The 56609-nt window shown below is 60.9% G+C and carries 56 protein-coding genes (2 of these 56 cut by a window edge); 35 read left to right on the top strand and 21 right to left on the bottom strand.

The annotated features are described in order from the left end of the window. Positions 1-72: the 3' end of a beta-N-acetylhexosaminidase gene (locus AC25BC_RS19005; protein WP_128438551.1), read on the top strand. Its footprint begins 1839 nt before the window's first position; only the last 72 of its 1911 coding nucleotides appear in the window; its start codon lies off the left edge, out of view; the stop codon is at positions 70-72. Here AC25BC_RS19005 and AC25BC_RS19000 read toward each other — a convergent pair. Then, the gene (locus tag AC25BC_RS19000) at positions 69-983 is read right to left on the bottom strand and encodes an ROK family protein (protein ID WP_012759075.1); all 915 of its coding nucleotides are present in this window, start codon (positions 981-983) and stop codon (positions 69-71) included. The genes AC25BC_RS19005 and AC25BC_RS19000 overlap by 4 nt on opposite strands. 413 nt (positions 984-1396) lie before the next feature. Between AC25BC_RS19000 and AC25BC_RS18995 the strand changes: the two genes are divergently transcribed. The 9 genes from AC25BC_RS18995 (at position 1397) to AC25BC_RS18955 (ending at position 11321) form a co-directional block, all read left to right on the top strand. Further along, positions 1397-1966, top strand: coding sequence for an exopolysaccharide biosynthesis protein (locus AC25BC_RS18995; RefSeq protein ID WP_012759074.1), 570 nt, complete (start codon positions 1397-1399; stop codon positions 1964-1966). Between the two features lie 147 nt (positions 1967-2113). Further along, the gene (locus tag AC25BC_RS18990; protein ID WP_012759073.1) at positions 2114-3067 is read left to right on the top strand and encodes a sugar-binding transcriptional regulator; all 954 of its coding nucleotides are present in this window, start codon (positions 2114-2116) and stop codon (positions 3065-3067) included. Positions 3068-3213: 146 nt separating this feature from the next. Continuing rightward, positions 3214-4524, top strand: coding sequence for an ABC transporter substrate-binding protein (locus tag AC25BC_RS18985; RefSeq protein WP_012759072.1), 1311 nt, complete (start codon positions 3214-3216; stop codon positions 4522-4524). A gap of 139 nt (positions 4525-4663) precedes the next feature. Then, positions 4664-5536 (top strand): carbohydrate ABC transporter permease, encoded by an 873-nt coding sequence (locus tag AC25BC_RS18980; protein ID WP_020487036.1) that lies wholly within the window; start codon positions 4664-4666, stop codon positions 5534-5536. Between the two features lies 1 nt (position 5537). Beyond that, positions 5538-6368, top strand: a complete 831-nt coding sequence (locus tag AC25BC_RS18975; RefSeq protein ID WP_012759070.1) for a carbohydrate ABC transporter permease — start codon at positions 5538-5540, stop codon at positions 6366-6368. Between the two features lie 18 nt (positions 6369-6386). Next, positions 6387-7385, top strand: a complete 999-nt coding sequence (locus AC25BC_RS18970) for an ABC transporter ATP-binding protein (RefSeq protein ID WP_012759069.1) — start codon at positions 6387-6389, stop codon at positions 7383-7385. Positions 7386-7470: 85 nt separating this feature from the next. Beyond that, positions 7471-8952: a mannitol dehydrogenase family protein gene (locus AC25BC_RS18965; protein WP_128438550.1), complete on the top strand. Its 1482-nt coding sequence runs from the start codon at positions 7471-7473 to the stop codon at positions 8950-8952. A gap of 96 nt (positions 8953-9048) precedes the next feature. Then, a complete protein-coding gene (locus AC25BC_RS18960) occupies positions 9049-9738 on the top strand; it encodes an HAD family hydrolase (protein ID WP_012759067.1) in 690 nt (229 codons plus the stop codon). After that, a complete protein-coding gene (locus tag AC25BC_RS18955) occupies positions 9738-11321 on the top strand; it encodes an FGGY-family carbohydrate kinase (protein ID WP_012759066.1) in 1584 nt (527 codons plus the stop codon). The genes AC25BC_RS18960 and AC25BC_RS18955 overlap by 1 nt, the downstream gene beginning before the upstream one ends. Positions 11322-11372: 51 nt before the next feature. On the opposite strand, the gene AC25BC_RS18950 is transcribed toward AC25BC_RS18955, so the two are convergent. Beyond that, a complete protein-coding gene (locus tag AC25BC_RS18950) occupies positions 11373-12227 on the bottom strand; it encodes a MurR/RpiR family transcriptional regulator (protein ID WP_003543085.1) in 855 nt (284 codons plus the stop codon). Between the two features lie 234 nt (positions 12228-12461). On the opposite strand from AC25BC_RS18950, the gene AC25BC_RS18945 reads away from it, so the two are divergent. Continuing rightward, entirely contained in the window at positions 12462-13175 is a 714-nt protein-coding gene (locus AC25BC_RS18945) for a sulfate transporter family protein (RefSeq protein WP_012759065.1), read from the top strand. Positions 13176-13178: 3 nt separating this feature from the next. On the opposite strand, the gene AC25BC_RS18940 is transcribed toward AC25BC_RS18945, so the two are convergent. Then, positions 13179-13604: a VOC family protein gene (locus AC25BC_RS18940; protein WP_011653606.1), complete on the bottom strand. Its 426-nt coding sequence runs from the start codon at positions 13602-13604 to the stop codon at positions 13179-13181. A gap of 81 nt (positions 13605-13685) precedes the next feature. On the opposite strand from AC25BC_RS18940, the gene AC25BC_RS18935 reads away from it, so the two are divergent. Then, complete coding sequence (locus AC25BC_RS18935) at positions 13686-14264, top strand: TetR/AcrR family transcriptional regulator (RefSeq protein ID WP_012759064.1); 579 nt, start codon at positions 13686-13688, stop codon at positions 14262-14264. Here the strand turns inward: AC25BC_RS18935 and nth are convergent. After that, on the bottom strand, positions 14229-15035 hold the full coding sequence (gene nth, locus AC25BC_RS18930) for an endonuclease III (RefSeq protein ID WP_171815700.1): 807 nt from the start codon (positions 15033-15035) through the stop codon (positions 14229-14231). The genes AC25BC_RS18935 and nth overlap by 36 nt on opposite strands. On the opposite strand from nth, the gene AC25BC_RS18925 reads away from it, so the two are divergent. Continuing rightward, positions 15034-15531 carry a DUF2244 domain-containing protein gene (locus AC25BC_RS18925; RefSeq protein ID WP_017995238.1) on the top strand — a complete coding sequence of 166 codons (498 nt, stop codon included), beginning with the start codon at positions 15034-15036 and terminating at the stop codon, positions 15529-15531. The genes nth and AC25BC_RS18925 overlap by 2 nt on opposite strands. Positions 15532-15610: 79 nt before the next feature. Beyond that, positions 15611-16483, top strand: coding sequence for a methylated-DNA--[protein]-cysteine S-methyltransferase (locus AC25BC_RS18920; RefSeq protein WP_012759061.1), 873 nt, complete (start codon positions 15611-15613; stop codon positions 16481-16483). Positions 16484-16497: 14 nt separating this feature from the next. On the opposite strand, the gene AC25BC_RS18915 is transcribed toward AC25BC_RS18920, so the two are convergent. Continuing rightward, on the bottom strand, positions 16498-17013 hold the full coding sequence (locus AC25BC_RS18915; protein ID WP_012759060.1) for a hypothetical protein: 516 nt from the start codon (positions 17011-17013) through the stop codon (positions 16498-16500). Between the two features lie 6 nt (positions 17014-17019). After that, on the bottom strand, positions 17020-17997 hold the full coding sequence (locus tag AC25BC_RS18910) for a sugar-binding transcriptional regulator (protein ID WP_128438549.1): 978 nt from the start codon (positions 17995-17997) through the stop codon (positions 17020-17022). A 427-nt stretch (positions 17998-18424) separates the two neighbouring features. Here AC25BC_RS18910 and tal point away from each other — a divergent pair, with 427 nt between their 5' ends. The 8 genes from tal to AC25BC_RS18870 all read left to right on the top strand — a co-directional run bounded on the left by tal (position 18425) and on the right by AC25BC_RS18870 (position 24918). Further along, positions 18425-19390, top strand: a complete 966-nt coding sequence (gene tal / locus AC25BC_RS18905) for a transaldolase (RefSeq protein WP_012759058.1) — start codon at positions 18425-18427, stop codon at positions 19388-19390. A 92-nt stretch (positions 19391-19482) separates the two neighbouring features. Next, the gene (locus tag AC25BC_RS18900) at positions 19483-20151 is read left to right on the top strand and encodes a DUF1345 domain-containing protein (RefSeq protein WP_012759057.1); all 669 of its coding nucleotides are present in this window, start codon (positions 19483-19485) and stop codon (positions 20149-20151) included. A gap of 49 nt (positions 20152-20200) precedes the next feature. Next, the gene (locus tag AC25BC_RS18895; protein ID WP_041935578.1) at positions 20201-20650 is read left to right on the top strand and encodes a DoxX family protein; all 450 of its coding nucleotides are present in this window, start codon (positions 20201-20203) and stop codon (positions 20648-20650) included. 136 nt (positions 20651-20786) lie between these two features. Further along, a complete protein-coding gene (locus AC25BC_RS18890) occupies positions 20787-21278 on the top strand; it encodes a hypothetical protein (RefSeq protein WP_041935577.1) in 492 nt (163 codons plus the stop codon). Between the two features lie 194 nt (positions 21279-21472). Then, positions 21473-21751, top strand: a complete 279-nt coding sequence (locus tag AC25BC_RS18885; RefSeq protein ID WP_012759054.1) for a hypothetical protein — start codon at positions 21473-21475, stop codon at positions 21749-21751. Positions 21752-21985: 234 nt separating this feature from the next. Next, complete coding sequence (locus AC25BC_RS18880; protein ID WP_012759053.1) at positions 21986-22726, top strand: response regulator; 741 nt, start codon at positions 21986-21988, stop codon at positions 22724-22726. Continuing rightward, positions 22723-24099, top strand: coding sequence for a sensor histidine kinase (locus AC25BC_RS18875; RefSeq protein ID WP_012759052.1), 1377 nt, complete (start codon positions 22723-22725; stop codon positions 24097-24099). Before AC25BC_RS18880 ends, AC25BC_RS18875 begins: the two co-directional genes overlap by 4 nt. A 159-nt stretch (positions 24100-24258) precedes the next feature. Continuing rightward, positions 24259-24918 (top strand): DUF3313 domain-containing protein, encoded by a 660-nt coding sequence (locus AC25BC_RS18870; protein WP_206642366.1) that lies wholly within the window; start codon positions 24259-24261, stop codon positions 24916-24918. 79 nt (positions 24919-24997) lie between these two features. Here AC25BC_RS18870 and AC25BC_RS18865 read toward each other — a convergent pair whose 3' ends face one another. The 7 genes from AC25BC_RS18865 to AC25BC_RS18835 all read right to left on the bottom strand — a co-directional run bounded on the left by AC25BC_RS18865 (position 24998) and on the right by AC25BC_RS18835 (position 31915). Further along, entirely contained in the window at positions 24998-25171 is a 174-nt protein-coding gene (locus AC25BC_RS18865; RefSeq protein ID WP_012759050.1) for a DUF1328 domain-containing protein, read from the bottom strand. A 150-nt stretch (positions 25172-25321) separates the two neighbouring features. Further along, entirely contained in the window at positions 25322-26749 is a 1428-nt protein-coding gene (locus AC25BC_RS18860) for a gamma-aminobutyraldehyde dehydrogenase (protein ID WP_012759049.1), read from the bottom strand. Positions 26750-26763: 14 nt separating this feature from the next. Next, positions 26764-27576 (bottom strand): ABC transporter permease, encoded by an 813-nt coding sequence (locus tag AC25BC_RS18855; protein ID WP_012759048.1) that lies wholly within the window; start codon positions 27574-27576, stop codon positions 26764-26766. Beyond that, positions 27566-28531 carry an ABC transporter permease gene (locus tag AC25BC_RS18850; protein ID WP_012759047.1) on the bottom strand — a complete coding sequence of 322 codons (966 nt, stop codon included), beginning with the start codon at positions 28529-28531 and terminating at the stop codon, positions 27566-27568. The genes AC25BC_RS18855 and AC25BC_RS18850 overlap by 11 nt, the downstream gene beginning before the upstream one ends. Beyond that, entirely contained in the window at positions 28528-29514 is a 987-nt protein-coding gene (locus AC25BC_RS18845; protein ID WP_128438548.1) for an ABC transporter ATP-binding protein, read from the bottom strand. Before AC25BC_RS18845 ends, AC25BC_RS18850 begins: the two co-directional genes overlap by 4 nt. A gap of 215 nt (positions 29515-29729) precedes the next feature. Continuing rightward, positions 29730-30890: an ABC transporter substrate-binding protein gene (locus AC25BC_RS18840; RefSeq protein ID WP_012759045.1), complete on the bottom strand. Its 1161-nt coding sequence runs from the start codon at positions 30888-30890 to the stop codon at positions 29730-29732. A gap of 116 nt (positions 30891-31006) precedes the next feature. Continuing rightward, a complete protein-coding gene (locus tag AC25BC_RS18835; protein WP_003552957.1) occupies positions 31007-31915 on the bottom strand; it encodes a LysR family transcriptional regulator in 909 nt (302 codons plus the stop codon). Between the two features lie 178 nt (positions 31916-32093). Between AC25BC_RS18835 and AC25BC_RS18830 the strand changes: the two genes are divergently transcribed. Next, positions 32094-32822 carry a hypothetical protein gene (locus tag AC25BC_RS18830; protein WP_012759044.1) on the top strand — a complete coding sequence of 243 codons (729 nt, stop codon included), beginning with the start codon at positions 32094-32096 and terminating at the stop codon, positions 32820-32822. Between the two features lie 12 nt (positions 32823-32834). Here AC25BC_RS18830 and AC25BC_RS18825 read toward each other — a convergent pair whose 3' ends face one another. Next, a complete protein-coding gene (locus AC25BC_RS18825; protein WP_012759043.1) occupies positions 32835-33725 on the bottom strand; it encodes an AraC family transcriptional regulator in 891 nt (296 codons plus the stop codon). A gap of 132 nt (positions 33726-33857) precedes the next feature. On the opposite strand from AC25BC_RS18825, the gene AC25BC_RS18820 reads away from it, so the two are divergent. Next, positions 33858-34610: an SDR family NAD(P)-dependent oxidoreductase gene (locus tag AC25BC_RS18820; protein WP_012759042.1), complete on the top strand. Its 753-nt coding sequence runs from the start codon at positions 33858-33860 to the stop codon at positions 34608-34610. A gap of 111 nt (positions 34611-34721) precedes the next feature. Here AC25BC_RS18820 and lysS read toward each other — a convergent pair whose 3' ends face one another. The 5 genes from lysS to AC25BC_RS18795 form a co-directional block, all read right to left on the bottom strand. After that, positions 34722-36218 carry a lysine--tRNA ligase gene (gene lysS / locus AC25BC_RS18815; protein ID WP_012759041.1) on the bottom strand — a complete coding sequence of 499 codons (1497 nt, stop codon included), beginning with the start codon at positions 36216-36218 and terminating at the stop codon, positions 34722-34724. 22 nt (positions 36219-36240) lie between these two features. Beyond that, positions 36241-37707, bottom strand: coding sequence for a glutamate--tRNA ligase (gltX, locus tag AC25BC_RS18810; protein WP_012759040.1), 1467 nt, complete (start codon positions 37705-37707; stop codon positions 36241-36243). Positions 37708-37952: 245 nt separating this feature from the next. Next, on the bottom strand, positions 37953-38702 hold the full coding sequence (locus AC25BC_RS18805) for a TerC family protein (RefSeq protein WP_018072717.1): 750 nt from the start codon (positions 38700-38702) through the stop codon (positions 37953-37955). 209 nt (positions 38703-38911) lie between these two features. Next, positions 38912-39751 (bottom strand): AraC family transcriptional regulator, encoded by an 840-nt coding sequence (locus AC25BC_RS18800; protein ID WP_012759038.1) that lies wholly within the window; start codon positions 39749-39751, stop codon positions 38912-38914. A 207-nt stretch (positions 39752-39958) separates the two neighbouring features. Then, entirely contained in the window at positions 39959-40639 is a 681-nt protein-coding gene (locus tag AC25BC_RS18795) for a TetR/AcrR family transcriptional regulator (RefSeq protein WP_012759037.1), read from the bottom strand. A gap of 151 nt (positions 40640-40790) precedes the next feature. On the opposite strand from AC25BC_RS18795, the gene AC25BC_RS18790 reads away from it, so the two are divergent. The 5 genes from AC25BC_RS18790 to xylA all read left to right on the top strand — a co-directional run bounded on the left by AC25BC_RS18790 (position 40791) and on the right by xylA (position 47841). Continuing rightward, positions 40791-42005, top strand: a complete 1215-nt coding sequence (locus AC25BC_RS18790; RefSeq protein WP_012759036.1) for an HlyD family secretion protein — start codon at positions 40791-40793, stop codon at positions 42003-42005. Positions 42006-42032: 27 nt separating this feature from the next. Further along, positions 42033-43631 carry a DHA2 family efflux MFS transporter permease subunit gene (locus AC25BC_RS18785; protein WP_012759035.1) on the top strand — a complete coding sequence of 533 codons (1599 nt, stop codon included), beginning with the start codon at positions 42033-42035 and terminating at the stop codon, positions 43629-43631. Positions 43632-43816: 185 nt separating this feature from the next. Beyond that, positions 43817-44839, top strand: a complete 1023-nt coding sequence (locus AC25BC_RS18780) for a LacI family DNA-binding transcriptional regulator (RefSeq protein ID WP_487778561.1) — start codon at positions 43817-43819, stop codon at positions 44837-44839. A gap of 21 nt (positions 44840-44860) precedes the next feature. Beyond that, positions 44861-46315: a xylulokinase gene (gene xylB / locus AC25BC_RS18775; RefSeq protein WP_012759033.1), complete on the top strand. Its 1455-nt coding sequence runs from the start codon at positions 44861-44863 to the stop codon at positions 46313-46315. Between the two features lie 215 nt (positions 46316-46530). Further along, a complete protein-coding gene (gene xylA, locus AC25BC_RS18770; protein WP_003552938.1) occupies positions 46531-47841 on the top strand; it encodes a xylose isomerase in 1311 nt (436 codons plus the stop codon). Between the two features lie 188 nt (positions 47842-48029). On the opposite strand, the gene AC25BC_RS18765 is transcribed toward xylA, so the two are convergent. After that, positions 48030-49061, bottom strand: coding sequence for a LacI family DNA-binding transcriptional regulator (locus tag AC25BC_RS18765; RefSeq protein WP_012759032.1), 1032 nt, complete (start codon positions 49059-49061; stop codon positions 48030-48032). 170 nt (positions 49062-49231) lie between these two features. On the opposite strand from AC25BC_RS18765, the gene AC25BC_RS18760 reads away from it, so the two are divergent. The 5 genes from AC25BC_RS18760 (at position 49232) to AC25BC_RS18740 (ending at position 55572) form a co-directional block, all read left to right on the top strand. Next, positions 49232-50758, top strand: coding sequence for a sugar ABC transporter ATP-binding protein (locus tag AC25BC_RS18760; RefSeq protein ID WP_012759031.1), 1527 nt, complete (start codon positions 49232-49234; stop codon positions 50756-50758). 78 nt (positions 50759-50836) lie between these two features. After that, the gene (locus AC25BC_RS18755; RefSeq protein WP_003552935.1) at positions 50837-51841 is read left to right on the top strand and encodes an ABC transporter permease; all 1005 of its coding nucleotides are present in this window, start codon (positions 50837-50839) and stop codon (positions 51839-51841) included. A 68-nt stretch (positions 51842-51909) separates the two neighbouring features. After that, on the top strand, positions 51910-52857 hold the full coding sequence (locus AC25BC_RS18750; RefSeq protein ID WP_012759030.1) for a substrate-binding domain-containing protein: 948 nt from the start codon (positions 51910-51912) through the stop codon (positions 52855-52857). A 251-nt stretch (positions 52858-53108) separates the two neighbouring features. Continuing rightward, on the top strand, positions 53109-54161 hold the full coding sequence (locus AC25BC_RS18745) for a sugar phosphate isomerase/epimerase family protein (RefSeq protein WP_012759029.1): 1053 nt from the start codon (positions 53109-53111) through the stop codon (positions 54159-54161). 223 nt (positions 54162-54384) lie between these two features. Beyond that, on the top strand, positions 54385-55572 hold the full coding sequence (locus AC25BC_RS18740) for a Gfo/Idh/MocA family protein (RefSeq protein WP_128438547.1): 1188 nt from the start codon (positions 54385-54387) through the stop codon (positions 55570-55572). Between the two features lie 177 nt (positions 55573-55749). Here AC25BC_RS18740 and AC25BC_RS18735 read toward each other — a convergent pair whose 3' ends face one another. Further along, a complete protein-coding gene (locus tag AC25BC_RS18735; RefSeq protein ID WP_012759027.1) occupies positions 55750-56154 on the bottom strand; it encodes a DoxX family protein in 405 nt (134 codons plus the stop codon). Positions 56155-56392: 238 nt separating this feature from the next. On the opposite strand from AC25BC_RS18735, the gene AC25BC_RS18730 reads away from it, so the two are divergent. Continuing rightward, positions 56393-56609: the 5' portion of a GH1 family beta-glucosidase gene (locus tag AC25BC_RS18730; protein ID WP_012759026.1), read on the top strand. It continues 1157 nt past the right edge of the window; the window shows 217 of its 1374 coding nt (coding positions 1-217); its start codon is at positions 56393-56395; its stop codon lies off the right edge, out of view.

Here is a 56609-nt window from a genome sequence, read left to right as displayed (position 1 = left end):
GCTTGGACGCCTTCTGCGCGCAAGGACTGGGATCGGTTCGCAGCGATCGTGCGGATGTGGCCGGTGCTTTAAGCCGCCGTCTCGGCCTTCAGCCCCAAAAGCGCTGCGCCGATCAGGCCGGGTTCGATGCGGCATTCGCTGCGCACCACCAGCGGGCGATCGAACTTGCGCAGGATGCGGGCGCGCACGGCGTGGTCGAGCTCGGCAAGCAGCGGCTCGACATTGGAAAGCCCGCCTCCGACCGGCACAATGGTCGCTCCGGTGATGTTGATCGTCAGCGCCAAGGGCGAGGCGACGAGATCGACATAGACGTCGATCGTCCTTGTCGCCTTTTCCTCCCCACGCCCCCACTGAGCGATGATCTCCTCGCTGGAAAGGTCGAGATCGTGCAGCGTCTGGTGCAGCCGCTCCAGGCCGCGGGCACCGCCGACGGTGTCGACGCAGCCCCTCTGGCCGCAGCCGCAGGCATAGGCGGGAATGGCGACGGGCGGATTGCCGGCCGCAGATGCGATGATCGGCCCATGACCCCATTCGCCGGCAAAGCCGCCGGCCTCGTTGACGAGGCGCCCGTCGGCAACCAGGCCGCCGCCGACGCCGGTGCCGAGGATGGCGCCGAAGACGATGCGGTGGCCGCGGCCGGCGCCGAGACCGGCTTCGGCCATCGCGAAACAGTCGGCGTCGTTGGCGATCAGCACCGGCAGGCCGAGCTCGACTTCGAGATCGGCGCCAAGCGTACGGTGGTGGATGCAGGGAATGTTGGCGCAGATCAGGCGCTGCGTATCGGGATCGACGACGCCGGCGATGGAGAGGGCGATGCGGCTCGGCTGTTCGCCGGTTTCGGCGATGATGTCGCGCAGGGTCTCGACGAACGCGGCAAAATCATCCTTGGGCGTCGGGCGGCGGCCGAGGGGAAGGATGTCTATCTCGGAGTGGGCGATGCCGCCCTTGATAGCGGTGCCGCCGATGTCGAATGAAATGATCATTGCCACTCTGCCGTTTTTCTGGTCTCCCACCGTCTGCTTGCATTGTTGGCGGGGAATTTCAAGCGCTCATTCGGCGGTGGTGTCGCCGGCTTTAGGGTCGTGTCGTGTGCTACCCCGTCTGTTCTGCTTGACATCTCTCCCGCAGGTGGGGAGATCGGATAGGCGCGACGGTTTTCCGTCTTTCATTCCGTCATGGCAAGACGTTGGAGAAATCCGGTGAGCCCAAGCCCATCGGCTTCGATCGCGGCCGCAATTTCTAACCCCACAAGTCATTCAATTGGCATATTGCATCGCCAGAATCCGGCCCTACACTTTTATCAACTGCCGGACCCACGACCATAGATACGAGAGAAAACAGTACCATCCGAAGACCACGTCCCAAAGGCCGCCGCCTTTCATCCATTTTGCGGCAGATGGCCGCCGACCAGAGCCGCGAACGGATCTCGATAGGCGATCTGTTCGATACTATGGGTGACAGGGCGATCAGCGCGTTGATGCTGATCTTCGCGCTGCCGAATGCCTTTCCCACTCCGCCGGGCACCTCGGCAGTGCTCGGGGCGCCATTGGTCTTCCTGGCAGTGCAACTGACCTTCGGGCTGAAACCCTGGCTACCGAAGGTGATTGCCAACCGTTCGATGCGGCGGGAGGATTTCGAGACCATTGTCGGCCGCATCCATCGCTGGCTCGCCTGGGCCGAACGCATGCTGAAACCGCGGCTTGCGATCTTCGCCGAACCGCCGGCGGAATATCTTGCCGGGGCGGCATGCCTGCTGCTGTCGATCGTGCTGCTGCTGCCGGTCCCGCTCGGCAACATCCTGCCGGCGGTCACGATCTCGGTCTTCGCCTTCGGCATATTGGGCCGTGACGGGCTCTTCGCGCTCATCGGCTTCGTGATGACGGCCGTGTCGCTCGTCGTCGCCGGCGGGGTGATTTACGGTCTCGTGAAGGCGGCGATCTATCTCGTCGTGCAATGGTTTGCCTGAGCGGGTTTGCCGGAGTGATGGCGGTTATTTAGCGGTCCACTTTGCAACAGGCTCGACATTTGCCGGAATTTTGTTTTGATCTGGCGATACAGACTCAGATCATGTTCGGCGGCGGCACGCCGGCTCACTTCGCGCGGTAGGCAGTAAATGGTAAAAAGATCCGAGACCCCTGCACGGCTCGACGATGCGGCGCGTGCCGGCTGGCTCTATTACGTCGCCGGGCGCACGCAGGACGAAATCGCCGCTGCGATGGGCATCTCGCGGCAATCGGCGCAGCGGCTGGTGTCGCTGGCGGTCGCCGAGCGCCTGATCAAGGTGCGGCTCGATCATCCGATCGCCGCCTGCCTGGAGCTCGGCAGTCAGCTGCGGCGGAAATTCGGGTTGAAACATGTGGAAGTGGTGCCGAGCGATCCCGCATCGTCGTCGACGACGGTCGGTATCGCCGAGGCGGCCGCGGCCGAGATCGAGCGGTGGCTGAAACGGCCGGAGCCGATCGTGCTCGCCATCGGTACCGGCCGCACGCTGAAGGCGGCCGTCGACCAGCTTCCGGCGATCGAATGTCCCAATCACCGCATCGTTTCGCTGACCGGCAATATCGCCCCGGACGGATCGGCGGCCTATTACAACGTCATCTTCAGCATGGCCGATGCGGTGAAGGCGCGGCACTATCCGATGCCGCTGCCGGTGCTCGTCACCTCGGCGGAGGAGCGGGAGCTGCTGCATGGCCAACAGCTGGTGCGCTCGACGCTGAATATGAGTGCGCAAGCCGATGTCACCTTCGTCGGCATCGGCGAGCTCGGCATCGATGGGCCGCTCTGCGTCGACGGGTTTCTCGAGAAGGACGAGATGATGGAGCTGATGCGCGGGGGTGCTGTCGGCGAGATCTGCGGCTGGATCTTCGATGTCGATGGCAGGTTGATCGACAACCCGATCAACGAGCGCGTCGCGTCGGCGCCGATCCCGTCCCGCGACGCGTCGATGGTCATTGGGCTGGCCAAGGGCAAGCGCAAGTTCAAGGCGATCAGGGCTGCGGTTGTCGGCCATCAAATCAACGCTCTGATCACCGACGAAGAGACGGCTGAGTTTTTGCTCAGGAGCTGAGCAAAAAATATTCTCGTTAAATCAATAGGATGACCATCGCCTTCGGCACCGCAGCAACGATTGTCGATTGACATTCCTTATTGTTTATTGAGTAATTGCCCATGAGCGAAGCGAATGCTCACACCCCATCTTCTGGGAGGAAGATTATGACATTGAGAACTTTTCTGCTGGGCGCCTGCTCAGCACTGGCGTTTGCCGGTATGGCTTCGGCCGAAACGCTGACAATCGCGACCGTGAATAACGGCGACATGATCCGGATGCAGAAGCTGACGGATGATTTCAAGGCGAAGAACCCCGGTATCGACCTTGAATGGGTAACCCTGGAAGAAAACGTGCTGCGCCAGAAGGTCACGACCGATATCGCGACCAAGGGCGGCCAGTACGACGTTCTGACGATCGGCACCTATGAAGTTCCGATCTGGGCAAAACAGGACTGGTTGCTGCCGCTCGACAATCTCGGCGCCAATTACGACGTCGACGACTTGCTGCCGGCAATTCGCAGCGGCCTGACTGTGGACGGCAAGCTCTATGCTTCGCCGTTCTATGGTGAAAGCTCGATGGTCATGTACCGTAAGGACCTGTTCGAAGCTGCCGGCCTGAAAATGCCCGACGCGCCGACCTGGGACTTCGTTGCCGACGCTGCCCGCAAGATCACCAACAAGGACAAGGAAATCTACGGCATCTGCCTTCGCGGCAAGGCCGGCTGGGGCGAGAACATGGCCTTCTTGACGGCCATGTCCAATTCCTTCGGCGCACGCTGGTTTGACGAGAAGTGGAAGCCGCAGTTCGATCAGCCGGAATGGAAGGACACGCTCGACTTCTACGTCAAGCTGATGAAGGACGCCGGCCCTCCGGGCGCCTCCTCCAACGGCTTCAACGAGAACCTGGCGCTCTTCCAGACCGGTAAGTGCGGCATGTGGATCGATGCAACGGTTGCCGCTTCCTTCGTCGCCGATCCGAAGCAGTCGCAGGTCGCCGACAAGGTCGGCTTCGCGCTCGCCCCGGACAAGGGCCTCGGCAAGCGCGGCAACTGGCTCTGGGCCTGGAGCCTCGCCATCCCGGCAGGGACCCAGAAGGCCGAAGCTGCTGAGAAGTTCGTTGCCTGGGCAACCAGCAAGGAATACAGCAACCTCGTCGCCGAGAAGGAAGGTTGGCTGAACGCACCTCCGGGCACCCGCAAATCGCTCTATGCGAATGCGGACTACCAGAAGGCGGCTTCGTTCGCCAAGATGACGCTCGACTCGATCGAGTCGGCCGATCCGACCAAGCCGACCGTCAAGCCGGTTCCCTATGTCGGCGTCCAGTTCGTGGCGATCCCGGAATTCCAGGGCATCGGCACGGCGGTGGGCCAGCAGTTCTCCGCAGCTCTTGCCGGCCAGCTCTCGGTCGACCAGGCCCTGCAGGCAGCGCAGCAACTGACCACTCGCGAAATGACCAAGGCCGGCTACATAAAATAAAACCTCCTGAGCAAGAGGCGGATCCTTGACAATCCGCCTCTCTGGGCCGCCGATTGCCCGAACTGCATCGGCGGCCGCTTTTTTCCAGACAAAGCTGCCTTGCGGCCGCTCCCCGCTTCAGTCCAGATCGGTGATTGCCATGGCAACGTTACACACCCGCTCCTCCGCGCGCCTGATGATCGCGCCCTCCGTGCTGCTGCTTTTTGCGTGGATGATCGTCCCGCTGGCGATGACGATCTATTTCTCGCTGCTGAACTACAATCTGCTCAGCCCCGGCATGGAGAGCTTCGTCGGTTTCCTGAACTACGAATATTTCCTGTCGGATCCGGCCTTCTTCGCCGCGCTGATCAACACGCTGCTGCTTGTTGCCGGCGTGTTGCTGATCACCGTCATCGGCGGCATCGCCTTTGCGCTGCTGCTCGACCAGCCGATGTACGGCCAGGGCATCGTGCGCATCCTGGTGATTGCACCGTTCTTCGTCATGCCGACGGTGGCAGCACTGGTCTGGAAGAATATGTTCATGAACCCGGTCAACGGGTTGTTTGCGCATCTTGCCAAGGCGCTCGGCCTGCAGCCGATCGACTGGCTGGCGAATGCGCCGCTGTTTTCCGTCATTCTGATCGTCGCCTGGCAATGGCTGCCGTTTGCCACCCTCATCATGCTGACGGCGCTGCAGTCGCTCGACGAGGAGCAGAAGGAAGCCTCCGAGATGGACGGCGCCGGACCGATCTCGAAGTTCATCTACATCATCCTTCCGCACATGGCGCGCGCCATCACCGTGGTGATCCTGATCCAGACGATCTTCCTGCTTTCGGTCTTTGCCGAAATCCTCGTCACCACCAATGGCGGGCCGGGCACCGACAGCACCAACCTCACCTATCTCGTCTATGCCCAGGCGCTGCTGCAGTTCGATATCGGTGGGGCATCGGCCGGTGGTATCGTGGCTGTTATCCTCGCCAATATCGTCGCGATCTTCCTCGTGCGCCTCGTCGGCAAGAATCTGGAGGCTTGAGATGGCCAGAAAAGTCACAACCAAGCGCAAGCTCATCGTCACCGCGATCGCCTGGACGCTCGGCATCCTGATCTTCTTCCCGATTCTCTGGACGTTTCTCACCAGCTTCAAGTCGGAAGCCGATGCCATCGCCTCGCCGCCGCAGTTCCTGTTCTTCCACTGGACGACGGAGAACTACGCGGAGGTGCAGAGCCGGTCGAACTATCTCAGCCACTTCATGAACTCGGTGATCATCTCCTTCGGCTCGACGCTGATCGGCCTGATCATCGCCATTCCGGCCGCCTGGGCGATGGCGTTTTCGCCGACCAAGCGGACCAAGGACGTGCTGATGTGGATGCTGTCGACCAAGATGATGCCGCCGGTCGGCGCGCTGATCCCGATCTATCTGATGTTCCGCAATTTTGGCCTACTCGACACGCGCACCGGCCTGGTGATCGTGCTGACGCTGATCAACCTGCCGATTATCGTCTGGATGCTCTACACCTACTTCAAGGAAATCCCCGGCGAGATCCTCGAGGCGGCGCGTATGGATGGGGCGTCGCTGATGAAGGAGATCGTCTACGTGCTGACGCCGATGGCCGTGCCCGGCATTGCCTCGACACTGCTTTTGAACATCATCCTTGCCTGGAACGAGGCGTTCTGGACGCTCAATCTCACCGCCTCGAAGGCGGCGCCGCTGACGGCCTTCATCGCTTCCTATTCCAGCCCCGAGGGTCTGTTTTACGCCAAGCTCTCGGCGGCATCGACGATGGCGATCGCGCCGATCCTGATCCTTGGCTGGTTCAGTCAGAAACAACTCGTCCGCGGCCTGACCTTCGGCGCTGTGAAATAACATAAAAGGGAGAGAAACATGGGCAGCATTACCCTTCAGAAGGTTTCCAAGGTCTTCGGCGAAGCCAAGGTCATCCCTTCGATCGATCTCGACATCAAGGACGGCGAGTTCGTCGTCTTCGTCGGTCCGTCGGGCTGCGGCAAGTCCACGCTGCTCAGGCTGATCGCCGGGCTCGAGGACGTCTCCGGCGGCAAGATCGTCATCGACGGCAGGGACGCCACCGAAAAGGCGCCGTCCGAGCGCGGCCTTGCCATGGTGTTCCAGTCCTATGCGCTTTATCCGCATATGAGCGTGCGCAACAACATCGCTTTCCCGCTGAAGATGGCGGGCATCGACAAGGCGGAGATCGACCGCAAGGTCAGCGATGCCGCCCGGGTGCTTAACCTCACCGACTATCTCGAGCGCAAGCCGCGCCAGCTGTCGGGCGGCCAGCGCCAGCGCGTGGCGATCGGCCGCGCCATCGTGCGCCAACCTTCGGCCTTCCTGTTCGACGAACCGCTGTCGAACCTCGATGCGGCGCTACGCGTCAACATGCGCCTCGAAATCAGCGAGTTACATCAGCAACTGAAGACGACGATGGTCTACGTCACCCACGACCAGGTCGAGGCGATGACCATGGCCGACAAGATCGTCGTCCTGAACCGGGGCAATATCGAGCAGGTCGGATCGCCGCTCGAACTCTACAGCCGTCCCCTGAACCTCTTCGTCGCCGGCTTCATCGGATCGCCGAAGATGAACTTCATCACCGGCCAAAACGCCGCCGCGCTCAATGCTCATACCATCGGCGTCCGGCCCGAACATGTGCTGCTGTCGATGGAAAGCGGCGACTGGAAGGGCAGGGTCGTGGTCGCCGAACATCTTGGTTCCGACACTTTCCTGCATATCGATGCCGATGGCATCGGCATGCTGACGGCGCGCGGCAGCGGCGATTTCGCCGCCAAAGCGGGCGATACGGTCTTCCTGACGCCGGACCGTTCGCGTATTCATAAATTCAACGAAGGCGGTCTTGCCATCTGAGGCAGCCGGCCGGGCCGGAGGGCAGGCATGCGAGCCGGACGATGGCGCCCGGCCGTCTCGGCAAGACCTTCAAGAGGACTGAAACATGACGTGCAAACTATCGCTGGCAACGCTTTCGGATGTGGCGCGCACTGCTGCCATCCCTGGATATGACAGGGCGTCGCTGAAGGCCGGCATCGTGCACTTCGGCGTCGGCAATTTCCACCGTGCCCATCAGGCGATCTATCTCGACGATCTCTTCAACGCGGGCACGGATCACGACTGGGCGATCGTCGGCGCCGGCGTGCTGCCGTCGGATGCGGCGATGCGCGAAAAGCTTGCGGCGCAGGATTTCCTGACGACGGTGGTCGAACAGGACAACAACAAGACGGCGGCGCGCGTCACCGCACCGATGATCGACATCCTGCCGGTCGGCGATGCCGCTGCGATCATCGCCAGGCTTGCCGATCCCGAAATCCGCATCGTTTCGATGACGATTACCGAGGGCGGTTATTTCATCGATGCCTCAGGCACGTTCAATCCGGCCCATCCGGCCATTGCCGCAGACGGAGAGAACCCCAACGCGCCGAAGACGGTGTTCGGCCTGATCGTCGCCGGCCTGAAGGCGCGCAAGGACAAGGGCATCGGACCTTTCACCGTCATGTCCTGCGACAACATTCCCCATAATGGCATCGTCACCGCCAATGCCGTCGTCGGCACGGCGGCACTTTCGGATCCTGCCTTTGCCGACTGGATCCGGGCGAATGTCGCCTTCCCGAACGCCATGGTCGACCGAATCACGCCGGCGACCAGCCAGCGCGAGATCGATTTCCTCAGGAACAATTTCCAGATCGAGGACAGTTGGCCGGTTTATTGCGAGGAATTCAAGCAATGGGTGCTCGAGGATAAGTTCACCGCCGGCCGGCCGGCGCTGGAAAAGGTCGGCGTCACCTTCGTTGCCGATGTCACGCCTTACGAGCATATGAAGATCCGCATCCTCAACGGCGGGCATGCCGCGATCGCCTATCCGGCGGCGCTGATGGACATTCACTTCGTGCATGATTCCATGGAAGACCCGCTGATCCGCGCCTTCCTCGCCAAACTCGAGAAAGACGAGATCATTCCGATCGTGCCGCCGGTGCCGAACACGTCGCTGACGGATTATTTCGCGCTGATCGAACATCGCCTGCTCAATCCGAAGATTGCCGACACCATTCCGCGGCTGGCGCAGGACGGCTCGAACCGCCAACCGAAATTCATCCTGCCGTCGACGCTCGACAATTTGAGTCAGGGCAGGGACGTCGTCGGTCTGGCGCTGGTTTCGGCACTCTGGTGCCGTTATTTCGCCGGCAAGACCGACAGCGGCAAGGATATCGTCTTCAACGACGCGAGCGCAGAGCGCCTGCATGCGGCAGCGCTGAAAGCCAAGGACGATCCATCGGCCTTCCTCGTCTTCGACGATATTTTCGGCGAAGTGGCAAAATCCGAACTTTTCCGCAAGCGTTTTGCCCATGCTCTCAAAACCCTGTGGGAAAAGGGCACGCGGGAGACGCTGCAGCTCTATCTCGACGGCAAGCTCGCAGTGTAAGAAATTCGGTGGCGGTCTCTACTGCCGCCATTCATCCGGCCTTGCGAGTGAAGCGGGACGGTAACGCGTCCGAATTGAACTCAGGTTGGGTCTTGCATGGCTGATGCTGAAACACGGCTGGTGATCTTCGATTGCGATGGCGTACTCGTCGACAGCGAGCCGATCTCGATCAGCGTGCTCGTCGGGGCAATGAACGATCTCGGCGTCTCGATCACCGAGGACCAGGCCTATGAGCGTTTTCTCGGCCGCAGCCTGTCGACCCTCATCGATACGCTGGAAACCGAATTCAACGTCCATGCCGACGAGGAATTCCTCGAGCGTATCCGCATCGAACTCTACGCTCGTTTTCGCACGGAACTGAAGCCGATCGACGGTATCGCCGCGGCGATCGACAGGCTGGGCGTTCGCTGCTGCGTTGCCTCCTCCAGCCAGATGGAGCGAATCCGGTTGTCGCTGTCGGTGACCGGGCTTCTCGACAGGCTGCCCGACATCTTCAGCGCAACGATGGTCAAGCGCGGCAAGCCGGCGCCCGATCTCTTCCTGCATGCGGCGCGTGAAATGCAGGTCGAGCCGGCTCATTGCCTTGTCGTCGAAGACAGCCCGGCCGGCATTGCCGCCGCCAAGGCAGCAGGCATGACGGTCTTTGCCTTCACCGGCGGATCACACGCCAATTTCACCGGATATCGTGCCGAACTCGACCGCCTTTCGCCTGATGTGGTGTTTGACGCCATGCCGGATTTGATACACCTTGTCCGCAACCATAAGCTGGACGGGACCAAGACTTGATGCGTGATCATGTGGTTGCGGTGGATATCGGCACGGGCAGCGCGCGCGCCGGCGTCTTCGATGTACGCGGCCGTCTGCTCGCCAAGGCCGAGCATCCGATCGTGATGAACCGGCCACGCGAAAACCATGCCGAGCATGATTCCGAAGACATCTGGTCGGCCGCCTGCACGGCAGTGCGCAGGGCGGTGGAGCAATCCGGCATCGCCGCCGCCTCGGTCGGAGCGATTGGCTTCGACGCCACCTGCTCGCTCGTCGTCCGTGACATCGAGGGCCGGCAGCTCAGCGTTTCCACAGGCGGCGACCGGCGTTTCGACACGATCGTCTGGCTCGATCACCGGGCGCTGAAGGAAGCCGATTTCTGCACGGCGACGGAGCACAGGGTGCTCGAACATTCCGGCCACGTGATGTCGCCGGAAATGGAAATGCCGAAGCTGATGTGGCTGAAGAAAAAGCTGCCCGCCACATGGGAAACGGCCGGCTACTTCTTCGATCTCGCCGATTTCATGACGTGGAAATCGACCGGATCGGCCGCCCGTTCGCGCTGCACGCTGACGGCGAAATGGAACTATCTCGCCCATCTCGAAAAGGGCTGGCAGCAGGATTTCCTGGAGCGGATCGGCCTCGAGGACCTTCAGGCGCGCGGCCACCTGCCGGATGAGACCACGCCTGTCGGAGACAGCGTCGGCCGGCTGACTGAGGAAGCGGCAGAAGCGCTGGGGCTGACTGTGGACTGCCGTGTCGCTGCCGGGATGATCGACGCCTATGCCGGCGCACTCGGCGCGCTCGGCGGCTATGCCGCTGATCCTGTCAAACGCGAGCACCAGCTGGCGCTGATTGCCGGCACATCGAGCTGCATCGTTACGTTCTCGCGGGAGCGCAAGCCGAGCCATGGCATGTGGGGTCCCTATTACGAGGCTGTCTTCCCGCAATCCTGGCTGGTGGAGGCCGGGCAATCGGCGACCGGCGCGCTGCTCGACCACATCGTGCGCATGCATGCGGCCGGCGGCGAGCCAACGGCGGCGCTGCATCAGAGGATCGTCGCGCGGATCGCCGAATTGCGGGCCGAGGAGGGCGATGCCTTCGGTGCGCGGATCTTCGTGCTGCCGGATTTCCATGGCAACCGCTCGCCGCTCGCCGATCCGCATGCGGTCGGCGTCGTCAGTGGACTGACGCTCGATACGTCCTTCGACGGGCTCTGCGCGCTTTATTGGCGCTCTGCGGTGGGCATTGCGCTCGGCATCCGCCATATTCTGGAAATGATGAAGCAATACGGTTACATGACCGATACGCTGCATATCGCCGGCGGGCATGTGAAGAACCCGGTGCTGATGGAGCTTTATAGCGATGCGACCGGCTGCAAGGTCGTGGTGCCGAAGATGAACGAGGCAGTGCTGCTCGGCACGGCGATCGCAGCATCCGTCGCCTGCGGCCTGTACAAGGATCTGGCGGCGGCCGGCGAGGCGATGTATCCGGGCGCCGACGAACGGCTTCCCGACAAGGCGAAGCAGGCGCTCTACGACCGCGACTACCGCCGACTTCTCGCCATGCACCGGCACCGCGCCGAATTGGAAACGATGCAATAGAGCGCCGCGCGGCGCTCCATCACTTTGAATCTGCGCATGATCCTTTTAAAATTAGTGGTTCGCCGTCTCGCCGAGCACGGTCGCGAACTCCATCATGCGGCGGCGGCGAAGTGCCGCCTCTTCTCCGACTTGGAGGATGACGGATTCCGACAGGCAATCGAGCAGCGCGATCAGCGGCGGAAGATTGTCGAGATCGGGTGCACGAGCGGGCGGCAGAGGCAGCATGACGTTCGACTGGTCCGCCATCCAGTCCGCTTGCTGCGGCGAAATCAGCACGACCTTATAGCCGTAGCGCCGCGCCGTTCTGGCAAGCAGCCGCGCCTTGGCGAAGCGGCGACAATCGATGATGACGAGCAGTGCGTCGTCGACCGCCAGCCGGGCGAAGAGTTCCGCAAAACGGTTGTCGGCGGCGTCGAGCGTGCGCACGCCGTCGCGGGCTTGTGTCAGCCGCTGGCAGAAATGATTGGCCAGGCTTGCGAGCCGCGCATGCGTGGCGATCGACACTTCGCGGGCAGTGCTGATCAAGCCGACGGCTTCCGACCAGTGCGGCTGCGCCGTCAGATGATAGATATGATGGAGGGCCTGGATCTGTTCGGCAACCAGCACGGCCAGCGGTTTGCCCTCCGCGGCGTCGGCATGCAGCTCGCTCATGGCGCTCTGTAATTGCGCCGGCGATGTCGTCACGGTCTCGCGAATCTCCACCTTGACGCTGTCCAATCCCTGATAACCGAGCGAGCGCAGAAAGCGCCCGACGGTCATCGGCGAGAGATCCAGCCTGTCGGCAACGGACGCAGCCGTCTCGAATGGCAGGTCGTTCAGATGTTCGGTGAAATATTTCGCGATACGGCGCTCGGCGGGTGTGCCGGTTTTTGCGTATTGCCTGAGTTTTTGCACAAAGTCTTCCACGGCAGCCTCCCCATCTTCCTCAGAGGCGTTCCGTGGATGCGCTGTTGCGACCCCTTGTCTTTGCAACTATTTCGGAAGCTGCTTCTCAGGCCCGTGCGTATTTCATGTATGCCACAATATTATATTAGTATTTGGTTTTCGACAAGTTTTCTATTACTGAATGCAATTTTATTCTCTCTTGTCGGTGGCCCGCATCTTCCCTACATCTTCGGCGCAACCGGAGACGCCTGAGACATGATTCTTGACGCCGCTCGACTTTCGCTCGCCAATCTGTTCGCATCGGAAACACGCTCTGTCTTCTGGAAGGTGCTCGGCCTGACGGTTCTCGTGCTTGTCGGCCTCTGGTTCGCGCTGCGCGGGGCCTTCATGGCCTTTCTCTTTCCCTGGCTCACGAGCTTCTTTCCCGATATGCCGGATTGGGCGGGGTGGTTCGCTCTCATCTTCGCAATTTTTGCCGGAATCGGCCTTGCTCTCATGCTGGCGCTGCTGCTGTCGCCGGTGACGGCGCTGATTGCCGGCCTGTTTCTCGACGACGTCGCCGAGGTCATCGAAAAGCGCGACTATCCCAAGGACGCGCCGGGCACCGCCATGCCGCTCGGTCCGGCGATGGTAAGCTCGATCAAGTTTCTCGGTGTGGTGATTCTCGGCAATATCCTGGCATTGCTGCTGCTGTTCATACCCGGCGTCAATCTGGTCGCGTTCTTTCTGGTGAACGGCTATCTGCTCGGACGGGAATTCTTCGAATTCGCCGCCATGCGCTTCCGTTCGCCGGATGAGGCGCGGCTCTTCCGCGCCAAGCATGCCTCCACCGTCTTTCTCGGCGGGCTGATGATCGCCCTTTTCCTGGCGATCCCGATCGTCAATCTTCTGACGCCGCTTTTTGCCGCCGGTATGATGGTGCATCTGCACAAGTTGGTTTCCGCTAAGGACACCGGTTTGCGTGCCTAAGACTCAAGCGGGCAGGGCGGAGGTGTCGTACATCGCCGCGAATTCGGCGCTCGGCGGGATCGGCTTGATGATGTCGATCAGCACGCCGTTCGGATCGGCGGTGATGAAATGCCGCTGGCCGAAATCCTCGTCGCGGATTTCTCTCAGAATTGGCAGGCCGGCGCTCCGGCAGGCTGCATAGATCGCATCGACATCGCCGACCTCGAAATTGAGGAGAAGGCCGGACACCCTGCCGCGGGCTATGGCCGGGATGGTCTCGTGGCTGCCGTCAAGGATGGCAAGCGCGATATGCTCCTCCTCTGCCGATTGCAGGTGAACATACCAGTCGCTTTCGAACAGAGCTTTGAAGCCGAAATGCGTGCAATAGAAGCTGGCGGTGCCGGCAACGTCGTCGGTCATCATGACAGGATAATAGCTCGTCGATTTCATCTCGTTTTCCTCCTTTTTTACATACAATCTGTATGTTTTTGTCTATTAACATACATTCTGTTTGTATGTAAAGAGGTGTGCATGGGCCGCAGCAATCGCGAGAGAACGGAGCAGACGAGACAGGCACTGATCGATGCCGGTCGACGTCTCTTCGTCGAAAAAGGTTATGCCGAAACCGCGACGCCGGAGATCGTCGCGGCGGCGGGAGTGACGCGTGGTGCGCTCTACCATCATTTTGAAGACAAGAAGGCGCTTTTTAGGGCGGTTATCGAATGCGAGGCGAAAGCGGTGACCGCGGCGATCGAGGCGCGTTCGGCGTCCTACGACGCGCCGCGTGCCATGCTGATCGCCGGTGCCTCGGCCTATTTCGATGCGATGATGGGGCAAGGGCGCACGCAGCTGCTGCTGATCGAGGCACCTGCCGTTCTCGGCCCGCTGGCGAGTGCGGCGATCGATGCAGAGAATGCGGAAGCGACGCTGCGGGCAGGGCTTGCAGCGATGCTTCCAGAGGCCGGCGCCATGCTCGAACCGCTGACGTCGCTGCTATCGGCGGCCTTCGATCGCGCGGCGATCGCGATCGAGGCGGGCGCTGAAAGGCGGCATTACGAGCAGGCGATCGCAGTCCTACTCGACGGCCTCGCCGATCACCTGCGGCGGTAGCTCGACCAGCGGCGCCGGCACATCCCAACTCTTCTCCGGCGATTTGCAGAGGTCGGCGATGATACAGCGCTCGCATTCGGGGCGGCGCGCCTTGCAGGTATAGCGACCGTGCAGGATCAGCCAGTGATGGGCGTGATAGAGGTAATGGCTCGGGATCACCTTCATCAGCCGCGCCTCGACCTCGTCTGGTGTCTTGCCGGGGGCAAGCCTGGTGCGATTGGCGATGCGGAAGATGTGTGTGTCGACGGCCATCGTCGCCTGGCCGAAGGCCATGGAAAGCACGACATTGGCGGTCTTGCGGCCGACGCCCGGCAACCTCACCAGTTCGTCGCGCGTTTCCGGCACCTTGCCGCCGAATTGGTCGATCAGCATCTGCGAGAGCGCGATGACGTTTTTCGCCTTGTTGCGGTAGAGGCCGATCGTCCTGATGTAATCGCGCAGCCGCTCCTCGCCGAGATCGAGCATCTTTTCCGGCGTATCGGCAACCTTGAAGAGCGCGCGCGTCGCCTTGTTGACGCCAACATCGGTCGCTTGCGCTGAAAGCGCGACGGCGACGACGAGCGTGAAGGGGTTGGTGTGCTCGAGCTCGCCCCTCGGTTGCGGCCGCTGCACCGAGAAGCGGCGGAATATCTCCTCGCGTTCGGTCAGCGAATAGGCCGTGCGCACCGCTGCCGCCGGTTTGCGGCGGGCAATCACATTCGTGCCCTGCGGCGTCTTGGTAACGGATTTGAGTTTCGGATTCGCCATGGAAACTCTATACTCAGCAGCCATGATGGAAAGCAACGCCGACAGCTTCAATGAGCAGCCTGTTTTCGCTGCCGAGCTCTTTCCCCACCGGTCGCTCGGCCGCCGGGGCTTCAAGGTGCTGCTTGCCCTATCCGGTGCCGTCTGCTTGCTTTACGGCACGTTCTTCATCGCGACGGGGGCCTGGCCGATCGGCTTCTTCTTCGGACTGGATTTCCTGCTTCTCTACGGCGCTTTCTGGCTGAATTACCGCTCCGGGAAAGCGCACGAACAGGTGACGGTGTCACGTACGGACGTGTCGGTGCGCAAGTTTGCGCCATCAGGACGGATGGTGGAGCATCATTTCAATCCGTTCTGGGCACGCTTCCTCGTTCGCCGGCACCAGGAGATCGGCATCCTTTCCATGCATATCTTCGGCGAGGGCCGGCGCACGGATATCGGCTCCTTCCTCAATCCCGACGATCGCGAAAGCTTCGCCAAAGCCTTCAAGGGAGCGCTGGCGACGGTCAAGCAGCGGATCTGAACCTATCCGGCGGATGCGCAAGAATCGGGTGGTTTGCTCACCCCCACTTGACTATCTCCTTGTTACAAGGAGAAAGACGATGAATATGATTGCCAACCTGCAGACAGACATCACGCCTGACGGCCCTGATTATGACATTGTCCGTCGGGTGATCGAACTCATCACCGAGGATTACCGCGACCAGCCTTCGCTGGAGGCGATCGCGGCGCGGCTCAACCAGTCGCCGACCCAGCTGCAGAAGACCTTCACCCGCTGGGCAGGACTATCGCCCAAGGGCTTCCTGCAAGCGGTGACGCTCGACCACGCCAAGCGGCTGCTGCGCAAGGAAGACATGCCGCTGCTCGAGACCTCGATCGAGGTCGGCCTTTCCGGGCCGAGCCGGCTGCATGATCTTTTCGTCACCCATGAGGCGATGTCGCCCGGTGAATGGAAGGCCAAGGGCGGCGGTCTCATCATCCGCTACGGCTTCCACATTTGCCCCTTCGGCGTGGCGCTGATCATGGTGACCGACCGCGGCCTTGCCGGCCTTGCCTTCAGCGATTCCGGCGACGAGAGGGCCTGCCTCGAGGATATGACCTGCCGCTGGCCGAACGCCGAATATGTCGAAGACCTGCAGGCGACGGTCCCCTATGCCGCCCGGATCTTCGAGCCCGGCAAATGGTCCTCGGACCAGCCGCTGCGTGTCGTGCTGATCGGCACGGACTTCCAGGTACGCGTCTGGCAGAGCCTGCTGAAGATCCCGTTCGGCAAGGCCGTCACCTATTCCGATATCGCCAACGATATCGGCAGCCCGACGGCGCAGCGCGCCGTGGGTGCGGCGGTCGGGGCAAACCCGATCTCCTTCGTGGTGCCCTGCCATCGGGCGCTCGGCAAGAACGGCGCACTGACGGGCTACCATTGGGGCCTCACCCGCAAGCGGGCGATGCTCGGTTGGGAATCGGCGCACGCCTGAGGGGCCTGCCGCAATTAGTCGAAGTCAAAATTGTTGATCCGGGCGATAATGTCGTCGTCCAGATTCAATAGGGCTTCGGCGATGTCGATGTGACCTTTCGCGACTGCTTGGGCTGCGCCTGCCGAGAGGAGCGTCGATCTGCTCCAGGTTTCATGGCGGTGCAAGCTGACGCAGTCAGTCATCGATGTGATCGCGTGGTGGTAGGCCTCTTCCAGATCAGCAGGTATTTCCGGTCCCCGCCCGGTCATCCGGGCAATTTCGATGCTTGCCGGCAGTTGGTAGAAAGAGAAGTCGATCGGTGCCGTCGTCGCAAGCCCGATCCTGACGATATGAGGGACCGCCGCGTATGAAGCAGTGTAGACGTCGCCTTGATGACAGAGGCTTGACCATAGGCTGAACCAAGGTTCCGCATCGGGAGACAAGTCCGGTCCGGCCGGCAAGTCCAATGCTCTCAGCAGTGCCGGAGTATCGGCTGCCGGGCCATAGCAATGGCTCAACTCACCCCAACGCTTGTTGTCAAGTGGGAGCATGTGTTTCTATTCCGCCAATTCCAGCAATGCCCGGGCAGCACTTTCATCGGTGATCAGCGTGTTGCAGCCGATGCGCTTGATCGTCGCACGGATTGCCACGGCCCGATGGGCGCCACCGGAGGAGAGCACGATGTGCTTTGCCTCCTTCAGCGTGTCGAGATCGACGGACATCACGCGCCGATTGATCGAGTGGTCGACCGAATTGCCGTCCCTGTCGAGGAAGTTGAACATGGTGTCACAGACGCAGCCGGCATCGATCAACTCCTGCAGCTCGGCCTTCGAGATCCAGCCCTCCGACAGCGAGGTCGAATGCGGGCCGATATCGCCGCAGCTGACGATCGCCAGATCAAGATTTTCGGCGAGACGGTAGATCGTGTCCAGCCCGCATTTCTCGATGAGGTTGCGCTTGGTCTCGATGGAGTCGACCAGAAGCGGCGCCAGGAACATGTAGCATTCGGCGCCGAGCTGGTTAGCCAGCCGCCAGGTGTAATCGATCGGGTTCGTCTGATGCACGGCGACGATGCCGCCCAGCAGCGAGACGACCTTGCAATTGGCGCGGCGCGGCGGCCGGAAGCTCGACAGCGAGGCGGTCATGGTACGGCCCCAGCCGACACCGATGGTGTAGTCGTCCGGAATGGCTTCGGAGAGGAACTGGCCAAGCGCCAGGCCGACATTTCTCGCCAGCGAAATGACGTCGCCATTGACCGGCGCAGGGACGACGATCGCCTCGTCGAGGCCATAGGCACGCTCCAGCTTCACCGAGAGTTCAACGCAGTCGCCGATCGAATCGTTGATCCAGATCTGGACTTCGCTGCGTTTCATCGCCTCGTCGAGCAGGCGGATCACCGTGGTGCGGCTGATGCCGAGCTGTTCGGCGACGTCCTTCTGGGTAAGGCCCTCGTTGTAATAGAGCCATGCCGCCCTGAGCCGTAGCGAGGATGCCTCCGAATAGGCCGTGTGCGTGCCGCGTTTGAGCTTGACCACATCTCCTCCGCACGATTTCCTGCCCTAGATCCCTCATGGGATGAAAGGCCTTAGCGACGCTTTTGTTGCCGGGGGATAATGACGGGTGTGACACTTATGTCAATTGAAATGCACAAATGTCCTTGACTTTTCGCAAGGCGAATGGCGATAGTCCGGGTGACACAAGTCGTTCTTGTCCGTCCGAGGAGGACATAGTGCGGGCATGCCGAAAGTCACGACCGGCCTTCCAGCCGCAAGCGGTATCGCTTGCGTTTGAGCAGCCGTTCGTTTGCGGCCGGAACACGGCCACTGTCCTTCACGTTTATGAATCATCCGTGACGGATGCGCGCATTTTCGCCTGCAGCATGCAAACAACCTGTCGGTAGATCACCTTTGCCCGGCGGAACTCGCGCCGGTCGCAGCCCAAGTTCAACAAGGATTATTGACCATGACATCCAAGCTTGACCAACTCCGCGAGATTACCACCGTGGTCGCCGATACCGGCGACATCGAAGCCGTCGCCCGCCTGAAGCCGGTCGATTGCACGACGAACCCGAGCATCGTGCTCAAGGCCCTCGGCACGCCGATGTTTGCCGACGCCATCAAGGAAGCCGTTACCTGGGGCAAGAAACAGGGCGGCAATCCCGAAGCCGTTTCTTCCGCCGTCGCCGATCGTCTCGCCATCTCCGTCGGCGCAGCCCTGGTGAAGCTCGTCCCGGGCCGCGTCTCGACCGAAGTCGACGCCGATCTTTCCTTCGATACCGAGGCTTCGCTTGCCAAGGCGCGCGCAATCATTGCCGCCTACAAGGATCGCGGTATCGACCAGGACCGCATCCTCATCAAACTCGCTTCCACCTGGGAAGGCATCCGCGCCGCCGAAGTGCTGCAGAAGGAAGGCATTGACTGCAACCTCACGCTTCTCTTCAGCAAGGCCCAGGCGATCGCCTGCGCCGACGCCAAAGTGTTCCTGATCTCGCCCTTCGTCGGCCGCATCCTCGACTGGTACAAGAAGTCGACCGGCAAGGACTATACGCCTGAGGAAGATCCGGGCGTCATCTCCGTCCGTGAAATCTACAACTACTACAAGGCAAACGACATCAAGACGATCGTCATGGGCGCCTCCTTCCGCAGCGCCGGCGAAATCGAAGCCCTTGCCGGCTGCGACCGCCTGACCATCAGCCCGAACCTGCTCGACGAGCTCGCCAAGGATGAAGGCAAGCTGGAGCGCAAGCTCTCGCCGGAGAGCCGCAAGCCGGATCCGAAGGTCTCCGTCGACGAGAAGACCTTCCGCTGGATGATGAACGAAGACGCGATGGCGACGGAAAAACTCGCCGAAGGCATCCGCGCCTTCGCCAAGGATCTCGGAACGCTGCGCACCATGGTGCAGAAGGAACTGCAGCTCGCCGCCGCCTGATAAGGCTCGGCCACAATCGGAGGCGCGGCTGCCGGCTGGCAGGCGCGCCTTTTTCATGCTGTTATCAAGGGCATATGCTGTCGGAGACCGATATGGCGGATGAGGAACGGGCAAATTCGCTTGCAGCATTTGCCTACAAGCATGCGAGCTTCATCTTTGCCGTTGTTGCCGGACTGGTGGTCTTCTTGGCGCTGACCTCACGCGAAGTCAGCGCCGGCAATATCCTGTTCGGCTGGAATGTCAGCGCCGGCGTTTTTGTCGCGCTCAGCTGGCGCAAGATGCTGCGGGCGACGGTTGAAAGCATCCGGAAACGTTCGGAGGATCTCGATTTCTCCGACACCGTCCTGCTGGCTCTGTCGATCGGTGCCGCACTTGCCAGCATTGCCGGGATCGGCCTCGAGCTTCATTCGATCAAGGAGGCGGCACCTGACGTCGCGCTGGCGCGGGCAGGTGTTGCGGTTCTGACGATCCTGATTTCCTGGATCTTCCTGCATACACTCTTCACCATCCACTATGCCCATTATTTCTATGGCGGGGCGGACGAGGAGGGTGGGCTGAAGTTTCCGGACGGGATCGAAGAGCCCGGCTACTGGGATTTCCTCTATTTCTCCTTCACCATCGGCGTTGCCGCACAGACGGCGGATGTCGCGGTCAGTTCGACCAGCATGCGCAAGCTGACGCTGCTGCATGCCGTGCTGTCGTTCCTGTTCAATACGACGATCCTGGCGCTTGCGATAAATGTCGGGGCGAGCCTGCTATAATGCGCCTTGCCTTGAGCGGGCTAACCACCTGCTCTTCAAATCGGAGGGTATGATGGAAAGCGCCTCAAGCCGGCCCCGACTGGCCGATCTCATTCTTCTCCTCGGCAGGCTTCTGCTGTCGCTGATCTTCCTGCACGAAGCTTGGTCGCTCGCGGCAGATATCACCGCGACTTTCGACATTTTCGCAAAACTGGGGCTGTCGGCGCCGGTCGCGCTTGCCACCATTGCCCTGCAGATCGGCGCCGGCCTTTCCGTCGCGACAGGCTTCCTCAGCCGGCTTGGGGCATTGGCGCTGGCGCTCTTCTGCCTGGCGACCGCCTTGCTCTTTCACACGAATTTTGCCAGCCAGAACGAACTGCTGCACTTCGAGAAGGACCTGGCGATTGCCGGCGGCATGTTCGTGCTCGCGGTTTCGGGTGCGGGATCGATATCGATCGACAAGCTGCTGAGAAAGCGAACGAACAAAATGCCTCCCTGGCTCAGGGCGGTATTGTCGTGAATGCCCCCGAAATCCGAAGACCTTCGGTGCTGAATTTGATGAATTTTGCGGGCGCTCCCTGGCGCAATAAAACCGAATAAAACCGAACAAACAGAAGCGTCGATGCGGGCTACACTTTTGGCGACAGGTCAGGAGTGTGCCAGTGATGTCTTCCGCGCAAAACAATCAGCAAAAGCCAATTCTCGTCTTTCTCGGAAAAGACGCTGCCTGCGATATCGTCTCGAAATTGAATGAGAACGGATATGTCGCGGCGGCTGTGTCCTCGGTGCCGGAACTTTTCGACGCCTTGCGTTCGGGCCGATATTTTCTGGCCGTAACGATGCGGTCGGATATCGACATGGTCCGAAACATCAAGCCGATACCGATCATCAATCTGGAGGTGTTTTTCCATGCCGTCCAGCCGGCCACGAAGGCGGTTCACTCCTCGAAGGAATTCGACAGCGATGCATTTCTGAGAAGGATCTCGGCCCTTACCGAGTCAAGGACAGGCAGAATTGCTGCAGTCCAGAGAGCCCCTGCTGCGAACGAGACGGTGATTGCAGGCACGGCGAAGGCATCCCGGTGGCGTGCCGCCACCTCCCTTCTTTTAAGCCGCCGCGCTGCGCCCAGCGCAGAACGAGCCGATTAGAGGTGACCGAATTCCCGTCGCCGACGGACCGGTCTTCGCCTGATTCAGATCCCGATGACCCGGCCCCGTCTCTCCGGCCGGCCACGCTGCGCCTCGTTCCGGACGATTCCTATGAGCATATTTCTACCGGGTTTCGGCGGCTTGAAAACGTCATTCCGAGACCGGAGCTTTTTACGTGGTGCGGATGTCTTCTCATGTTTCAGTTGCTCGGTGCAGCATCGGCAAGCGGATATATCATCACGGCATTGTTCCTGCTGGTGGCGATCGGTCGTCTCGCCAGACGCGCTCTCGATAAGCTCACCGCAGGGCTCCAGAAGCGCTCGGCGTTGAAATTTTATACGACGGCGGTCGTCTCTCTGGTGTTCTTTTGCCTGCTGGTCGTCCGGATGTGTTTCATCGCCACGGTCATCATTGACAGCGCCATCCTAGGTGACAAGGTGGAAATCAGCGGCGATCCCGAAAGCCAGTTTTGACGCCGGACTCCGCATTGGCAGTCCCGCAACATATCTCAACATTATCGAATATAGCATTGCACGATACTTGATATCCTGAAGGCGGAGACCGCGTCGGCGCGGCGACCGATATCGTGTGGTGTCTGATTGACTGCGGAGATTAGCCGCCGCGATTGACAGTCGACGAGGCCGCCTGACCGAGACACGGTGAACGTGGTAATTTCGCGCCAAGGGCATCTCCCGGCAAGAGAACGAATGACGATGGCATATGAAATGGCAGCTCCCAATCAGGCTCATATCCTCATCGTCGAAGACGATCCCGCCATCGCGGATATGCTGGTGGATCTTGTCCGAAGCAGCGGCTTCGAGGCCTCGTCGGTGGAAAGCGGCGCGGCTATGGATCGAATGATGGTGCGACAGCAATTCGATCTCATCGTCCTCGATGCGATGTTGCCGGGCGAGGACGGTTTCAGCATCTGCAGGCGGCTTCGTGCGGCGTGCTCGGTGCCAATCCTGATGTTGACGGCGCTCCAGGAGGATATCGACCGCATTCTCGGCCTGGAGCTCGGAGCCGACGACTATGTCACGAAACCATTCAACTCCCGCGAGCTTCTGGCCCGGATCAAGAGTATTCTCCGCAGGGCGTCATATGCGCATCATCAGGAGGAAGCACTTGGACCGATGATGTTCTCGGGATGGCGCATCGATCCAAAAAGCCGTCAACTCCACGACGCCGACGGCGCGCAGGTTTCCATGACAACCGCGGAGTTCGATATCCTCCTGGCCTTCTGCTGCAATCCCAACAAGGTTTTGACGCGCGAACAGCTGTTGTCGATGACACATGCCGGATCGGCGGGGCCGGTCGAGCGCAGCATCGACGCCCATATCAGCCGGGTCAGGCAAAAGATCGAACCAAATCTGAAAGATCCGACGTTCATAAAGACGGTGCGGCTGGGCGGTTATCTCTTCGCATCCAAGGTAGAGCGTCTCCCTTGAGAAATTTTCGGCGCGCTTCGATCCAAAGCCAGATCCTCATATTGGCGACCTTGCTTGTCGTGCTCGTTTCCGTCGCGGCAACCGCCATGGAGCCCTATATCTACGGCCGTCATGATCGTGGGTTTCAAAACGGCCTGTTTGCTGCCAGAGCGGCAATGGTCGCGGAGCAATTTGCCCAGGCAAGTTCAGCGCAGGACGAAGTCACCGTTCTCAAGAGAGCAGCGGCACTCGGCGTTGGGGTCGAAAAATTGTCCCTGGAGCAGCCACTTGCCGGCAAACAGCAGATGGTATCTCCCAGCGAATTGGTGGCGCGTATCAACACAATGCTTGCCGACAATATTTTTGCGGCATTTCATCGCTTCGTCATCGGTCAATCGCACCCAGATGTCCTGACTGTCGGAATTGACGACAAGCGCGCCCTCGTCTTTCAACTGCCGGTTTTTCCCAGCTATGTCTGGTTTGTTCCGGCCGCCGTGAGCGGGTTTTTGAAAATCGTCATCCCATTGGTGCTGCTTGCATATTTCAGCAGCTGGCTTATCACCGAGCCTCTGAGGCGCTTTGCCGCCGCCGCAAAGCGAGCAAGCATCGAGGGCAGTTGGGAAAAGCCTTTCGAACCGGACGGCGCAGCCGAGATTCGAAGTCTGGCGGAATCGCTGAACGTCATGAGCGATCGAATCCAGAGCATGGCGGAGGATCGAACAAGAATGCTGAGTGGCGTGGGGCATGATCTCAGGACGCCTCTGACGAGATTGCGGATGCGTGCCGAGCGTTCTGGCGAGCCCGAGCTTCGCGGCCTGATGCTGGCCGATATCGCCACCTTGAGTTTCATGATCGACGAGTGCCTGGCCTATTTCAAAGACGCGTCCACTGCGGAGACTGATCGAAAGGTCGATATCTCAAGCCTGCTGCAGACGATTGCGACAGACTTCTCCGACATGGGCGTCGATGTAGGCTTCACCGGTTCGCGGCGGCTGGCGTTTGTCTGCAAACCTCAGGCCCTGACTCGGGCAATCACGAATCTGGTCGACAATGCGTCTCGTTATGCAAAGCAAGTCGAAATCGATCTGCAAGAGAGCGACGATGGCGGGATCAAAATATCGGTGGGCGACAATGGTCCTGGTTTGACCGATGAGGCCAAGGCAAAAGTTCTGGAGCCGTTCTTCAAAGTGGATAAATCCCGCCAGATCGGTGCCCAGGGCGGCTCCGGGCTTGGGCTCGGCCTTCCGATCGCCAAAGGAATTGTCACCAAAGCGCATAATGGACAGTTGACGTTGCTGGACAGGACGCCAACCGGCCTGGTCGTCGTGATCGATCTTCCCGCCCCTCAGGCGAGCCAGCCCGAAGGCGCGCCGCCGATCCCTTCGTCACAATGACTTATTGCCCGGCCGTCGCGTCATCACGCGTCGCGCTGCCCGGAGCGAACACGGCTCACGAACATTTCCACATATCATGGCAAACACAGCAACATTCGAATTCCATAAAACCGCTGCCAGCAGATGCCATTCGGTATTTCCAAAGCTGGAGCCAAGTCATTGATAAAAAATTTGAAAGTCGGCGCCGCACTGATGCTCGCCTGTTCGAGCGTTGCCGCATGCACGGCCCCTGACCCCACGGTTTATTCCGGGCTGGCTTCGGCATCGCAGCTCCAGCCGAACAGCGAGGATAAGACCGGCCGCGTACCGTATCGCTATCAGACTAAAGTCAACTGGAGCCAGTACAGCAGGATCATCGTCGATCCCGTTGCCGTCTATAACGGTCCCGACAACCAGTTCGGCAAGGTCTTAGAAAAAGACAAAGCATTCCTTGCCAATTACATGCAGGTTCAATTCACGGAAAAATTGAAGACGCGCTTTGCTGTCGTCAGCACGCCTGCTCCAGCGACTCTCAGATTGCATCTGACGCTGACGGGCGCCAAGGCAACGACCGCGGTCCTCGGAACGGTCACGCGCATCGACGTCGCAGGCGGATTGTATAACACCGTCCAGGCCGTTCGCGGCCGGGAAGGCTCGATGATCGGCTCGGTGAATTATGCCGTGGAGATCTATGACGCTGCGAGCAATCGCCTCCTGTCTTCCTATGTCACCAAGCAATATCCCAACGCGATGAATATCGGCGCAAGCTTCACGGCGATGGATGCCTCCATGGTGGGCATCCGCAAAGGTGCCGATGCTCTGCTTGCCGAGTTGAAATAGGCCGCAGGGCTTAAAGGGCCTGTGGCGACAACAGACGGCGGGGGCCGCAAGCGCAAGGCGCAGCGGCCCCCGCGACCGCTCACAGGATCGCCTGGCCGGCCATCAGCGCAAGGACAAGGAAGATCAGGAAGATCAGCAGCGCGATGCCGAAGAGAACGCGTGCGATTGTCGCGGTCGCTGCGGAGACGCCGGAGAAACCGAAGAAGCCGGCGATGATCGAAATGACAAAAAATATCAGAGCCCATTTCAGCATGACATCATCCTTTGCGTTTGCTTGGGAAAGACGCGGCAACCGGGAAAATGTTCCAGATCGCTTGAATGGAATGGCGATCTCTGGGGAGCACCCTCCCGGTGCTACCGATGGGCATTGCGTCGAATTTCGTACCCTTGCCTTTCCTGCCGGTCAGCCGTGATTGATCATCACGTGGCGTACGGCGGTGTAGTCCTCCAGTGCGTAGACCGACATGTCCTTGCCGTAGCCCGACTGTTTGAGGCCGCCATGCGGCATCTCGTTGGTCAGCATGAAATGGGTGTTGATCCAGGTGCAGCCATATTGCAGGCGGGCGGCTGTCTTCATGCCGCGGCCGATATCCTTGGTCCAGACGGAGGAGGCCAGGCCGTAGTCGCTGTCGTTTGCCCAGGCAACGGCGTCGTCGGCATCGGAAAAGCGGGTGACCGAGACGACCGGGCCGAAGACCTCGCGCCGGACGATCTCGTCGTCCTGCAGGGCGCCTGCAATGACCGTCGGCGTGAAGAAGAAACCCTTGTCGCCGGAAACCTTGCCGCCGGCGGTGATCTCCATGTGCTTGTGTTCGGAAGCGCGGGCGACGAAGCTTTCGACGCGGTCGCGCTGGCGCTTGGAGATCAGCGGGCCGATCTCGTTTTCGGTATCGTCGGCCTGGTTGAAGCGGATACTCGAGACGGCTGAGGAGAGGTCGGCGACGAAATTGTCGTAGACCCTGGCATCGGCATAGATGCGGCAGGCGGCGGTGCAGTCCTGGCCGGCATTGTAATAGCCGAAGGTGCGGATGCCGGCGACGACCGCATCAATATCGGCATCATCGAAGACAATGACCGGGGCCTTGCCGCCGAGTTCCAGGTGGGTGCGCTTGACCGTCTTGGCCGCGGCCTGCAGTACCTTCTTGCCGGTTGCGATATCGCCGGTGATCGAGACCATGCCGATCTTGGCGTGATTGATCAGGGCGTTGCCGACACTTTCACCACGGCCGAGGATGACGTTGACGACGCCTTCGGGAAGGATTTCGGAGAGCAGCTTCGCCATTTTCAGCGCCGTCAGCGGCGTCTGCTCCGAGGGCTTGAAGACGACGGTATTGCCGCCGGCGATCGCTGGCGCCAGCTTCCAGGCCATCATCATCAGCGGATAGTTCCACGGCGCGATCGAGCCGACAATGCCGATCGGATCGCGGCGGATCATCGAGGTGTGGCCGGGCAGGTATTCGCCGGCCGCCGGTGCGTGCAGGTTGCGCACGGCGCCCGCAAAAAAGCGATAACAATCGACGATCGCCGGGATTTCGTCGTTCAGCACCGCATTGATCGGCTTGCCGCAGTTCAGCGCCTCCAGTGCGGCAAAGCCGGCGGCATCCTTTTCGATTGCATCGGCGATCTTCAACAGGTAGCCGGAGCGCTCGCCGGGCGTTGTCTGTGACCAGCTCGTGAAGGCTTTCTCGGCGGCGTCGACTGCAGCGTCAACCTGGGAAAGCGACGCTTCGGCAAGGTCCAGCACCGTCTCGCCCGTCTTGGGGTTCAGGACGTGCTCTTCCGTTTCCGTGCCTTTTTCAAAGCGGGAACCGATCAGCATTTGGATATCCATGATGTTCTCCCTTTTTATTTACCGGCGCCGGCGATCTGGTCGCCATCGCGGGTGAGGTAATAGGCTGCCAGGATCGGCAGGAAGGTGACGAGCACGACGACCATGGCGACCACATTGGTGACAGGGCGCTGGCGCGGGCGGATGAGTTCTTCGAGCATCCAGATCGGCAAGGTCGATTGCTGGCCACCGGTGAAGGTGGTGACGATGACCTCGTCGAAAGACAGCGCGAAGGCAAGCATGCCGCCGGCAAGAAGGGCGGTGCCGATATTCGGCAGGATGACATGACGGAAGGTCTGGAAGCCGTCGGCGCCGAGATCCATCGAGGCCTCGATCAGCGAACCGGAGGTGCGGCGGAAGCGGGCGACCGCATTGTTGTAGACGACGACGACGCAGAAAGTGGCGTGGCCGAGCACGATGGTCCAGACCGAAAACGGGATGTCGAACAGGCTGAAGGCGGAGCGGAGCGCAATGCCGGTGATGATGCCGGGAAGGGCGATCGGCAGGATGACCAGCAGCGAGATCGCCTCGCGGCCGAAGAACTTCGTCTGGCTGACGGCTGCAGCACAGAGCGTGCCGAGGACCAGCGCGATCGCCGTGGCGATGACGGCGACCTGCACGGAAAGCCCGAGCGCCGACCAGACGTCCGGCCGGTTCCAGGCGACCTCGAACCATTGCAGCGTCAGGCCAGGCGGCGGCCATTGATAGCTCTTCTCCTCCGTCGTGAAGGCATAGACGAAGATCAGCAGGATCGGCAGATGCAGGAAGAGCAGCCCGCCGGCTGCGGCGACCTTCAGCGCAAGTGGCGATGTCTTGAGGTCAGAGCGCATCGAAAGCTCCCTGTTTCTTGGCGAGCCAGAGATAGAGCGCCATGATGACGATCGGCACGACGGAAAAGGCGGCAGCAAGCGGCACGTTGCCGGCCGTTCCCTGCTGGGTATAGACCGCCTGGCCGATGAAGAGCCTGGACGAGCCGATGATCTGCGGGATGATATAATCGCCCAATGTCAGCGAGAAGGTGAAGATCGAGCCGGCGACGATGCCGGGCAGGGCGAGCGGCAGCAGCACCGTTCGGAAGGTCTGGCGCGGCGTGGCGCCGAGATCCGACGAGGCCTCGATCAGGTTGCCGGGCACACGCTCGAGGGCTGCCTGCGTCGGCAGGATCATATAGGGGAGCCAGATATAGACGAAGACGATGAAGGTGCCGAGGTAGCTGACCGAGAGCGAATTGCCGCCGATGACGGGCAGGTTCAGGATGCCGTCGAGCAGCCAGGAGAGATAGAGCTTCTCGAAGATCCAGGTGAGGATGCCTTCCTTGGCGAGGATCAGCTTCCAGGCGTAGATCTTGACGAGATAGCTCGACCAGAGCGGCAGCATGATGCCGAGATAGAAAAGCGCCTTCCATTTGCCTTGCGCATAACGCGCCGTGTAGTAGGCGATCGGGAAGGCGATCAAGGCGGAGGCGACGGTCACTAGTGCCGCCATGACGAAAGTGCGGATGATAATGTCGAAATTCGTCGGGCTCAGAAGCTGCGCATAGGTCGCAAGGGTGAATTCGTAATTCACCAGGCCTGAGAAATCGTCGATCGAAAAGAAACTCTGCAGAAGCAGGGCGAGCAGCGAACCGATATAGATGATGCCGAGCCAGAGCAGCGGCGGCGTCAGCATCAGGAAGAGCAGCAGTTTCGGGTGCCGCCAGAAGGCATCGGACAGCCGGCCGAAGAGGCCGCCGCGCCCCGGAAGAATCGATGTCGCCTCATTGGTGGTGATGAAGATCGCCGTCATGCCGCGTCATCCATGTAGTGGATATCGTCGGGCTGCCAGGCAAGGCGTATGCCGGCGCCGACGACAGGCACATCTGCGCCCGCCGGCAGCATCACATGCAGCCGCGCCCCCCGGAGGCCAACGGTGAGGCGCGTGGCTGCGCCGAGGAAGCTCGCATTGTCGACCTGCGCCGCGACACCGTCGCCTGCCAGCCGGATTGCTTCGGGACGGAGGCTTGCCCAGCGTCTTTCGCCGCCGAGTGAGGCCATCAGATCAGGTGCGATGACGTTCGACGAGCCGACGAAATCGGCGACGAAGCGGTTCTTCGGGCGGCGGTAGATATCCTGCGGCGTGCCCTCCTGGACGATATTGCCGTCGTTGAAGACGGCGACGCGATCGGCCATGGACAGCGCCTCACCCTGATCGTGGGTGACGAAGACGAAGGTGATGCCGAGTGCGCGCTGCAGGCTCTTCAGCTCCTCCTGCATCTGTTCGCGGAGCTTCAGGTCGAGCGCGCCGAGCGGCTCGTCGAGCAGCAGCACCTTCGGCTTGTTGACCAGTGCGCGGGCGAGCGCCACGCGCTGGCGCTGACCACCGGACAGCTGGCCGGGGCGGCGGGCGCCGTAACCCGGCAGCTTGACGAGCTCGAGGGCATCGCCTGCCGCTTTCATCCGCTCCGCCTTGCCGACGCCTTTGACCATCAGCCCGTAGGCGACATTGTCGAGGATGTTGAGATGCGGGAAGAGCGCGTAGTCCTGGAATACGGTGTTGACGTTGCGGCGATAGGGCGGAACGCCGTCGGCCGTCTCGCCGAAGATCTGGATATGGCCCGCGGTCGGCTGCTCGAAGCCGGCGATCAATCGCAGGCACGTCGTCTTGCCGGAGCCGGACGGCCCGAGCATGGCAAAGAATTCGCCGGGCGCGATCTCGAGATCGACGCCGTTGACGGCGCGAACCTGGCCGAAATGGCGTGATACCTGCTGGAAACGGACGGCGGGTGTCATGAGGGCTCCGGCTTCTTTGCTTTTAGAGAGGCTGCGGTCTTGGTTCATATGACTCCGCCCAAACCCCTCCCCACAAGGGGGAGGGGCTTAATCTGCCGTACCCCTTTCGCAAATACCTTGGCGTTTCGGCAGGAATTCGGCGGTGCCATTCAAGGCCCCTCCCCCTTGTGGGGAGGGGTTGGGGAGGGGACTTTACCCAAGCGGATCGGCCCGGTTTACCGCCCGCCGATCACGCCGATATAATCAGACACCCAACGATGGTACGGCACGCATTCGCTCTGCGTGGTGCATTTGGCGACCGGGGTCTTCCAGAACTTGATCTTGTCGAAGTGATCGAAGCCGTTGGTGGCGCAACCGCTGTCGCCTATCAGCTCGTTGCCCTTGCAGGCAGCGGGAACGGAGGGCACGGCGCCGAACCAGGCGGCGGCGTCGCCCTGGACCTTGGCCTTCAGCGAATGTTCCATCCACATATAGGCGCAGTTCGGATGTTCGCTGTCGGCATGCAGCATGGTGGTGTCGGCCCAGCCGGTGACGCCTTCATCCGGAAAAGTGGAGGCGATCTTCTGCTTGTCGGCTTGCAGCAGGTTCACCTGGAAGGGCCAGGAGCCGGAGGCGACGACGCCTTCGTTCTTGAAATCGTCGATCTGGATCATCGCGTCGTGCCAGTAGCGGGAGACGAGCTTGCGCTGGCCGCGCAGCAGGTCGAGGGCGGCCTTGTACTGGTCCTCGTTCAGCTCGTAGGGATCCTTGATGCCGAGATCCGGCTTATGGGCCATCAGATACATAGCGGCATCGGCGATGTAGATAGCGCCGTCATAGGCCTGGACGCGGCCCTTGTTGGACTTGCCGTCGGGCAGCGTCTGCTCTTCGAAGACGACGTTCCAGCTGGTCGGCGCCTTGTCCTTGAAGGCATCGGTATTGTACATCAGCACGTTCGGCCCCCAGAGATAGGGCACGCCGTAATGCACGCCGCCGACCGTATACCACGGTCCGTTCTGCAGACGCTCGTCGACGGTCTTGAAGCTCGGGATCAGGTCGGTGTTGATCGGCTGGACACGCTTGCCGGCGATAAGGCGGAGCGAGGCGTCGCCCGATGCCGTGACGAGATCGAAGCCGCCTTCGTTCATCAGCGACACCATTTCATCCGAGGTGGCGGCGGTCTTGACTGAAACCTTGCAGCCGGTCTCCTTTTCGAAATCGGTGACCCAGTCGTAGTTCTTGTCGGTTTCGCCGCGTTCGATATAGCCGGCCCAGGCGACGATGCTGACCGCACCTTCGCCTTTGCCCAGAGCCTTCAGCGGTTCGGCGGCGATTCCCTGCGTCGCGAAGCTGAGGCAAGCGAGCGCTGCCGTGCAGGATTTCAACAGATTCGTCATCATCCGTCTCCCGGTTTGCCACTTTTGTGGCGGTTTGTTCCCGGATGAAAAGGTGACGCGAAAAAGCCGCTTTCGCAAATTCATTTATCAGAAAGGCGATATCGGAAATTCCGATATCAGCGGATTCGGCCGGAGCGCAAGCTTTCGGCGATGCCGACGAAGTCGCGCGCCGCCTGCGGCAGGCTGGAGCCCTTGCGCCAGACCATGCCGACCTGGACGACCGGCAGCGAACCGGAGACGTCGCGGCTCTCGATGCGGTCGCCTTCCAGCGACCATGGACGGTAGACAAGATCGGGAAGCAGGGCCACGCCGGCGCCTGTCGCAACCAAACTGCGCACCGCCTCCACCGAGCGGGTGCGGAAGGCGACATGCGGGCGGGCGCCGAGGGCTGAGAGCAGCTTGCCGGTATTCTCCTCGATTTCGTCGACCGTCAGCATGATCAGCGGTTCGCGGGCGATGTCGGCGACCGAGATGATGTCGGCCGATACCAGCGGATGGCCCATCGGCAGCCATAGTCGATAGGGCGAGGTCTCCAAGATCTCCGCCTGCAGCGCCATCCGGTCGCGCAGATTTGATATCACCATCACGGCGACATCGAGTTCGCCGCCGACCAGGAGATGTTCGAGGTAACCACCATTGTCCTCGATGGCGCTGACCTCGATATCAGGACAGGCGCGCCGGTATCGCGCCAGCAGGTCGGAGAGCACGTAGCCGGCGACAAGCGAGGTGACGCCGATGTTCAGCGTGCCGGAGAGGGCGCTTTGCTGGCCGGAAAAGCTGGTCCGCGCATCGGAGACGGAGGCCAGGATCTTCGTCGCGTGGCGCAGGAACTGGTGGCCGTTATGGGTGATGGTCAGGCCGCGCGGATGGCGCTCGAAGAGCGCGACGCCGAGGTCGGTTTCGAGCTCCTTCAGCGCTTCCGTCACCGAGGATTGAGAGATCGAAAGGTTCTGTGCGGCGCGCGTCACCGAACCTTGTTCGGCGACGGCGACGAAATATTGAACCTGGCGAAGCGTGAAGGCCATGGGGGTTTAGAGCATGGCGGAACAGGCTGTGGCAAGCGGCCCGGAAAGCGGACCTTTTTTGGTGTTTTCTCAAAATGGCGCAGGCTTCACACGCCCACTTAAACTTTCGGAAACGTCATTTCTTTAGCGTTCTTAGCACTTGTCCTGCGTTGGAGTTTCAGATGGCGGAGCAGTTGGCGTGAAGGCCTTACTGCGCATCTTCCGGCCTTCCCGGAAATTGGCAATCATCATCGGTGGAGTCGCTCTTCTCATGGGCGTTTCCGGCGGTGCGGCGGTCTATGTCGGCAAGGACAGGCTGATCGGTGCCGCCGGTGGTGGATACGGGCTCGAATGCAGCGACGTCAACCTGGTGACGATCCGGAAGCAGGACCACGTCTGGGTACGCAAATACATCAAAACCGAACCGACCGACGGGATGACGCGCGTCAAGACTGCGCTTCGTGTCGCTCAGGCCGTCTATGCCGCGCAGAAGCCGGATCTGGTCCAGGTGGTGGTGCTCGACGAAAACGGACCGACGTTACGCGCCGACATTCGCGGCCGGGCGATCGGCGCCGATGTCGTCTATATCCCGCATCCCGACAAGACCGTTCCCGGCCTCGACGACAAGGCCTATACAGCGCGCTACTATGACGGCAAGGCCAGTGAAAATGGGCTGTTCTTCGGCGAGCGGATAGAGATGCCGTTCGACGAGGTCGCCATGATCAGCGCCGCCTTCAAGGACCCCGAGGATTGCGTCGACCCGGTCGCGGTTGGCTCCACGAAGGGTGAGGGCAAGGCAGCAGGCGGTGGACACGGCGCAGCACCGGAGACCAAGGATCCGTCTGCTCAGGAGCAGGCTGCCAAGGATGCAGCCACTCCAGCGGAAGACGCTCCCGCAGAAGAACCGCAGGCCAAGAGCGGGCACTAAACCCAAAAAGCATCAGGCGGCAGGCCTGATATTTTCCCTCATCAGCGAGGCGTCGCGCGCCGGCGGCTGGCCGAAGAAACGTGCATATTCCCTGGTGAATTGCGAGACGCTTTCGTAGCCCACCGAATAGGCGACCGAGGAGGCGTTTCCGGATTGGGAAATCAGAAGCTGGCGGGCCTGCAGCAGGCGGATACGCTTTTGGAACTGGATCGGGCTCATCGCCGTCACAGCCTTGAAATGGCGATGAAAGGCCGAGACGCTCATGGCGGTGAGGGCGGCGAGTTTTTCGACCTCGACCGCTTCGGCATAATGCTCGCGAACCCAGCGAATGGCGAGCCGTATCCGCGACAGGGCGCTATCGGGTGCTGCGATATCCCGCAGCATCCAGCCCTGCGGTCCTTGCAGCACGCGATAGAGGATTTCGCGTTCGTAGGCCGGGGCAAGGGCAGGGATATCCTGCGGGCGCTCCATGAGTTGCAGCATCCTCAGCCAGGCACCCGGAAGTTCCGGCGTCATGCGACAGACGGAATAGCCACCGCTTTGTCCCTCCTGATAGGATTGCGGCGGAAGATCCAGGAGAAGCGCTGCGACCTTTACAGGATCGAGCGATAGGCTGACGCCGATATAGGGCCGGTCGGGACCTGCCTGCTGCACCATGCCCGTCGCCGGCACATCGATCGATATCACGAAGTAGCTCGCTGGATCGTAATAATAATCCTGCCCGGCGATCGTCAGCGTCTTGCTGCCATCAAGGATCAGGTTGACCATTGGCTCATAAACGGCGCCGAGCTTGTGTTCGGGGATCTCCCCCTTGACCATCAGTATGCCGGGTATGCCGGTTTCCGTCGGGCGGTTTTCAGCGTGGGCCGTCAAGCGGCGCATCTCTTCGAGCATTGTTTGCATGGCGAAATCCTGCCCCAGCAAGTGACACGGCACAAGGCAAAAGCAGGAATAGGCAAGAACGAGGCAGTTTCCGGCGGAGTGTAGGCCGGCTGTTTCCCATAGCTTCCGGCCATCGAAGCAAAGGAGACAGAGATGAAAATCGCAATCATTACCGGCGGCAGCCGTGGCATTGGTCAATCGGCAGCGCAGGAATGCGCAAGGCGCGGCATGGGTGTCATCCTCACCTATAACAGCCACAAGCCAGGTGCGGATGAAGTCATCGCCGCGATCAAGGCAGACGGTGGTCAAGCTTTTGCGCTTGCCCTCGATGTCGGTGATGCCGACAGCTTTCCGGCCTTCGTGGCGGAGGTGAAACGGCTGCTTTCCACTTATTGGGGCCGGGATGCGTTCGATTGCCTCGTCAACAATGCCGGTTTCGGCATGTTCAATCTCATGGAGATGGTGACGACGGGCCAGTTCGACGCTCTGATGAATGTCCACCTGAAAGGGCCGTTCTTCCTGACGCAGGCATTGCTGCCGCTGATGGTCGATGGCGGCGTGATCCTCAATGTAACGAGCGCTTCCGTTCGCGTCGCAACAGCAGGTGTTGCACCCTATGCAGCCCTCAAGTCCGGACTTGAGACGTTGACCCGCTATCAGGCGAAGGAGTTCGGCGATCGCAGGATCCGCGCCAATGCTATCTCGCCCGGTCCTATCCGCACCAATCTTGCCGACGCTGCGCTGGACAAGAACCCGGAATTCGCCGCGTTGCTTGCCTCACAGACGGCTCTCGGCCGTATCGGCGAAGCCGAGGATGTCGGCCGCGTCATCGCCATGCTCGCGTCCGACGACGGCGCATGGATCAATGCGCAGACAATCGAGGTCGCCGGCGGCTACATGATCTGAGTGTGACGACGAACGCGGTCATAACAAAAACCAACGAAATACCAGTCTGCTTAAAACAAAACGGAGCGTCCTTTCGGGCGCTCCGTTTCTTCATTTTAAGGAATGTGGTTCTCAGTCGGCTTTGTTGCGGCGGGCCGGGAAGAGGATGACGTCGCGGATCGACGGCGCGTTGGTCAGAAGCATGATGAGACGGTCGACGCCGATGCCGAGGCCACCTGCCGGCGGCATGCCCTGGTCGATGGCGTCGAGGAATTCCTCATCCAACTGCTTTTCCTTTTCGCCGCGGGCATGCGCCTGTTCGAGCTGCTCGACCATGCGGCGGCGCTGCTCCTCGGGATCGTTCAGCTCCGAGAAGGCGTTGCCGAGTTCCCAGGCGTTGCAATAGGTCTCGAAGCGCTCGACCAGGCGCGGCTCGCCCGGCACTTCCTTGGCGAAGGGCGAAATGTCCTTCGGGAAATGCGTGACATGCGACGGCTGGATCAGCGTGGATTCGACCTTTTCCTCGAAGATGAAGGCGAGGCATTCGCCCCAAGTCCAATCCTTCTCGACCGCAAAGCCGGCAGCCTTGGCGGCGGCGCGCGCCTCTTCATCGGTCTTGATGGCGAGGAAGTCGATGCCGGTCGCTTCCTTGACGGCGTCGGGCATCGGGACGCGCTTGAACGGACCCTTGAAGGACATGGTCTTGTCGCCGAAGGGGAATTCCGTCGCACCGTGAATGGAGAGTGCCAAGCTCTCGAACAGCCGCTCGACGAGGTCCATGATGTCCTCATAATCGGCATAGGCCCAGTAACACTCCATCATGGTGAATTCGGGATTGTGCCGGGTGGAGACTCCTTCGTTGCGGAAGTTCCGGTTGATCTCGAACACCTTGTCGGTCAGCCCCGAGACCAGCGTGCGCTTGAGGAACAGTTCCGGTGCGATGCGCAGGTACATGTCGAGTTTGAGCGTGTTGTGATGCGTCTTGAACGGCTCGGCGGTGGCGCCGCCATAGACCGAATGCAGCATCGGCGTCTCGACTTCCATGAAGCCGTCATTTTCCATGAAGCGGCGGATGCCGGAGAGGATCTTCGAGCGCTGCTGGAAGCGGAGCTTCGAATCCTCGTTGGTCATGATGTCGAGATGGCGCTTGCGATAGCGCAACTCGATGTCGGAGAGGCCGTGCCACTTTTCCGGCATCGGCAGCAGCGACTTCGTCAGCATGGTGATTGTCTGCGCGTTGATCGTCAGCTCGCCGCGCTTGGTGCGGCGCACGATGCCGGTGACGCCGATGATGTCGCCGATGTCGATCATCGGCAGCAGGGCGCGGGCTTCTTCCGGGGTCGTGTCCTTGTGACTGAAAATCTGGATCTTGCCGCCGGCATCGTGGATGTCCATGAACATGCCGGAGTTGCGCGACGAGTAGACGCGGCCGGCGACGATGACGACATCCTGCGTCTCGACGTCAGATTCCAGGTTCTCATATTTCGCGATGAGCTCGGCATTGGTCATCGTGCGGTGGAAATGCGCCGGATAGACCTCGCCGATCTGCTCGCGCAGCAGCTTCAGCTTCTGGGTGCGCACTTCCGTCGCGTCGGAGGAAAGGGTGTTTTCGGTCTTGTTGTCAGCCATTGTCGAAATCCTCTGACTGTTCTTACTTCGAGCCGACGAGGGCGGCGACCGCCTGCGAGGCGAGCTTCAGGCGCTGACGCACAACGGACCGGCCGAGGATCGCCATGGAATCGAAGAGCGGCAGCGAGCGCGACGAGCCGGACACGGCGACGAAGAGCGGCGAGACCACGACCTTCAGCTTCTTGCCCATGCGGTCGGCGATCGCGCGCAGCTCCGCCTCGATCGTCTCGACATTCCATTCCAGGATCTTTTCGAGATCCGGCTGAACGGTGTTGAGGATCTCCAGGATCTCTTCCGGCGGCGACTTGATCTTGGCGAAGTCGGAAGGCTGCAGGCCGAGATCGGACTTCAGCAGGAAGCCGGCAAGATCGGGCAACTCACCGAGCTTGGAAATGCGTGTCTGCGACAGGCGCAGACCTTCCTTCAGGCGGTCGTTTTCCATCGCCCAAGTCAGCACACGCGCCTGGAATTCCTCCTCGGAGAGCTTCTCGCGGATCCAGCGGCCGTTCAGCCAGTCGAGCTTCTGAATGTCGAAGATCGCACCGGCCTTGGAGAGGTTTGCCGGGTCGAACTTCTCGGAGAGCTCGTCCATACCAAGGAGCTCTTCGCCCTCGGCGATCTGGATGAAGAACAGGCCGAGGAAGTTCATCAGCGCTTCCGGGATATAGCCGAGCGCGGAGTAATAGGAGATCGAGGTCGGGTTCTTGCGCTTCGACAGCTTCGACTTGTCGGCATTGCGCATCAGCGACAGATGCATGAAGACCGGCTGATCCCAGTCGAAATAGCGATAAAGCAGGATGTGCTTCGGCACCGAAGCCAGCCATTCCTCGCCGCGCGCCACATGGGTGATCTTCATCAGATGGTCGTCGATGACGTTGGCCATGTGATAGGTCGGCATGCCGTCGGCCTTGACGAGCACCTGCATGTCGACCGAATCCCACGGAATGGAGACATCGCCGTAGACGCCGTCGGTGAAGTCGCATGAGCCTTCGGCAGGAATCTTCATGCGGATGACGGTCGTCTCGCCGGCGGCAATGCGCGAGGTGACTTCCTCGGCCGTGAGGTTGAGGCAGAGACCATCGTACTTCGGCGGCTTGCCGGCGGCGCGCTGGGTTTCGCGCATCTGCTCCAGCCGCGCGGGTGTGCAGAAACAGCGGAAGGCATGGCCCTTATCCAGCAATTCCTGCCCGTAAGGCTGGTACATTTCCTTGCGGTCGGACTGGCGATAGGGGCCGTAGGGGCCGCCGATATCAGGGCCTTCCTTCCATTCCAGCCCGCACCATTTCAGCGCGTCCAACACCTTCGTTTCGAATTCCGGGGTCGAGCGTGTCGCATCGGTATCCTCGATGCGCAGGATGAACTCGCCGCCATGCTTCTTGGCGAAAAGGTAGTTGAAAAGAGCGATGTAAGCGGTGCCGACATGCGGCTCGCCGGTCGGCGAGGGAGCGATGCGGACGCGGACGCCGGTGGCTGTCCCGGAAACTGTCATTGTGTGTGCCCGTCAATGAATGCCGGACGGCTTTCATGGGAAAGCGACGTACGGCCGGAAGGATGCAGATAGCTTCATCGGCAAACCGGCCGGAAAAAGGGCATAAGCCCGCACTATCCGCCGATCGTCCGTTCGGCTGGCCTTAGGCCATATTCAACCGGGCGCGTCAAGAAAAACACGCCAGGAACGGCCTGATGGCAATGCGTGAGGGCGCGCCGGTTCCGCCGCGCCCTCCTGCCCAAGCCTCAATGCGCGGCGTCGCGTTTTCGCTTGCGGGCGTTGCGCGCGAACATGTTCAGCACCTCGACCAGCGCCGAGAAGGCCATGGCGGCGTAGACGTAGCCCTTCGGCACATGGAAGCCCATGCCTTCGGCGATCAGCGTCGTACCGATCATCAGCAGGAAGGCGAGCGCCAGCATGACGATCGTCGGGTTCCTCTCGATGAAGTTGGCAAGCGGGGTCGCGGCGACAAGCATGACGGTGACTGCGGCGACGACGGCGACCACCATGATCGGCAGATGTGGCGTCATGCCGACGGCGGTGATGATGCTGTCGACGGAGAAGACGAGGTCGAGCAGAAGGATCTGGCCGATGGCCGATGCAAAGCCTGTCGTGGCCGAACTTGCGATGAAGTCCTCGCCGTGATCTTCCGGATCGACGCTGTGGTGGATTTCCTTGGTGGCCTTCCAGACGAGGAACAGACCGCCGGCAATCAGGATCAGATCCTTCCAGGAGAAACCGTGGCCGAAGGCTTCAAACAGCGGTTCGGTCAGCTGCACGATCCAGGCGATGGTGCCGAGCAGGGCGAGACGCATGACGAGCGCAAGACCGATGCCGATCTTGCGGGCCTTCTCGCGGTGCTCGGGCGGCAGTTTGTTGGTGAGAATGGAAATGAAGATCAGGTTGTCGATCCCGAGAACGACTTCCATCACCACCAGCGTGATGAGCGCCACCCAGGCGGCCGGATCCTGAATGAGCGTCATGATTTCCTGCATCAGCATATATCCCTTTTGCGCCACATGAGTAATGACGCTCGCAATGTAATGTCGCCGGCCTGCCAGGCAAGCGCCGCAAGGGGGTATACGAAACCGATGTGACTTTTATTCCCTGGAACAGGATTTAAGGCCGGGTCGGCCTTAAAATTGAATCTTGATTAAAGAGTTAGAGCATGATGTCGTCCGAAAACCGCTCGCACTTTTCGGCATTATGCTCTGATCGGCAACCAGATTTCGGTGACGCCCATGCCGGTATAGGGGTCGAAGCGCTCGTCGTAGCGTTCGAACATGTCGGGTGTCTCGCTGTGCTCTAGGCCCGAGGTCGGCCACCATGCGCCAAAAATGCGGTTCATCGTCGCCGGAATGCCGGAGACGTGGCCGCGATGGGCAAAGACGACGTAGCGCTGGCCTGGAAGCTTGAGCGTTGCAAAATCCGCCGGCAGATCACCCGCATCGGAGATCTCGACCGCGGCCATATAGCGGAATTTCTCCGCTTCTCCGTCGATATGCGTACAGATGCCGTAGGCGACATTGCCTTTCTGACCGGAGATATGTCCGAAATGGGCATTGAATTTCTGCCAGAGAGAGGGGATGGCGGCATTGCCGCCATAGGGGTAGATCTCCTGCAGGCCGGCAAACAGCATCGGTTGGAGGGTTTCGAAACGGGGCGGTTCGAGGTCGTTGAGGTGGGCGGGGTCCATTCTGATCGGCTCCAGCAAGACAAGGTTACAGGCGTGCCCCTGTCTGCGCACCGCATCCGGCGTCATGCCGAACTGGTCGCGGAAGGCACGGGTGAAGGCCTCGTGCGAGCCGTAGCCCGCGCAAAGCGCAACCTCGAGAATGGTGGATGAGCTGCCGACCAGTGTGGGCACGGCGCGGCTGAGGCGCCGCCCTCTTATATAGCCGCTGATCGAGTAGCCGGTGACGAGCCCGAAGACGCGCGACAGATGGTAGCGCGACAATCCGGCTGCTTCCGATATCTCTTCCAGCGATATATCGCTTTCGAAATGGCTCTCGATGAACCAGATCGCCCGTCCGACAGCGCTCATCCTTATTCTCCTACAGCGCCGCGCGTCTTTTCCAGGCGCGCAAAGGACGCTGTAACACTTTGAAGTGCTGCATAATTTTATCCTTAAATCGATTCCGATTTAAGGAATTATGCAGTGTTGCGACTCTTCCTTAAAGAAAAGTCGGCAGCCGGATTTGATCGCTATTGCGGGATTTTGGCCGACGGAACGCGGCAGTCAAGGATGCGGTCAGGCGGTCTCGTGCCGGCGCGCGCCATAGGCGGCCATGAAGACCCGGATCGCGCCGCGGATGACGCGCTCGATTTCGTCACGGGACGGCGGCTCTTCCATGCTTCCGAACAGGCGGAGCTTGAAGAAACTACCGCTGGCGAGATCGAGGAACTGGCCGGCGGCCAGATCGATGTCGTCGATCTCAAACCTGCCTTCGGCGATGTGGCGTTCCAGGAAGTCGCGCATGATGGTGCGCAGGTTTTCCGGACCCTTGAAGAAGCGTTGACAGAGCACCGGCATGCGGTCGCGAACGCCGAGAACGGTGCGCATCGCGCTGATGACCTTTTCATCGGTCATATGGGTGACGAAGCTTATCCCGAATTCGTACAGGCCGGCTTCGGGATCGTCATGTTCGGCAAGCGCCGTGCGCACGGCCGCCACGAAGGCGGCGCGCTCGGTCTCGATCATCGCCGAAAACAGCTCTTCCTTGTTGGTGAAATAGACGTAGAGCGTTCCCTTGGAGACGCCGGCCTCACGCGTCACGTCGTTCATGCTGGCGGCGTCGAAACCCATCTTCATGAAAACGCGCTTGGCGCCGGCGAGGATCTGCTGGCGCTTGGCCGGATCTTCGCCTGCGGCAAATCGGCCTCCGGCAGCGGGAGGACTGAATACGGCGGCGTGGTCGGGTTTCAGCGTCATGTCCTCTTAACCGTGTTGACGGTTTCGCTTTTTCTTTAAAAGAAATCGAACCGATTGGTTCTATACATCTTGATATGACGATAAAACAGGTTTAAGTCAACTGAACCGAACCGTTCAGTTCGATTATTTACTCCAGATCGGTAAAGTGGCTATGTCGAGCAACCAGAAGAGCAACGTCGCGCGGATCGTCAGCGAAAACGCCGAGACCGAAGAGGTAAAGGCGGATGTCGCGGCCGTAGAAGCCCCGACGGCAGAAGCCCGCGAACTTCCCTCTGCTCCCGCGCAGTCGGCGCCGGCTTCGGTCGCCGCCGCACCCGCGGCTGCGAAGAAGCGCCGCAGCCCGGTGCTGCCGATCGTCGTGCTTGCCCTTCTCGCAGGCGGCGGCTGGTATGGTTACGAATGGTGGACGAACGGCCGCTTCATGGTGTCGACCGACGACGCCTATATCGAAGGCGATATCGCAACGATTTCGCCGAAGGTCACGGGCTACGTCGCGAAGGTGAACGTTGTCGCCAACCAGGAAGTCAAAGCGGGCGACGTGCTTGCCACGCTTGATAACGGCGACTATCAGAACGCCCTCGATTTGGCCCAGGCCCAGATCGTCACCGAACAGCTTTCGCTGCAGCGTATCGACGCGCAGATCGAAGGCGCGAATGCGAGCCTGGTGCAGGCGCAGGCGCAGAAGGTGGCACTCGAAGCGGCCGTTCGCGGTGCCGAGATTACTCAGAAGCGCCAGAGCGACCTTCAGGCGAAGTCGGTCGGCACCGCCGCCGATCTCGACAACGCCAATATCGCCCTCGACCAGGCCAAGGCCAATCTTGCCGGCGGCGATGCCAACATCACCGCTGCACAGGCCAACATCACCATTCTCCAGGCCCAGCGCAAGGAAGCCGAAGGCTCGGTCCGTTCGCTGGAAATCTCACGCGACAAGGCCGTTCGCGACCTTTCCTTCACCGTGCTCAAGGCGCCTTATGACGGCATTGTCGGCAACCGCTCCGTCCAGGAAGGCGACCTCGTCTCTCCCGGCCAGCGCCTGATGGCACTCGTTCCGGTGCGCCAGCTCTACATCGACGCCAATTTCAAGGAAACGCAGATCCAGCATCTGGTGCCGGGCTCGAAGGTCAACGTCCAGGTCGATGCCTATAGCGATCATCCGATCGTGGGCACCGTCGAATCGATCTCACCGGCTTCCGGCTCGGTCTTTTCGATGCTGCCGCCGGAAAACGCCACGGGCAATTTCACCAAGGTGATCCAGCGCGTGCCTGTGCGCATCGCGCTGCCGCAGGAAGCGCTCGACAGCGGGCGGCTGCGCGCGGGCCTGAGCGTCGTCGTCGACGTCGACACCCGTACGGCGCCGAGCAAGTAAGCCTTCAGGAAAGGCGGAGGTGGTCTGATGGCCGGGAGCGCGACAGCAACAGCGGGGACGATTCCGGCGGCACCCGCCCATGCCGACGAACGCATGGATCCGAAGAAGCTTATCGCCTTCTTCGCGATGGTGCTCGGCATGTTCATGTCGATCCTCGACATCCAGATCGTCTCGGCTTCTCTTGCCGAAATCCAGGCCGGCCTTTCTGCAGGCAGCGACGAGGTCGGCTGGGTGCAGACGGCCTATCTGATCGCCGAAGTGATCATGATCCCACTTTCGGGCACGTTGGCGCGCATCATCTCGACGCGTTATCTCTTCGCAATCTCGGCTGCCGGCTTCACCATGGCGAGCGCGCTGGCGGCGACGGCCACCAATATCGATCAGATGATCGTTTACCGCGTCATCCAGGGCTTCATCGGCGGCGGCATGATTCCGTCGGTCTTCGCGGCCGCCTTCACCATCTTCCCGCCGTCGAAGCGTAGCATCGTCTCGCCGATCATCGGCCTGATCGCGACGCTGGCGCCGACCATCGGCCCGACCGTCGGCGGTTATCTCAGCCATGCCTTTTCCTGGCACTGGCTGTTCCTCGTCAACATCGTTCCCGGTATCATCGTCACCATCGTCACCTGGAACTTCATCGATTTCGACAAGCCGGAACTGTCGCTCTTCAAGAAGTTCGACTGGTGGGGTCTGATCTCGATGGGCGTCTTCCTCGGCGCGCTGGAATATGTGCTCGAAGAGGGCAATTCGAACGACTGGTTCAACGACAGCTCGATCGCCATCGCAGCGGTTGCCTCCGGCGTTGCGGCCATCGTCTTTTTCTATCGCGCCTTCACGGTGGATTTCCCGGTCGTCGACCTCAAGGCCTTTTCGAACCGGAATTTCTCCTTCGGCTCGGTGTTTTCCTTCGTCATGGGCATCGGCCTTTATGGCCTCACCTATATCTATCCTGTTTATCTCGGGCGCATCCGCGGCTATGATTCATTGATGATCGGCGAGACGATGTTCGTCTCCGGGCTGGCGATGTTCTTCACCGCGCCGATCGCTGGGCGGCTGTCGACCAAGATGGACCTGCGGTTGATGATGGTGATCGGCTTCGTCAGCTTCGCCGCCGGCACCTTCATCATGATGCATCTGACGGCGGATTGGGATTTCTACGAACTCTTCATCCCGCAGATCCTGCGCGGCTTCGGGCTGATGATGTGCATGGTGCCGATCAACAACATCGCGCTCGGCACGATGCCGCCCTCGCGCATCCGCGGCGCGTCCGGCCTGTTCAACCTGACCCGAAACCTCGGCGGCGCCGTCGGCCTTGCCGTCATCAATACCGTGCTCACCAACCGGCAGGACGTGCATTATGAGCGGCTGCGGGAGAATATGGATTGGGGCAACCCGGCGGCGATCGACCAGATGAACAACATGGCCGCCAATTTCAACACCTATGGCATGGATGGCGCCTCGGTTGCGATCAAGCAGATGGTCGGGCTTGCCACCAAACAGGCGATCATCCTTTCCTTCAGCGACGTGTTCCTGATCCTGACCGCGCTTTTCCTCGCGATGATCCTCGGTGTCGCCATGATCAAGAAACCCGCGCCGCAAGGCGGGGGAGGCGGTGGCGGCCACTGACCTCCGGCCTGCCGCCCCTTGAAAAGGCCCTCTTCGGAGGGCCTTTTTGTTGCCGTCTTCCGGCCGCTGTGGCATCAGGCGGATGACTGTGGGCCGGGTCGGAAAACCGACGTGGAAACCGGCCTGTCAGATTTTTTGATTTACGTACATCAAAATTGGCGCTAATGGTCTCGTCAGGAGGAATGATGAGGCCAACCGTTCACGATATCGCCGCTGCCGCCGGTGTCAGTCTCGCGACTGTCGACCGGGTTCTCAACCAGCGGCCCGGTGTGCGCCACGTCACGCGGGAAAAGGTCGAGACCGCGATCCGCGAACTCGGTTATGTCAGAGACGTCGCCGCCGCCAATCTTGCCAAGGGGCGCACCTATCCGCTGGTCTTCATCCTTCCGGCCAGCGATAATTCCTTCATGCACGGGCTCAATGCCGAAATCCGTCAGGCGATCCTCCGCTCGTCGGCCGAGCGTACCGATATCCGCACCATCGAGGTGCCGGCCTTCGATCCCGCCGCCCTCGTCGCCGTGCTTGAAGGGCTTTCCCGGGAAAAGCCCTGCGGCATTGCGCTGGTTGCGACCGATGCGCCTGACGTGCGCGCCGCCGTCGACAGGCTGGTGCGCGAGCGCTTTCCCGTCGTCACCCTGGTTTCCGATCTCACGGGGTCGCTGCGCCATCACTATGCCGGCGTCGACAATATCGCAGCCGGCCGCACAGCCGCCCGCCTGCTCGGACAATTCCTCGGGCCGCGAAAGGGCGAAATAGCCGTGCTCGCCGGTTCCATGCTGGTGCGCGACCATCGCGAGCGGCTGGAGGGCTTCACCGCTGTCATGGCCGAGGAATTTCCGGATCTTGCGATCCTGCCGGTTCTCGAAGGCCGCGACGACCCGGAGGTCGCCCACAGGCTTGTTGCCGACGCGCTCGGGAATGCCGACATCATCGGCGTCTACAGCCTCGGCGCCGGCAATCGCGGCCTGATCCGGGCGCTGAAGGAGAAGGCCGTCGATCGCGTACTGACTGTCATTGCCCACGAGTTGACCGCCCATACGCGCGCAGCACTGATCGACAATACGATCGATGCGATCCTCAACCAGGATGCCGGCCATGAGGTGCGCAGCGCGATCCGCGTACTGAAAGCCAAGGCGGACGGGCTTGCCGTCATCGAAGCGCAGGAGCGCATCCGCCTCGACATATTCCTGAAAGACAATCTGCCGTAACGGCAAAGGGAGAAATACCACATGTATCTGGGTCTCGATCTCGGAACCTCCGGCGTCAAGGCGATGCTGATCGACGGTGATCAGAAGATCATCGGCTCTGCCAATGGTTCGCTCGACGTCTCGCGTCCGCATTCCGGCTGGTCGGAACAGGAGCCGGCCCACTGGGTACGCGCCACGGAAGAGGCTGTCGCCGGCCTCAAGGCAAAACATCCGAAGGAGTTGGCGGCGGTCAAGGGCATCGGCCTTTCCGGCCAGATGCATGGCGCAACGCTCATCGATGCCACTGATAAGGTGCTGCGCCCCTGCATCCTTTGGAACGACACCCGCAGCTACGTCGAGGCCGCGGCACTCGATGCCGATCCGCGCTTTCGCGCGCTGACCGGCAATATCGTCTTTCCCGGTTTCACGGCACCGAAGCTCGCCTGGGTCGCAAAACATGAGCCCGATGTCTTCGGCAAGATCGCCAAGGTGCTGTTGCCGAAGGACTATCTGCGTCTCTGGCTGACCGGCGACTATATCTCTGAAATGTCGGATTCGGCCGGCACCTCCTGGCTCAACACCGGCAAGCGTGCCTGGTCGTCGGAACTGCTGGCCGCCACCAAGCTTTCCGAGGAACAGATGCCGGCGCTTGTCGAAGGCACCGAGCAGGCCGGCAAGCTGCGGTCCGAACTGGCGGCGCAATGGGGCATATCAGGCGATGTCGTCATTGCCGGCGGTGCCGGCGACAATGCGGCTTCGGCCTGCGGCATGGGCACGGTCAGCGACGGCGCCGCCTTCGTCTCGCTCGGCACATCAGGTGTGCTTTTTGCTGCCAACGCTTCCTATTTGCCGAAGCCGGAAAGCGCCGTGCATGCCTTCTGCCACGCGCTGCCGAACACCTGGCACCAGATGGGCGTCATCCTGTCGGCCACCGATGCGCTGAACTGGCATTCTGGTGTAACCGGCAAGTCGGCCGCCGATCTCACCGGCGAACTCGGCGAGACGCTGAAGGCGCCCACCGGCGTCACTTTCCTGCCCTATCTCTCCGGCGAGCGCACGCCGCACAATGATGCCGTCATCCGTGGCGCCTTCATCGGCCTCGAACACGAAAGCAGCCGTGTCGTTCTTACACAAGCGGTGCTCGAAGGCGTCGCCTTCGCCATTCGCGACAATCTCGAAGCGCTGCGTTCGGCCGGCACCGGCATATCCCGGGTCACGGCGATCGGCGGCGGTTCACGCTCGCGTTACTGGCTGGCGTCGATCGCGACCGCGCTCGGCGTTCCGGTCGACCTGCCGGCTGACGGCGATTTCGGCGCGGCCTTCGGGGCAGCCCGCCTCGGCCTGATCGCAGCAACGGGGGCAGATCCCATTGCCGTCTGCACGCCGCCGGTGACGGCAGGCACGATCGAGCCTGTGGCGGCGCTAAGCGGCGCTTATGAGGATGCCTACAAGCGCTACCGAGCGCTTTACCCGGCGATCAAGTCGCTGGCGCATTGAGAACTGGAGCCAGCGGCCCCCTCATCCGCCTGCCGGAACCGACCGGGGTCGAGCCACGGGTCTCAACCCGTCCTTCGGACCCCCGAGGGGAGAAGAGGTTCGCAGCGGCGCCTCATTCCCCTTCTCCCCTGGGGGAGAAGGTGGCCCGAAGGGTCGGATGAGGGGGCTGCACGGCACGAACGATAGACTGAATTACGAACCCAAGGAGAACCAAAATGAGCACCGGATTTTTCGGCGATATCCAGAAAGTCAAATACGAGGGCCCTGACAGCACCAATCCGCTGGCCTTCCGCCATTACCAGCCGGACGAGATCGTCATGGGCAAGCGCATGGAAGACCATCTGCGCTTTGCAGTGGCCTATTGGCACACCTTCACCTGGCCGGGTGGCGATCCCTTCGGCGGGCAGACCTTCCTGCGTCCCTGGTTCGAGGACACGATGAAGGCCGCCAAGCTCAAGGCCGACGTCGCCTTCGAATTCTTCTCGCTGCTCGGCTCGCCCTACTATTGCTTCCATGACGCCGACGTGCGTCCGGAAGGCAAGACTTTTGCCGAGAACACTAAAAACCTCAACGAGATCGTCGATTATTTCGCCGAGAAGCAGGCCGCAACCGGCACCAAGCTGCTTTGGGGCACGGCGAACCTCTTCTCCCACCGCCGCTATATGTCGGGCGCTGCGACCAATCCGGATCCCGATGTCTTTGCTTTCGCAGCCGCGACGGTAAAGACCTGCATCGATGCCACGCAGAAGCTCGGCGGCGAAAACTACGTGCTCTGGGGCGGCCGCGAAGGTTACGAGACGCTGCTCAACACCGATATCGGCCGCGAGCTCGACCAGCTCGGCCGCTTCCTCAACCTCGTCGTCGAATACAAGCACAAGATCGGCTACAAGGGCACGATCCTGATCGAGCCGAAGCCGCAGGAGCCGACCAAGCACCAGTATGACTATGACGTTGCGACCGTCTATGGCTTCCTCAAGAAGCACGGCCTTGAAAACGAGGTGAAGCTCAATATCGAGCAGGGCCACGCGATCCTTGCCGGCCACTCCTTCGAGCACGAGCTGGCGCTTGCCAATGCGCTCGGCATCTTCGGCTCGATCGACATGAACCGCAACGACTACCAGTCCGGCTGGGATACCGACCAGTTCCCGAACAATGTTCCCGAAATGGCGCTCGCTTATTACCATGTTCTGGCTGGCGGCGGCTTCAAGACCGGCGGCACCAACTTCGACTCGAAGCTGCGCCGTCAGTCTCTCGACCCGGCGGATCTGCTGATCGGCCATATCGGCGGCATGGATTGCTGCGCCCGCGGCCTGAAGGCCGCTGCCAAGATGATCGAGGACAAGGCTCTGTCGCAGCCGCTCGCCGATCGGTATGCCGGCTGGGAATCCGCCGAGGCGCAGAAGCTCTTCCGCGGCGAGTATTCGCTGGATGAGATCACCCACTATGTCGAGAGCCACGACGTGAACCCGCAGCCGAGATCCGGCAAGCAGGAACTGCTGGAGAACGTCGTCAACCGTTACGTTTGATAAAGCGCGCCGGCGGCCATTGGTCGCCGGCGCATTTGCCGGCTAGAGCATGATGCCGAAAAGTGTGCGCGGTTTTCGGACGACATCATGCTCTACTTCTTTGATTTAGATCAGGATTCAGATTTTAGGCCGATCGGGCTTAAAATCATCCTGATCTAAATGCGCCTTAAGCGCTCAGTGATACGGGTTCAACGTTTCGACCAGCTGCGCGACGGCGCCGAGACGGAGTTTCGAACCACCAGATCCGGCCGCAGCAGGATTTCCGTTTCGGTTGGCCGGCCATCGGACAGAAGTTCCAGCAGCAGCGCCATCGCCTGCTTGCCGATCGCCGTTCTCGGCTGGCGGATCGTGGTCAGCGGTGGGGATATGAAGACGGCCTGCGGCACGTCGTCGAAACCGGTCACCGAGAAATCCCGCGGAATATCATAACCTCGTGCGCCGAGCCCGACCATGACGCCGATCGCCGTCTGGTCGTTGACGCACATGAAGGCGGTTGGAAGCGTGTCGCGCATGAAAAGCTGTTCGACCGCATGCCGCCCGCTTTCGATCGTGCCGTCACCTTCCAGCACGATCCTGGTGTCGGGCGGGATGCCTGCGGCATCGAGACCGGCATCGTAACCCATGCGGCGTCTCGTATAGGCAAGCCGGGTGCGTGAATCGCCGATGAAGGCGATCTTGCGATGCCCTTCAGCCAGCAGCAGGTCCACCGCTTTCCGAGCGCCTTCGGTATCGTCGACGCCGACATAGGGAATGCCGCCGTTGAAGACGGGCTCGAAAACGCCGACGCTCGGCGGCAGCCGCGCGGTCATCGTCTGATGCCCGAAGGGCAGGATGCCGGTGAAGAGGATCAATCCAGCCGCCTGGTTGGAATTGAAGAATTTCAGATATTCCAGGCCGCGCTGGGCATCGTTCTGGGTGTGGCCAATCAGGATGCCGTAGCCGTGCGCGCGCGCTTCGTTCTCCAGCCCGACGAGAATATTAGAGAAATTGGGATCGCCAATATCGGGCGCCACGACAAGGATCATATTGGAGCGGCCGAGCCTCAGGCTGCGCGCCATGGCATTGGTGGTATAGCCGGTGATGGCGATCGCCTGGTTGACCTTGAGGCGGGTGGAGTTGGCGACCTTCTCCGGCATGTGGATTGCCCGGGAAACCGTCGCGATAGAGACCTCGGCGATCCGGGCGACGTCTTCGATGGTTGCGGGCGTGGAATTCGACACTGAGCTCTGCCTTGGGCTGTCTTCGCCGCGACACTACACAGACTTGTCGAGAGGTCAAAGGCAGGCTTCAACTGATCTGTGTAAATCAACGATGTAAACCTTTACACGATGTATGTAAAGGTTTACATAAGGCTTCTGAGTGGACGGAGAGCCGCTTTGGGGAGGACCAGATGACCGTGGAGACCGCCGACACCGCACCCGTGGTGCTGTCCGCCAGGCGCATATGCAAATCCTTCAGTGGAGTGCAGGTCCTTTTCAGCGTGAACTTCGATCTCCGCGCCGGCGAAATCCATGCGCTGATGGGTGAAAACGGCGCCGGCAAATCCACGCTTGTCAAGGTATTGTCGGGTTTCGAGCAGCCCAGTTCCGGCGAAATCCTGCTTGATGGCAAGCCCGTCGTCCTGCCGCCCAACGGCGACGCCGAGGCGCTCGGCATCGTCATCATTCACCAGGAATTCAACCTCGCAGAACATCTGACCGTGACGGAGAGCCTCTTCCTCGGGCGCGAAGTCACGCATTTCGGCATGCTCGACCGTAAATATATGCGGTCGGAGACACGCAAGGTTCTCGACGTGCTCGGTTCGCATGTCGATGAGAATGCGCTGATCAGCACGCTTTCCATCGCCGACAAGCAGATGGTCGAAATCGCCAAGGCGATCAGCCGCGATGCGCGGGTGGTGTTCATGGACGAGCCGACCGCGGTGCTGTCGCGGGAAGAGACCAATATGCTGTTCAAACAGGTTCGCAAGCTTCGCGACCAGGGGACCAGCTTCGTCTTCGTGTCCCACAAGCTCGACGAGGTGATGGAGTTGACCGATCGTGTCACGGTGCTGCGCGACGGCCAGTGGATCAAGACTTCGCCGACGTCGGTTCTGGACGGGGAATCGATCGCTCAGCTGATGGTAGGCCGCGAACTCTCCAGCCTCTATCCCGCCAAGGTCGAGCCTGATGTCGACGAGGAGGTCGTCCTCAGGGTCGCTTCGGTATCAACGGGTTATGTGAAGGATGCGAGCTTCGAGGTGCGCAAGGGCGAGATCATCGGGTTTTCCGGCATGATCGGCTCCGGCCGCACCGAACTGATGGAAGCGATCGCCGGGTTGCGGACCCGTCTCGAGGGCGAGGTGGTCATCAAGGGGGAAACTGTTCCCTCCGGCGACGTCCATGCCGCCAATCGCTGCGGGCTCGCCTACATGACCAAGGACCGCAAGTCGAAAGGCCTGCTGCTGCGCTCCGGCATGGTGACCAATCTGACACTGCAATCGCTCGGAAGGCACGCTCGTCACGGCTATCTCAGCCCGGGCAGCGAGGCGGCCGCGATGGCAAAGGCCAAGCGCCGCTTCGATATCAGGGTTCGTGACGGCAATATCGTCGCCGGCCGGATGTCGGGGGGGAACCAGCAGAAGCTGCTGCTCGCCAAGGTCATGGAGACCGAACCTCAGATCATCATCATCGACGAGCCGACGCGCGGCATCGATGTCGGCACCAAGCAGCAGATCTATCATTTCATCTCGGCCCTCGCCCGGGACGGCCGGTCGATCATCGTCGTGTCCTCGGAGATGCCGGAGGTCATCGGCCTCTGCACCAGAGTGGCGGTGATGCGCGAAGGGCGTATCGTCGGCGTGCTCGAGGGAGACGAGATTTCCGAGCAGGAGATCATGCGTTACGCCGCCGGGCTCAAGAGGAAGGCGGCCGCCTGAAGGCTGAAGCAGGGCTTTGCCGATCAGGACGACAGATAAAATGCCCAGAAAATATGGGACGGGAGGTTGATTTTGGAAATGAGTGTCAACGAGGAGACCAGGGAAATCCGGCGCCGATCCTGGCGGGATGTCGACCTGCGTGCGGTCGCTCCCTTCGTCGCCCTGGCGCTGCTGCTGATCGTCGGAGCCTTGGTCAATCCCAATTTCATCGGCATCACCAACCTTGCCAATGTCGCGACGCGCAGCGCTTTCATCGCCATCATCGCGGTCGGTGCGACCTTCGTGATATCAGCAGGCGATCTCGACTTGTCTGTCGGCTCGATGGTGGCCTTCGTCGCCAGCCTGATGATCCTGCTGATGAATTCGGGCGCCATCGAAAACCCGGCTTTGATGCTGACGGTCGCCGCCGTCTTCACGATCGTCGCCGGCGCGCTTTGCGGCCTGGCGAACGGCCTGATCACGACGGTCGGCAGGATCGAGCCCTTCATTGCGACGCTCGGCACGATGGGCATCTATCGCGGCCTGACGACCTGGCTGTCGCAGGGCGGTGCGATCACGCTTCGCTCAGCCGATATCCAGACGCTCTATCGCCCTGCTTATTTCGGCAATGTCGCCGGCATACCCGTGCCGATCGTGGTGATCCTGGCAGTGACGGCGGTTGCGGCCTTCATCCTCTATCGCACCCGCTACGGGCGCCACGTTGTTGCGGTTGGATCAAACAGCGATGTCGCCCGCTATTCCGGTATCGCGGTCAACCGTGTGCGGACGATCGCCTTCGTCATCCAGGGATTGTGCGTCGCCATTGCCGTGCTGCTCTATGTTCCCCGTCTCGGCTCGACGTCGGCGACGACGGGCATCCTATGGGAGTTGCAGGCGATCACGGCCGTCGTCGTCGGCGGCACGGCCCTCAAAGGCGGCGCGGGCAGGGTCTGGGGCACGATCTGCGGCGCCTTCATTCTCGAACTGGTCGGCAACATCATGCTGCTTTCGAATTTCATCAGCGAGTATCTGATCGGCGCCATCCAGGGTGCGATCATCATCATCGCCATGTTCGTCCAGCGCTCGCTGGTGCGCAAATCATGACTTGATCGGGCTTACAGGGCGTCCGGTCCCGTATGGAAAAGTCCCTGAAATTATTGGGAGGAAATAGCATGCGTAAATTGATGTTGGGCCTGACGGTTGCGGCGGTGACGTTCGCCGGCGCCGCTCACGCCCAGGACAAGAAATTCACGATCGGCGTGTCCATTCCGGCCGCCGACCACGGTTGGACATCGGGCGTGGTGTTCCATGCCGAACGCGTCGCCAAGCTGCTGATGGCCGAACATCCCGGTCTCAACGTCATCGTCAAGACCTCGCCGGACGCCGCAAGCCAGGCCAATGCCGTGCAGGATCTCGATACGCAGGGCATCGACGCCCTCGTCATCCTGCCGTCGGATCCGGATCCGCTCGTCAACGCCATCAAGGAAGTCAAGGGCAAGGGCAAGTTCGTCGCCCTCGTCGACCGTGCGCCGAGCAACAACGACAATTCCGTGCGCGATCTCTATGTCGCCGGCAACAACCCGGCTCTCGGCGAAGTCGCCGGCAAGTACATCAAGGACACCACTCCGGACGCCGAAGTGGTCATCATCCGCGGTCTGCCGATCCCGATCGACCAGCAGCGCCAGGACGGCTTCGACAAGGGCATTGCCGGCTCGAACGTCAAGGTTCTCGACCGCCAGTACGGCAACTGGAACCGCGACGATGCCTTCAAGGTCATGCAGGACTACCTGACCAAGTATCAGAAGATCGACGTCGTATGGTGCCAGGACGACGACATGGCCGTCGGCGTTCTGCAGGCGATCGAGCAGGCCAAGCGCACCGACATCAAGTATGTCGTCGCCGGCGCCGGCTCCAAGGACATGGTCAAGAAGGTCATGGACGGCGATAAGCTGATCCCGGTCGACGTCCTCTATCCGCCGGCAATGGTCGGCACAGCGATGGAACTGACGGCGGCGGCACTTTATGATCAGGTTCCGGTTCACGGCAGCTACATCCTCGACGCGACGCTCGTCACCAAGGACAATGCCAAGGACTTCTACTTCCCGGATTCTCCGTTCTGATCCATCGACTGGAGACATGCGCCCATTCGTAAGGATGGGCGCATTTTTTATGCTTCCAATAGAGCGGGTGGCCGAAAATGCTGCACGTACCTCTTGCCCGCCAAAGCCCATCATGATTAGCTCGCCGCCATATCGCATCTGGCTTCGCGCCAAATCACGAGCCAAGGGCGAGGAGGCGCCTTGCTCCCGCCAAATTGCGTGCTACAACACTTCAGAAACGTTTACGGCCGATATTCAGGGAGGAATCTGACATGAAGACGATCAAGGGCCCCGGCCTTTTCCTTGGCCAGTTCGCGGGCGATACTGCTCCTTTCAACTCGTGGGACGCGATCACCAAATGGGCGGCCGACATCGGTTACAAGGGCGTCCAGGTGCCGACCTGGGCCAGCCAGCTGATCGATCTGAAGAAGGCTGCCACGTCCAAGGATTATTGCGACGAATTCGCCGGCAAGGCGCGTGAAAACGGCATCGAGATCACCGAACTCTCCACTCATCTGCAAGGACAGCTCGTCGCCGTTCACCCGGCCTATGACGAAGCCTTCGACGGGTTTGCTGCACCGGAGGTGCGCGGCAATCCGAAGGCGCGTCAGGAATGGGCGGTCGAGCAGGTCAAGATGGCACTGACGGCATCCAAAAACCTCGGTCTCAAGGCGCATGCGACCTTTTCCGGCGCGCTTGCCTGGCCCTTCATCTATCCCTGGCCGCAGCGTCCTGCCGGTCTGGTCGAGACTGCCTTCGACGAACTCGCCCGCCGCTGGACGCCGATCCTCAACCATGCGGACGAGAACGGTATCGACGTCTGCTACGAGATCCATCCGGGCGAGGACCTGCATGACGGCATCACCTTCGAGATGTTCCTGGAGCGGGTGAAGAACCATCCGCGCGCCAACATGCTCTACGATCCCTCGCACTACGTCCTGCAGTGCCTCGATTATCTCGACAACATCGACATCTACAAAGACCGCATCAAGATGTTCCACGTCAAGGATGCTGAGTTCAATCCGACCGGGCGCCAGGGCGTCTACGGTGGCTATCAGGGCTGGGTCGAACGCGCCGGCCGGTTCCGTTCGCTTGGCGACGGCCAGGTCGATTTCGGCGCGGTGTTCTCGAAGATGACGGCGAATAATTTCGATGGCTGGGCCGTGGTCGAATGGGAATGCGCGCTGAAGCATCCGGAGGACGGCGCCCGCGAAGGCGCCGAATTCGTTGCCGCCCATATCATCCGCGTGACCGAGAAAGCCTTCGACGATTTCGCCGGCAGCGGCACGGACCAGGCGGCGAACCGGCGGATGCTGGGGCTCTAGGTTTCTATTCCCTTCTCCCCAGCGGGGAGAAGATGCCCGTCAGGGCAGATGAGGGGGATGAGGAGCGATAGCGACGAATGCCTTGAGCGACAAGCGAAAGGCATATCTACCGCGAAGCCCCCTCATCCGACCCTTCGGGCCACCGACCGGGGTTGAGCCACGGGGCTCAACCCGTCCTTTGAACCCCCCAGGGGAGAAGGGAAGAAAAATTGAGGAGGAATCAATGGCAATCGAAGCATCATCCGAACAGACACGCGAGCCGCGCATCCGGCTCGGCATGGTGGGCGGCGGCGCGGGCGCGTTCATCGGCGCGGTGCACCGTATCGCGGCCCGCATCGACGATCAGTACGATCTCATCGCCGGCGCGCTGTCGGCTTCGCCCGAAAAGGCGATCGCATCCGGCCGCGACCTCGGCCTCGATCCGTCGCGGACCTATTCCAGCTATCGCGAGATGGCGATCCGCGAGGCGAAGCTGAAGAATGGCATCGAGGCGGTGGCGATCGTCACGCCGAACCATGTTCACTACGATGCAGCCAAGGAATTCCTGAAGCGCGGCATTCATGTCATCTGCGACAAGCCGCTGACATCCAACCTTGCCGATGCGAAGAAGCTGAAGAAGATCGCCGACGAGAGCGGGGCACTCTTCGTGCTGACGCATAATTACACCGGCTATCCGATGGTCCGCCAGGCGCGGGAGATGATCGCGAATGGTGAACTCGGCGACATCCGCGTCGTCCAGGCCGAATATCCGCAAGACTGGCTGACGGAAGCGGTCGAGCAAACCGGCCAGAAACAGGCTGCCTGGCGCACCGATCCGGCGCAGTCCGGCGTCGGCGGCTCGACCGGCGATATCGGCACCCATGCCTATAATCTCGCCGCCTTCATCACTGGCCTGGAGCTCGACAGCCTCGCCGCCGATCTCGATAGCTTCGTTCCCGGCCGCCGGCTGGACGATAATGCGCATGTCATGCTGCGCTTCAAGGCGAAGGGTTCGGAGAAGCCGGCCAAGGGCATGCTCTGGTGCAGCCAGGTTGCGCCCGGCCATGAAAACGGCCTGATGGTGCGTGTCTACGGCACCAAGGGCGGGCTGGAATGGACCCAGAAGGACCCGAACTACTTGTGGTACACGCCTTTCGGCGAGCCGAAGCGGCTGATCACCCGCGGCGGCGCCGGTTCAGGCGCGGCTGCCGGCCGTGTCACGCGCGTGCCATCAGGGCATCCGGAAGGTTATCTCGAAGCCTTTGCAACGATCTATACGGAAGCCGCGCATGCGATAAACGCCCGCAAGAAGGGCAAGGCCGTCGACAAGGCGGTGGTCTATACCACAGTCGATGACGGCGTGAAGGGTGTGGCCTTCGTGGAAGCCTGCGTCGCGTCTTCGAAGAGGAACGGCGCCTGGATCAAAGTCTGAATTTAACGATCTCGGTTGCCCCATGAAAAACGCCGAGGCGATCTACTGCATAATTCCTTAAATCGGAATCGATTTAAGGACAAAATTATGCAGTAATTCTAAGCGCTACAGCGCCTTTGCGCGTCTGAAAAGACGCGCGGCGCTGTAGAGTCGCCTCGGCGTTTTGTTTTATTTTGATCAGACCGCAGCAGTGCGGCCACGCTTCAGCAGGTTGTCGACGCTCAACGGTCCGGCACCTGCCGCCACCAGATAAAGAAACACGAAGCAGAACAGGATCGCCGCGACGCCGCCGTTCTGGGCGGGGTAGATGCCCTTCGATGCATGTGCGATGAAATAGGCGACGGCCATCAGGCCGGAGAGCACGAAGGCGGCGATACGGGTCTGGAATCCGACAAGCACCAGGAACCCGAAGGTGAGTTCGAGCAGGCCGGCAATCCAGGGCAGCGAGCCTGCGGGCGGCACGCTTGCCGCAGCCGGAAAATGCAGGATCTTCTGTGTTCCATAGCTGAAAAGTACAAGTGACGAGACAATGCGCAACAGGCTCAGCAGATGAGGCTGCAGCGAATGGACCGAAGAGAGCATTGGATCCCTTTCATATTTGTGATGCCATTTCCCGTGTAAGGATCGCGGTCTCAACGGCCAAATCACGACTGCTGACATTGCCGTTATGAGGGCGGCAGCGCGGCGAGGGAGCGGCGCTGCAGCTGTTCTGTTTTTCCTCCTGCAACGTTGCAGTTTTTCTTCCGGCCAGCCTGTACTTTGCCTTCAGGCTTGGCTAAATCCGGCGCAAACGGCTCAACCTGAGAGATAGGATTTCCAGATGATCGATCCGAAGAAACTCGCGGAGCGCTTTCCCGGCGACTTCATTTTCGGCGTTGCCACCGCTGCCTTCCAGATCGAAGGCGCCAGCAAAGCTGATGGCCGCAAGCCATCCATCTGGGATGCTTTCTGCAATATGCCTGGCCGCGTCCATAATCGCGATAACGGCGATGTTGCCTGCGATCACTACAATCGCCTGGAACAGGACCTCGATCTCA

The organism is Rhizobium sp. WSM409 (genome assembly GCF_057653825.1).
This window is presented reverse-complemented; position numbering and strand designations above follow the sequence as displayed.

Coding starts and splice junctions, on each gene's coding strand:
- AC25BC_RS18995 (WP_012759074.1), top strand. CDS start 1,397: ATGGCCGCCGACCAGAGCCGCGAACGGATCTCGATAGGCGATCTGTTC.
- AC25BC_RS18885 (WP_012759054.1), top strand. CDS start 21,473: ATGTTTCAGTTGCTCGGTGCAGCATCGGCAAGCGGATATATCATCACG.
- AC25BC_RS18980 (WP_020487036.1), top strand. CDS start 4,664: ATGGCAACGTTACACACCCGCTCCTCCGCGCGCCTGATGATCGCGCCC.
- AC25BC_RS18855 (WP_012759048.1), bottom strand. CDS start 27,576: ATGCGCTCTGACCTCAAGACATCGCCACTTGCGCTGAAGGTCGCCGCA.
- AC25BC_RS18865 (WP_012759050.1), bottom strand. CDS start 25,171: ATGCTGAAATGGGCTCTGATATTTTTTGTCATTTCGATCATCGCCGGC.
- AC25BC_RS18825 (WP_012759043.1), bottom strand. CDS start 33,725: ATGCAAACAATGCTCGAAGAGATGCGCCGCTTGACGGCCCACGCTGAA.
- AC25BC_RS18845 (WP_128438548.1), bottom strand. CDS start 29,514: ATGACACCCGCCGTCCGTTTCCAGCAGGTATCACGCCATTTCGGCCAG.
- AC25BC_RS19000 (WP_012759075.1), bottom strand. CDS start 983: ATGATCATTTCATTCGACATCGGCGGCACCGCTATCAAGGGCGGCATC.
- xylB (WP_012759033.1), top strand. CDS start 44,861: ATGTATCTGGGTCTCGATCTCGGAACCTCCGGCGTCAAGGCGATGCTG.
- AC25BC_RS18735 (WP_012759027.1), bottom strand. CDS start 56,154: ATGCTCTCTTCGGTCCATTCGCTGCAGCCTCATCTGCTGAGCCTGTTG.
- AC25BC_RS18970 (WP_012759069.1), top strand. CDS start 6,387: ATGGGCAGCATTACCCTTCAGAAGGTTTCCAAGGTCTTCGGCGAAGCC.
- tal (WP_012759058.1), top strand. CDS start 18,425: ATGACATCCAAGCTTGACCAACTCCGCGAGATTACCACCGTGGTCGCC.
- AC25BC_RS18965 (WP_128438550.1), top strand. CDS start 7,471: ATGACGTGCAAACTATCGCTGGCAACGCTTTCGGATGTGGCGCGCACT.
- AC25BC_RS18985 (WP_012759072.1), top strand. CDS start 3,214: ATGACATTGAGAACTTTTCTGCTGGGCGCCTGCTCAGCACTGGCGTTT.
- AC25BC_RS18880 (WP_012759053.1), top strand. CDS start 21,986: ATGACGATGGCATATGAAATGGCAGCTCCCAATCAGGCTCATATCCTC.
- AC25BC_RS18805 (WP_018072717.1), bottom strand. CDS start 38,702: ATGCAGGAAATCATGACGCTCATTCAGGATCCGGCCGCCTGGGTGGCG.
- AC25BC_RS18900 (WP_012759057.1), top strand. CDS start 19,483: ATGGCGGATGAGGAACGGGCAAATTCGCTTGCAGCATTTGCCTACAAG.
- AC25BC_RS18790 (WP_012759036.1), top strand. CDS start 40,791: ATGTCGAGCAACCAGAAGAGCAACGTCGCGCGGATCGTCAGCGAAAAC.
- AC25BC_RS18840 (WP_012759045.1), bottom strand. CDS start 30,890: ATGACGAATCTGTTGAAATCCTGCACGGCAGCGCTCGCTTGCCTCAGC.
- AC25BC_RS18915 (WP_012759060.1), bottom strand. CDS start 17,013: ATGCTCCCACTTGACAACAAGCGTTGGGGTGAGTTGAGCCATTGCTAT.
- AC25BC_RS18795 (WP_012759037.1), bottom strand. CDS start 40,639: ATGACGCTGAAACCCGACCACGCCGCCGTATTCAGTCCTCCCGCTGCC.
- AC25BC_RS18895 (WP_041935578.1), top strand. CDS start 20,201: ATGATGGAAAGCGCCTCAAGCCGGCCCCGACTGGCCGATCTCATTCTT.
- AC25BC_RS18940 (WP_011653606.1), bottom strand. CDS start 13,604: ATGAAATCGACGAGCTATTATCCTGTCATGATGACCGACGACGTTGCC.
- AC25BC_RS18750 (WP_012759030.1), top strand. CDS start 51,910: ATGCGTAAATTGATGTTGGGCCTGACGGTTGCGGCGGTGACGTTCGCC.
- AC25BC_RS18745 (WP_012759029.1), top strand. CDS start 53,109: ATGAAGACGATCAAGGGCCCCGGCCTTTTCCTTGGCCAGTTCGCGGGC.
- AC25BC_RS18935 (WP_012759064.1), top strand. CDS start 13,686: ATGGGCCGCAGCAATCGCGAGAGAACGGAGCAGACGAGACAGGCACTG.
- AC25BC_RS18760 (WP_012759031.1), top strand. CDS start 49,232: ATGACCGTGGAGACCGCCGACACCGCACCCGTGGTGCTGTCCGCCAGG.
- AC25BC_RS18835 (WP_003552957.1), bottom strand. CDS start 31,915: ATGGCCTTCACGCTTCGCCAGGTTCAATATTTCGTCGCCGTCGCCGAA.
- AC25BC_RS18785 (WP_012759035.1), top strand. CDS start 42,033: ATGGCCGGGAGCGCGACAGCAACAGCGGGGACGATTCCGGCGGCACCC.
- AC25BC_RS18975 (WP_012759070.1), top strand. CDS start 5,538: ATGGCCAGAAAAGTCACAACCAAGCGCAAGCTCATCGTCACCGCGATC.
- AC25BC_RS18820 (WP_012759042.1), top strand. CDS start 33,858: ATGAAAATCGCAATCATTACCGGCGGCAGCCGTGGCATTGGTCAATCG.
- AC25BC_RS18990 (WP_012759073.1), top strand. CDS start 2,114: ATGGTAAAAAGATCCGAGACCCCTGCACGGCTCGACGATGCGGCGCGT.
- AC25BC_RS18860 (WP_012759049.1), bottom strand. CDS start 26,749: ATGGATATCCAAATGCTGATCGGTTCCCGCTTTGAAAAAGGCACGGAA.
- AC25BC_RS18920 (WP_012759061.1), top strand. CDS start 15,611: ATGAATATGATTGCCAACCTGCAGACAGACATCACGCCTGACGGCCCT.
- AC25BC_RS18960 (WP_012759067.1), top strand. CDS start 9,049: ATGGCTGATGCTGAAACACGGCTGGTGATCTTCGATTGCGATGGCGTA.
- AC25BC_RS18850 (WP_012759047.1), bottom strand. CDS start 28,531: ATGACGGCGATCTTCATCACCACCAATGAGGCGACATCGATTCTTCCG.
- AC25BC_RS18955 (WP_012759066.1), top strand. CDS start 9,738: ATGCGTGATCATGTGGTTGCGGTGGATATCGGCACGGGCAGCGCGCGC.
- AC25BC_RS18780 (WP_487778561.1), top strand. CDS start 43,817: ATGAGGCCAACCGTTCACGATATCGCCGCTGCCGCCGGTGTCAGTCTC.
- AC25BC_RS18800 (WP_012759038.1), bottom strand. CDS start 39,751: ATGAGCGCTGTCGGACGGGCGATCTGGTTCATCGAGAGCCATTTCGAA.
- lysS (WP_012759041.1), bottom strand. CDS start 36,218: ATGGCTGACAACAAGACCGAAAACACCCTTTCCTCCGACGCGACGGAA.
- AC25BC_RS18925 (WP_017995238.1), top strand. CDS start 15,034: ATGATGGAAAGCAACGCCGACAGCTTCAATGAGCAGCCTGTTTTCGCT.
- gltX (WP_012759040.1), bottom strand. CDS start 37,707: ATGACAGTTTCCGGGACAGCCACCGGCGTCCGCGTCCGCATCGCTCCC.
- AC25BC_RS18945 (WP_012759065.1), top strand. CDS start 12,462: ATGATTCTTGACGCCGCTCGACTTTCGCTCGCCAATCTGTTCGCATCG.
- nth (WP_171815700.1), bottom strand. CDS start 15,035: ATGGCTGCTGAGTATAGAGTTTCCATGGCGAATCCGAAACTCAAATCC.
- AC25BC_RS18740 (WP_128438547.1), top strand. CDS start 54,385: ATGGCAATCGAAGCATCATCCGAACAGACACGCGAGCCGCGCATCCGG.
- AC25BC_RS18755 (WP_003552935.1), top strand. CDS start 50,837: ATGAGTGTCAACGAGGAGACCAGGGAAATCCGGCGCCGATCCTGGCGG.
- xylA (WP_003552938.1), top strand. CDS start 46,531: ATGAGCACCGGATTTTTCGGCGATATCCAGAAAGTCAAATACGAGGGC.